Source organism: Sorangium sp. So ce381 (assembly GCF_051473845.1).
In the GTDB taxonomy this organism is placed as follows: domain Bacteria; phylum Myxococcota_A; class Polyangia; order Polyangiales; family Polyangiaceae; genus Sorangium; species Sorangium atrum.
The window spans coordinates 6,962,527-7,020,197 of sequence record NZ_CP150336.1; the positions used below are offsets into that span (position 1 = coordinate 6,962,527).

45 protein-coding genes (2 of these 45 only partly in view) are annotated in these 57,671 nt (G+C 71.1%); 25 read left to right on the forward strand and 20 right to left on the reverse strand.

Annotated features, from left to right (window positions below):
• The 4 genes from WMF29_RS25975 to WMF29_RS25990 all read left to right on the forward strand — a co-directional run.
• Positions 1-741, forward strand: partial view of an AAA family ATPase gene (locus WMF29_RS25975; protein ID WP_437322832.1) — the 3' portion only. Its footprint begins 486 nt before the window's first position; only the last 741 of its 1,227 coding nucleotides appear in the window; its start codon lies off the left edge, out of view; the stop codon is at positions 739-741.
• A gap of 2 nt (positions 742-743) precedes the next feature.
• Positions 744-1,562, forward strand: coding sequence for a hypothetical protein (locus tag WMF29_RS25980; protein ID WP_437322833.1), 819 nt, complete (start codon positions 744-746; stop codon positions 1,560-1,562).
• Between the two features lie 582 nt (positions 1,563-2,144).
• Positions 2,145-3,002: a hypothetical protein gene (locus WMF29_RS25985; protein ID WP_437322834.1), complete on the forward strand. Its 858-nt coding sequence runs from the start codon at positions 2,145-2,147 to the stop codon at positions 3,000-3,002.
• Between the two features lie 122 nt (positions 3,003-3,124).
• Positions 3,125-3,406 (forward strand): pyrimidine/purine nucleoside phosphorylase, encoded by a 282-nt coding sequence (locus WMF29_RS25990; RefSeq protein WP_272093724.1) that lies wholly within the window; start codon positions 3,125-3,127, stop codon positions 3,404-3,406.
• Between the two features lie 186 nt (positions 3,407-3,592).
• On the opposite strand, the gene WMF29_RS25995 is transcribed toward WMF29_RS25990, so the two are convergent.
• On the reverse strand, positions 3,593-7,450 hold the full coding sequence (locus tag WMF29_RS25995; protein WP_437322835.1) for a serine/threonine-protein kinase: 3,858 nt from the start codon (positions 7,448-7,450) through the stop codon (positions 3,593-3,595).
• Positions 7,451-8,193: 743 nt separating this feature from the next.
• On the opposite strand from WMF29_RS25995, the gene WMF29_RS26000 reads away from it, so the two are divergent.
• From WMF29_RS26000 to WMF29_RS26020, 5 genes are all read left to right on the forward strand, one after another.
• Positions 8,194-9,084: a serine/threonine-protein kinase gene (locus WMF29_RS26000; RefSeq protein WP_437322836.1), complete on the forward strand. Its 891-nt coding sequence runs from the start codon at positions 8,194-8,196 to the stop codon at positions 9,082-9,084.
• Positions 9,085-9,940: 856 nt separating this feature from the next.
• Positions 9,941-11,092 carry a CgeB family protein gene (locus WMF29_RS26005; protein ID WP_272093726.1) on the forward strand — a complete coding sequence of 384 codons (1,152 nt, stop codon included), beginning with the start codon at positions 9,941-9,943 and terminating at the stop codon, positions 11,090-11,092.
• 86 nt (positions 11,093-11,178) lie between these two features.
• Complete coding sequence (gene rlmN / locus WMF29_RS26010; RefSeq protein ID WP_437322837.1) at positions 11,179-12,342, forward strand: 23S rRNA (adenine(2503)-C(2))-methyltransferase RlmN; 1,164 nt, start codon at positions 11,179-11,181, stop codon at positions 12,340-12,342.
• Positions 12,343-12,433: 91 nt separating this feature from the next.
• Positions 12,434-13,834, forward strand: coding sequence for an acetyl-CoA carboxylase biotin carboxylase subunit (locus WMF29_RS26015; protein WP_437322838.1), 1,401 nt, complete (start codon positions 12,434-12,436; stop codon positions 13,832-13,834).
• Between the two features lie 209 nt (positions 13,835-14,043).
• Complete coding sequence (locus WMF29_RS26020; RefSeq protein ID WP_437322839.1) at positions 14,044-15,819, forward strand: phospho-sugar mutase; 1,776 nt, start codon at positions 14,044-14,046, stop codon at positions 15,817-15,819.
• 15 nt (positions 15,820-15,834) lie between these two features.
• On the opposite strand, the gene WMF29_RS26025 is transcribed toward WMF29_RS26020, so the two are convergent.
• On the reverse strand, positions 15,835-16,611 hold the full coding sequence (locus WMF29_RS26025) for a chlorite dismutase family protein (protein WP_437322840.1): 777 nt from the start codon (positions 16,609-16,611) through the stop codon (positions 15,835-15,837).
• Between the two features lie 491 nt (positions 16,612-17,102).
• Between WMF29_RS26025 and WMF29_RS26030 the strand changes: the two genes are divergently transcribed.
• Together WMF29_RS26030 and WMF29_RS26035 are read left to right on the forward strand one after the other, a co-directional pair.
• Entirely contained in the window at positions 17,103-17,708 is a 606-nt protein-coding gene (locus tag WMF29_RS26030; protein ID WP_272093731.1) for a hypothetical protein, read from the forward strand.
• Positions 17,709-18,004: 296 nt separating this feature from the next.
• Positions 18,005-18,751, forward strand: a complete 747-nt coding sequence (locus WMF29_RS26035; protein WP_272093732.1) for a TenA family transcriptional regulator — start codon at positions 18,005-18,007, stop codon at positions 18,749-18,751.
• A gap of 255 nt (positions 18,752-19,006) precedes the next feature.
• Here WMF29_RS26035 and WMF29_RS26040 read toward each other — a convergent pair whose 3' ends face one another.
• From WMF29_RS26040 to WMF29_RS26060, 5 genes are all read right to left on the reverse strand, one after another.
• Positions 19,007-19,390 carry a response regulator transcription factor gene (locus tag WMF29_RS26040; RefSeq protein ID WP_272093733.1) on the reverse strand — a complete coding sequence of 128 codons (384 nt, stop codon included), beginning with the start codon at positions 19,388-19,390 and terminating at the stop codon, positions 19,007-19,009.
• 238 nt (positions 19,391-19,628) lie between these two features.
• Positions 19,629-21,239 carry a 3-dehydroquinate synthase gene (aroB, locus tag WMF29_RS26045; RefSeq protein WP_437322841.1) on the reverse strand — a complete coding sequence of 537 codons (1,611 nt, stop codon included), beginning with the start codon at positions 21,237-21,239 and terminating at the stop codon, positions 19,629-19,631.
• Between the two features lie 5 nt (positions 21,240-21,244).
• Positions 21,245-22,429, reverse strand: coding sequence for a chorismate synthase (aroC, locus tag WMF29_RS26050; protein ID WP_437322842.1), 1,185 nt, complete (start codon positions 22,427-22,429; stop codon positions 21,245-21,247).
• Between the two features lie 52 nt (positions 22,430-22,481).
• Positions 22,482-23,411 carry a glutamate racemase gene (murI, locus tag WMF29_RS26055; RefSeq protein ID WP_437322843.1) on the reverse strand — a complete coding sequence of 310 codons (930 nt, stop codon included), beginning with the start codon at positions 23,409-23,411 and terminating at the stop codon, positions 22,482-22,484.
• The gene (locus WMF29_RS26060) at positions 23,408-24,781 is read right to left on the reverse strand and encodes a homoserine dehydrogenase (RefSeq protein WP_437322844.1); all 1,374 of its coding nucleotides are present in this window, start codon (positions 24,779-24,781) and stop codon (positions 23,408-23,410) included. The genes murI and WMF29_RS26060 overlap by 4 nt, the downstream gene beginning before the upstream one ends.
• Positions 24,782-24,861: 80 nt before the next feature.
• Here WMF29_RS26060 and WMF29_RS26065 point away from each other — a divergent pair, with 80 nt between their 5' ends.
• The 3 genes from WMF29_RS26065 to ribA all read left to right on the forward strand — a co-directional run bounded on the left by WMF29_RS26065 (position 24,862) and on the right by ribA (position 29,833).
• A complete protein-coding gene (locus WMF29_RS26065) occupies positions 24,862-26,790 on the forward strand; it encodes a type VI secretion system contractile sheath domain-containing protein (protein WP_437322845.1) in 1,929 nt (642 codons plus the stop codon).
• Positions 26,791-27,378: 588 nt separating this feature from the next.
• Complete coding sequence (locus WMF29_RS26070; protein WP_437322846.1) at positions 27,379-28,830, forward strand: NAD(P)/FAD-dependent oxidoreductase; 1,452 nt, start codon at positions 27,379-27,381, stop codon at positions 28,828-28,830.
• Between the two features lie 235 nt (positions 28,831-29,065).
• Positions 29,066-29,833, forward strand: coding sequence for a GTP cyclohydrolase II (gene ribA, locus WMF29_RS26075; RefSeq protein ID WP_272093740.1), 768 nt, complete (start codon positions 29,066-29,068; stop codon positions 29,831-29,833).
• Between the two features lie 108 nt (positions 29,834-29,941).
• On the opposite strand, the gene WMF29_RS26080 is transcribed toward ribA, so the two are convergent.
• The 3 genes from WMF29_RS26080 to WMF29_RS26090 all read right to left on the reverse strand — a co-directional run bounded on the left by WMF29_RS26080 (position 29,942) and on the right by WMF29_RS26090 (position 32,232).
• The gene (locus WMF29_RS26080) at positions 29,942-30,451 is read right to left on the reverse strand and encodes a hypothetical protein (protein WP_437322847.1); all 510 of its coding nucleotides are present in this window, start codon (positions 30,449-30,451) and stop codon (positions 29,942-29,944) included.
• Between the two features lie 287 nt (positions 30,452-30,738).
• Positions 30,739-31,602: a phosphatase PAP2 family protein gene (locus WMF29_RS26085; protein ID WP_437322848.1), complete on the reverse strand. Its 864-nt coding sequence runs from the start codon at positions 31,600-31,602 to the stop codon at positions 30,739-30,741.
• A gap of 51 nt (positions 31,603-31,653) precedes the next feature.
• Positions 31,654-32,232: a TetR/AcrR family transcriptional regulator gene (locus WMF29_RS26090; RefSeq protein ID WP_272093743.1), complete on the reverse strand. Its 579-nt coding sequence runs from the start codon at positions 32,230-32,232 to the stop codon at positions 31,654-31,656.
• Positions 32,233-32,584: 352 nt separating this feature from the next.
• Between WMF29_RS26090 and WMF29_RS26095 the strand changes: the two genes are divergently transcribed.
• Complete coding sequence (locus WMF29_RS26095; protein WP_437322849.1) at positions 32,585-33,787, forward strand: acyl-CoA dehydrogenase family protein; 1,203 nt, start codon at positions 32,585-32,587, stop codon at positions 33,785-33,787.
• A 148-nt stretch (positions 33,788-33,935) separates the two neighbouring features.
• Here the strand turns inward: WMF29_RS26095 and WMF29_RS26100 are convergent, their stop codons facing one another.
• The 4 genes from WMF29_RS26100 to WMF29_RS26115 all read right to left on the reverse strand — a co-directional run bounded on the left by WMF29_RS26100 (position 33,936) and on the right by WMF29_RS26115 (position 36,628).
• A complete protein-coding gene (locus WMF29_RS26100; protein ID WP_437322850.1) occupies positions 33,936-34,463 on the reverse strand; it encodes a hypothetical protein in 528 nt (175 codons plus the stop codon).
• A gap of 147 nt (positions 34,464-34,610) precedes the next feature.
• Entirely contained in the window at positions 34,611-35,186 is a 576-nt protein-coding gene (locus tag WMF29_RS26105; protein WP_437322851.1) for a glutathione S-transferase family protein, read from the reverse strand.
• 87 nt (positions 35,187-35,273) lie between these two features.
• Positions 35,274-35,960: a class I SAM-dependent methyltransferase gene (locus tag WMF29_RS26110; RefSeq protein ID WP_437322852.1), complete on the reverse strand. Its 687-nt coding sequence runs from the start codon at positions 35,958-35,960 to the stop codon at positions 35,274-35,276.
• A gap of 203 nt (positions 35,961-36,163) precedes the next feature.
• Positions 36,164-36,628, reverse strand: a complete 465-nt coding sequence (locus WMF29_RS26115; protein WP_437322853.1) for a DUF1348 family protein — start codon at positions 36,626-36,628, stop codon at positions 36,164-36,166.
• Positions 36,629-36,915: 287 nt separating this feature from the next.
• Between WMF29_RS26115 and WMF29_RS26120 the strand changes: the two genes are divergently transcribed.
• Entirely contained in the window at positions 36,916-37,308 is a 393-nt protein-coding gene (locus tag WMF29_RS26120; RefSeq protein ID WP_437322854.1) for an MAPEG family protein, read from the forward strand.
• Positions 37,309-37,347: 39 nt separating this feature from the next.
• Here WMF29_RS26120 and WMF29_RS26125 read toward each other — a convergent pair whose 3' ends face one another.
• The 3 genes from WMF29_RS26125 to WMF29_RS26135 all read right to left on the reverse strand — a co-directional run bounded on the left by WMF29_RS26125 (position 37,348) and on the right by WMF29_RS26135 (position 40,635).
• Entirely contained in the window at positions 37,348-38,415 is a 1,068-nt protein-coding gene (locus WMF29_RS26125) for an MBL fold metallo-hydrolase (RefSeq protein WP_437322855.1), read from the reverse strand.
• A complete protein-coding gene (locus tag WMF29_RS26130; protein ID WP_437322856.1) occupies positions 38,412-38,987 on the reverse strand; it encodes a TetR/AcrR family transcriptional regulator in 576 nt (191 codons plus the stop codon). The genes WMF29_RS26125 and WMF29_RS26130 overlap by 4 nt, the downstream gene beginning before the upstream one ends.
• 106 nt (positions 38,988-39,093) lie before the next feature.
• Positions 39,094-40,635 (reverse strand): dockerin, encoded by a 1,542-nt coding sequence (locus WMF29_RS26135; RefSeq protein WP_437322857.1) that lies wholly within the window; start codon positions 40,633-40,635, stop codon positions 39,094-39,096.
• 689 nt (positions 40,636-41,324) lie between these two features.
• Between WMF29_RS26135 and WMF29_RS26140 the strand changes: the two genes are divergently transcribed.
• Positions 41,325-42,176, forward strand: a complete 852-nt coding sequence (locus tag WMF29_RS26140) for a hypothetical protein (protein ID WP_437322858.1) — start codon at positions 41,325-41,327, stop codon at positions 42,174-42,176.
• A 53-nt stretch (positions 42,177-42,229) separates the two neighbouring features.
• Here WMF29_RS26140 and WMF29_RS26145 read toward each other — a convergent pair whose 3' ends face one another.
• Together WMF29_RS26145 and WMF29_RS26150 are read right to left on the reverse strand one after the other, a co-directional pair.
• On the reverse strand, positions 42,230-43,720 hold the full coding sequence (locus tag WMF29_RS26145; RefSeq protein ID WP_437322859.1) for a bifunctional metallophosphatase/5'-nucleotidase: 1,491 nt from the start codon (positions 43,718-43,720) through the stop codon (positions 42,230-42,232).
• Positions 43,721-44,113: 393 nt separating this feature from the next.
• Positions 44,114-44,500, reverse strand: a complete 387-nt coding sequence (locus WMF29_RS26150) for a VOC family protein (protein WP_437322860.1) — start codon at positions 44,498-44,500, stop codon at positions 44,114-44,116.
• A 464-nt stretch (positions 44,501-44,964) separates the two neighbouring features.
• Between WMF29_RS26150 and WMF29_RS26155 the strand changes: the two genes are divergently transcribed.
• Complete coding sequence (locus WMF29_RS26155; RefSeq protein WP_437322861.1) at positions 44,965-45,276, forward strand: hypothetical protein; 312 nt, start codon at positions 44,965-44,967, stop codon at positions 45,274-45,276.
• Positions 45,277-45,289: 13 nt separating this feature from the next.
• The gene (locus WMF29_RS26160) at positions 45,290-45,715 is read left to right on the forward strand and encodes a DUF6968 family protein (protein ID WP_437322862.1); all 426 of its coding nucleotides are present in this window, start codon (positions 45,290-45,292) and stop codon (positions 45,713-45,715) included.
• A gap of 790 nt (positions 45,716-46,505) precedes the next feature.
• On the opposite strand, the gene WMF29_RS26165 is transcribed toward WMF29_RS26160, so the two are convergent.
• Positions 46,506-47,342, reverse strand: coding sequence for a hypothetical protein (locus WMF29_RS26165; RefSeq protein WP_437322863.1), 837 nt, complete (start codon positions 47,340-47,342; stop codon positions 46,506-46,508).
• A gap of 663 nt (positions 47,343-48,005) precedes the next feature.
• Here WMF29_RS26165 and WMF29_RS26170 point away from each other — a divergent pair.
• The 6 genes in view from WMF29_RS26170 to WMF29_RS26195 are tightly spaced (at most 3 nt apart) and all read left to right on the forward strand, a layout consistent with a single transcriptional unit that may run on beyond the window.
• A complete protein-coding gene (locus WMF29_RS26170; RefSeq protein WP_437322864.1) occupies positions 48,006-51,512 on the forward strand; it encodes a helicase-related protein in 3,507 nt (1,168 codons plus the stop codon).
• A complete protein-coding gene (locus WMF29_RS26175) occupies positions 51,509-52,894 on the forward strand; it encodes an AAA family ATPase (RefSeq protein ID WP_437322865.1) in 1,386 nt (461 codons plus the stop codon). Before WMF29_RS26170 ends, WMF29_RS26175 begins: the two co-directional genes overlap by 4 nt.
• Positions 52,895-52,896: 2 nt before the next feature.
• Positions 52,897-53,556: a retron system putative HNH endonuclease gene (locus WMF29_RS26180; RefSeq protein ID WP_437322866.1), complete on the forward strand. Its 660-nt coding sequence runs from the start codon at positions 52,897-52,899 to the stop codon at positions 53,554-53,556.
• The gene (locus WMF29_RS26185) at positions 53,553-56,462 is read left to right on the forward strand and encodes a DUF1156 domain-containing protein (RefSeq protein ID WP_437322867.1); all 2,910 of its coding nucleotides are present in this window, start codon (positions 53,553-53,555) and stop codon (positions 56,460-56,462) included. Before WMF29_RS26180 ends, WMF29_RS26185 begins: the two co-directional genes overlap by 4 nt.
• On the forward strand, positions 56,459-57,505 hold the full coding sequence (locus tag WMF29_RS26190) for an AAA family ATPase (protein ID WP_437322868.1): 1,047 nt from the start codon (positions 56,459-56,461) through the stop codon (positions 57,503-57,505). The genes WMF29_RS26185 and WMF29_RS26190 overlap by 4 nt, the downstream gene beginning before the upstream one ends.
• Positions 57,506-57,508: 3 nt before the next feature.
• On the forward strand, positions 57,509-57,671 hold the beginning of the coding sequence (locus WMF29_RS26195; protein ID WP_437322869.1) for a hypothetical protein. It continues 344 nt past the right edge of the window; the window shows 163 of its 507 coding nt (coding positions 1-163); the start codon lies at positions 57,509-57,511; the stop codon falls past the right edge of the window.

Here is a 57,671-nt window from a genome sequence, read left to right on the forward strand (position 1 = left end):
GAGCTTGGCTCCGCGCGCAAGCTCCGGCTGGACACCGAGACGCTCGCGGCGCCATCGTACAGCGAGGAAGAGACGCCGCGCCTCGGCACGGACGGTGGCGGCCTGGCTTCCGTGCTAGCAGACGCGGCAGCGCGCACCCCCGAGGTGTCCCAGTCGATCCAGGAGGCTACGCGCCGGGTCATTCCGACGCTCGAGCGGATTCGCACGCGTCGCGCCAAGGTACAGAGGCAGGTGCGCCGACAGTACGGCATCGAGAGCGACAAAGCGTTCCGTCACTCCGAGTATCGCATCGACTGGGGCCAGCAGCTCGTCCTCGACTTCAAGGGCGCTCCCGATGTCCCAGCGCCGCTCGCGAGCGAGGGCACCCTGCTCGTCATCGGCTTGCTGACCGCGCTCTGGATGGACCCGAGACCCAGGCTGCTGCTCCTCGACGACATCGACAAGGCGCTGCACCCGCGCGCGCAGGCAGAGCTGGTCTCGCAAATTCAGAAGATCCTGGAGATGACGCCCGATCTCCAGGTTATCGCCACCAGTCACTCGCCCTACCTGCTGGATCATTTCAATGCCCAGGACGTGCTCCTCACGGCGCTTTTGCCCGATGGTTCCACCGCGTGTGCCCCGCTCGCCGATCACCCCGATTTCGACCGGTGGAAGAACACGACACGCCCCGGCGAGTTCTGGAGCTTCGTCGGCGAGGACTGGGTCGCGCAGCGGGCGAGCGCGCCTCAGGCGCACGAGTGAGCGTGGCCGCGCGTCTCGTCGGGATGGTGGTCGAAGGGCCGGATGACGCGAGGACGGTGCCCGGACTCGTCGATCGGGTCCTCGTGAACGCGGTCCCCGCGCTCACGGGCCAGCTCGCGCGAGCTCGAACCTTCTGTGGGCTCGATGCCGGCGCGACCTACGTCACGTGGAGCGCGGTGCATCACCATCCGGTGCCGCGGAAGCATGGGCACTTCGGCGGAAAGCCGGCGCTCGAGGACGCTCGTACGGCCGTGCTCGTGCTCCGTGGTTTCATTGCGCGGGATCCGCAGCCCCAGGCTGTCGTTCTGGTGCGTGACAGCGACGGCAAGGAAGCCGAGCGCCGGCAAGGTCTGGAGCAGGCCCGGCAAGAGTTTCACTGGCCCTTCGAGGTGCTCCTTGGCGTCGCCCACCCGATGCGAGAGTGCTGGGTGCTCGCCGGCTTCGTTCCGAAGGGCAAGCCAGAGGGCGCATCGCTCGCCGCCCTCCGGCAGGAGCTCGGGTTCGACCCCACCGCCCGATCGCACGAGCTCGACGCATCGAGCAAGACGGCGAAGAAGAGCCCGAAACGCGTCCTCGATCGCCTCACCGGAGGCGAGCACGAGCGTGAGGCGCGGTGCTGGACCGAGCCGGACCTCGGTCATTTGCGGCAGCGAGGCAGAGACAACGGCCTCGCCGCATTCCTGAGCGAGGTCGAGACCCGCCTGGTGCCCGTCCTCGCGGACGCTGCTTTGAAGGGCGACGCCGGCGCCGAGCTGGGTGCTCCGCGGCCGTCCGCGCAAGAGGGGGACGACACGAGCGCCAGGATCCCTGGCCGCTCCTGATCCCGGTCGCACCCATCCAAGGCGATCTCGGGTCGACCCGACCCCCCTCCAGAGGCACTCCGTCTCGATCTCGGATCGACCCGACCCCCTCCAGAGGCCGCCCCGCCACGTCGCGACCTCTCCGCGCCGCCTTCCGACGCCGCCCGTCCCGGTCTCGGATCGATCCGGCCCCCCTCCAAAGGCCGCCCCGCCACGTCGCGACCTCTCCGCGCCGCCTTCCGGAGTCGCCGTTTCGATGTCGGATCGACCCACCCCCCCCTCCAGAGGCCGCCCCGCCACGTCGCGACCTCGCCGTGCCAGCGTCCGGACCGCCTCTCTCGATTTCAGATCGACCTGCCCCCCCTCCCGAGGCCGTTCCAGCACGTCGCGACCTCGCCGCGCCCACGCCGAGATCCTCGATGCCCGCGCCGCCGCTCGTGGACGCTCCAAGATGCCTGCAATAGTTCAACACATGCGCCAACACTGCACGAAACCCGCGCGGCGCCGCGCTTGACGGACGTCGCAACAGGACTTCCCTTAGCTGCTCATCCGAGATGCCTCTCCAGGCATCGCTTGCATCACCCCATCAGGAGGTGTTCCTCAATGCTGAAGCATCTGAATCTCGACGAGATGGTCGCGCTCCTCTCCCCGTGGGTCGAGGACGCGAAGCACCGCAAGGTCTTCCTGTCGATCCCCGAGATCGCGCCGCTCCACCCGCGGGTCGTGGAGGCCCACGAGGGCGTCGTCGCGGTCCAGCCGAGCAGCGGCGGCGCGTCGTCGAAGATGCGCGCGCTCCTCGACGAGATCACCGAGGTCGACCGGTGCCACGACCACCTCGCCAGGGCCGTATCCTACGGGATCGACGCGCGCCGCGAGCTCTGCCTCGCCGAGGACGCGGCCGACGCCGCCGGCGCCGCGCAGTGCGATGTCGTCCAGAAGAAGCTCTTCCCGGGCGGCCTTTCCATCCTCAACGCCTCGCCGCTCGCCGAGGCGGGCAACACCACGCGCATCGCCCGCCTCCTCGAGGACGAGCCCGCGATCGCCGACTTCCTCAAGTCCGTCCCCGCCCGCGGCAAGGCGTCGCTGCTCGACGTCACGAAGCGCTGGCTCGCCAAGGGCCGGGAGCTCCAGGGGCTCGAGCGCGCCCGCGCGGAGCTCGAGGCGACCGAGACCACCACGCCCGTCAGCAAGACCACGATCCAGGCCGCGCGCAGCCAGTGGTTCAAGATCGTGTCGCTCGTGCTTTCCAACCTCGAGATGTCCCGCGCGCCGGCGCGCGACGTCGAGATCGTCCGCGGGCCCGTGCTCCGGGCCTCGGACCGCGCAGGCAAGCGCTACGCGGGCGGGAAGCCCGGGCAGGCGCCGCCGGACGGCGCGGAGGCGCCCGCCACCGAGCCGAGCGGAGCCGCGCCGGGAGCGCCGGACGGAGGCGAGGGCGGCGACGCGAGCGCGCTGCACTGATCGGCGAGAGAGCAAGGGAGCAAGGCAGGAGACACGGAGACGCCGAGCTGCCCTGTCGCGCCCCACCGCGAGCGGGCTCGTCCGGGCTGGTCACTCACGGCGGGACGCGGTAGGAGGGCGCCATGCTCAAGCACAACAGCTACTTCAACGGCAACGTCCAGAGCGTCGGCTTCGAGCGCCACGGGCGCCGGCAGACGGTGGGTGTCATCGACACCGGCGAGTTCCACTTCTCGACCGAGGCGCCGGAGCGGATGACGGTCGTCGCCGGCGAGCTCGCGATCCGCATCGACGGCTCCACGGAGTGGCGCGCCTATCCGGCAGGGACGTCGTTCGAGGTGGCGGGCAAGAGCGGCTTCGACGTCAGGGCCACGCAGCCCACCGGCTACTTCTGCGAGTTCCTCTGAGCGCGCCGGCGACCTAGCTCTACTGCGGGAAGTTGCCCCGGATCAGCAGAAAAACCGCCAAGGCGCCGAGGCCGCCAAGAGAAGAAGGGGAGAGCCGTCCCGGCATCGCCCCTCTTATTTCCCTGGTTTCTTGGCGCCCTTGGCGGCTTGGCGGTTCGCGTCTCAGGGCGACCTCCCGCAGTGGTGCTAGAGCCCTAGCCACGTCCGCTCCAGCTCCAGCGTGGCCACGTTGTCCGGCACATTGCCGAGGAACTTCCCGCGCCACACCGGATCGCCGATCTTCCGCGCCCGCTCGAGCAGGCGCTCCCGCGCCGAGGCGATGGCCATCATCGCCTCCCGCCCGTGGCCGCAGGCCGAGAGCGCCTCGGCGTGCGAGAGGCGCACCAGCGACTCGCCCACCTCGGCCCCCATCGACTCCAGCAGGCAGAGCGCCTCCGTCGTCGCCGCGAGCGCGTCCACCGCCTGCCCCGCGTCGAGCAGCGTCCGCCCGAGCACCGCGTACGCGAAGGCCCGCAACGGCGGCGCGCCGTACAGGATCGCGACCGCTGCGCGCGCCTCGCGCTCGGCGCCCCCGAGATCGCCCGCCTGGAGCACGATCCTCGCGAGGCACGCCCGCCCGGCGCCCTCCCCGCGCGCGTCGCCGAGGCGCTGGGAGGTCGCGATCGCCTCCTCCGCCGTCCGCTGCGCCTCCTCGACGAGGCCGCGCTGCGCGAGCACCGGACCGAGGTTGAGGAGCGCGCCCAGCCGGGCGTCCGAGAGCCCCATCCGCTCCGCGTCCGCGAGCGACGCGCGCAGAGCCGCCTCGGCGCCCTCGAAATCGCCGAGCTCCGCGTAGCAGGAGCCCAGGTTGTTCCTCGCCCAGCAGGCGTTGCGCCGATCGCCCGCGTGCTCGAACGCCGCGAGCGCCGCCTCGAAGCCCGCGAGGCACGCGCCGGGATCGCCGATCGCCATCGCCCGGTACGCGCGCGCCTCGTGGAGCCGCGCCAGCACCTCGACCTCCTGCTCGGTCTCCTCGGCGTCCTGCTCGATCCCGTCGAGCAGCTCGTCCGCGAGCTGGTACCGCCCCCCGAACACGAGGCGCCCGGCGCCCGCGCAGAGGCACACGCTGCGCGCGGGGCGCGCGGACCGCCGCGCCTCGGTGCCCTGCGCCAGGCGCAGCAGGCCCTCGACCTGGTCGTGGTTGCCGCGCTTCGAGGCCGCGAGGATCACCTGCGTGAGCGCCGAGAACCACGGCGCCGACCCGGGCGCGAGCCGCTCCAGGGCCTCGGTCCCCCGCCGCTCCGCCAGCGCGAACTCGCCGCGCCAGAGGTGCGCCTCCGCCTGGCAGAGCCGCAGCGCCCCGGCCGTCGCCTTCGAGGCGCCGCGCGCGATGCCGCGCTCGACGCGCTCGATCGCCGCGCCCAGGTCGCTCCCGAGCAGCGCCTGCTCGGCCGCGCGCAAGGTCGCCGCCGCGGCCCGCGCCGGCTCGCCGCCGCGCTCGAAGTGCTCGGCCAGGGCCATCGGATCCGCCACGCCCGTCCGCTCGAGCCACTCGCCGGCGAGCCGGTGGCCGAGCCGGCGATCGTGATCGGTCAGCATGCCGTACGCCGCCTCGCGCACGAGCGCGTGCCGGAACCGGTACTCGGCCGCCTCCGGCGCGCCCTCCACGGAACGCCGGACGATGAGCTCCCGCACCTCGAGCTCGGCGAGCAGCGGCTCGACCTCCGCCCGGCCGACCAGCGCGGCGACCCCGCTCCGCGAGAAGGTCTCGCCGAAGACCGCCCCGGCCCGCAGCGCCCGCCGCGCGCCCACGTCGAGCGCGTCGAGCTCCGCCTGCACCATCGCCAGCACCGTCTCCGGCAGGTCCACGCCCTTGCCCGCCGCCGCCGCGCGGATCTGCTCCTCCAGGTAGAAGGCGTTGCCGTCCGCGCGCTCGACGAGCGTCGCCACGAGCGCCGGGCTCTCGCGCTCGCCGAGCACCTGGCGCACGAGGCGCTCGCTCGACCGGCGCGAGATCCCCGCGAGGCGGAGCTTGTGCCCGCGCCGCTCGTCCCACAGCTTCGGGAAGAGCTCGTGCACCTCGGGCCGGCCGAGCGCCATGACCATGAACGGCCGGTCCTTCAGGTTCCGGAGCGCGGCGTCGACCATCGTGATCGTGGGCAGGTCGCCCCAGTGCAGGTCCTCGAGCACGAGGAGGACCGGCTGCACCGCGCACTCGGCGCGCAGGAAGTCCTCCCAGGCCAGGCGCAGCTGATCGCCCATGAGCATCGGGTTGCGCCGCGCCGCCCGGAGCTGCACGTCGTCGTCCGGGAACGGCGCGCCGACGAGCTCGCCGAGGAAGGGCGCGACCCGCGCGGCGTCGAGCGCCGCGTGCCGCTCGACCCGCGCGCGCACCTTGCGCCGCCGCTCCTCGACGGGATCGGCGTCGGTGAGGCCGATCGCCCGGCGGAGCGCGTGCGCGAGCAGGCCGAAGGCCGACCCGGCGCTCATCGGATCCACCTGGCCGAGCCACACCTCGACCGGCTCGCCGTCCTCCCGGATCGCGCGGACGAGCTCGTGGCGGAGCCGCGACTTGCCGATGCCCGCCGGCCCCGTGACGAGCACGACGCTCGGGGTCGACTCCTCGATGCAGCGGGCGAGCTCGTCCCGGATCAGCGCGAGCTCCCGCTCGCGCCCGACGCACGACGTCGCCTTGCCGAGCACGTGGGGCGGCGCCTCGGGCTCCTCGCGCGCGCCGTGGAGCCACGGGCCGCCCGCGTCGGACGTGATCTCGAACCGCGTGCCGAGCAGGCCCGCCGTCACCTCGTCGATGCGGATCGCCGGCGCGCGGGACGCCGCGCGGCCCTCGGGGAGCAGCTGGACCACGCGGTCGATGAGGTCGCCGATCGGCATGCGCGACGCGATCTCCGCCCTGCCCGTGACGACCGCGACCGGCGCGCCGCCGAGGAGCGCCTGGACGGCGAGCGCGCAGCGGGCGGCCCGGGCCGCGAGGTCGGTCGTCGCGCCGGCGCCGGCCAGCACGACGAGCGGCAGCCGCGCGTCGACGAGCTCGAGCTGGCCCTTATAGCGCGCCGCCGTGGTCGAGAGCGCCTGCGCGCGCGCCTGCTCGTCGACCTCGGGGAGGGGCGGATCGGCGGTGGAGAGGCCGTCGCGCGCGAGGACGAGGCACATCACCTTGCGCTCGCCGGTCGTGAGCTCCGGCGGGCGGACGGACATCGCGGGCGGGCGGACGGAGATCGCCGCGGGATCCATGAGCCCGGCGAGCTCGATCGCGACCGCGTTGCCGTCGCTCGGCCGCCCCTCGGGCGACTTCGACAGCATCCGCTGGACCAGCTCGTCGAGCGCCTCGGGCACGTCGTCGCGGAGCCACCGGAGCGACGGCGGCTCCTCGATCAGCACCTTGACGAGCACGGCGAGCCCGCGCGCGCCGCGGAACGGGGCGCGCCCCGAGATGCACTTGTAGAGCAGGCAGCCGAGCGCGAAGACGTCGGCGCGGGCGTCGACGTGCGCCTCGCCGCGGGCCTGCTCCGGCGCCATGTAGCCGGGGGTGCCGAGGATGGCGCCGGGCATGGTGAGCTGCTGATCGATGCCGGACATCCGGACGACGCCGAAATCGATGAGCGTGATGCGGTCGATGGTGCCGCCGACGAGGAGCAGGTTGCTCGGCTTGAGGTCGCGGTGGACGACGCCGAGCCGGTGCACCGAGCCGAGGGTGGTCGCGACGCGCCGGGCGAGCTTGAGGCTCTCCTCGAGGGTGAACGCCTGCCGGGCGAGGCGCTGGGAGAGGGTCTCGCCGGTGAGCCACTCCATGGCGAGGTAAGGGTGGCCGTGCTCCGTGCGGCCGTGCGAGATGTACCGCACCACCCCCGGCACCCGCAGCGTGGCGAGCGCCTGCGCCTCGCGCGCGAGGCGGTTCGAGTCCTGCGAGGCGGCGTTCTGGAGGACCTTGAGGGCGATGGTCTCGCCGGTCTTGAGATCGCGCGAGCGGAAGACGTGGCCCATGCCGCCGGCGCCCGCGAGCTCCATGATCTCGAACCGGCCGTCGATGACGTCTCCCGCTCGCATTGCCTGCCGTCGCTCCGGATCGTCCGCCCTGTGTGGGAGCTACGCGAAGTTCACCTGGATGGCCAGCGGTTCGGGGTTACGGGCGTGTCACCGGAAGCGGGCGTCGCGAGGCGCCGCCGCCGTCATGCAATCACCACCGATTGCCGCGCTCAGCTGCGCATCGTCACCAGAGAGCGCGGCCAGGGGCAACTCTGCAGCGTCGAAGCGCCCGGCGGTCTCCGGTCCGGCGCCACGAGGGCAGTCCGGTGCTCCGCCGCCGTCCACTGGAGCGCGGTCGGACGAGGCACCCGCTCGGCCCTCCGGCGGCGCGCGACGATGGCAATGCGGCACACCGGCGCGGCCGTGGCGGCCCACCCGCTGAGACCGGTGCGGCGCTGGGTGGGCCAGTGGATCGGTCGCTGGCCGCTCCCGCCGCCGCGACGCGCCTCGGCCGGCGGCCGCGCTCCGGCTCCCCCGGGACCGCGTTCGCCCGTTGTCCCGGGGGCCGCGCGTGGCCCACGTACATTTTCCCGTGCCCCGCGGCTTTTTCGTCCAGGCGACCTCGGGTGCGGCGGGCGGCCGATGTGAAGCGGCGCTCCCGGAACCAAAAAACGAGGCGTGGGGGCCGTTCGTCGTGTGACGCTGCGCGCGGCGCTTCCTCTGTCGCGTCTGCGTGATAAATGAGCTTGTCTGGGGAGAGGGGGGAGGCGACCGGAACGCGCTGGACCCCCTTTGTCAAGCGAAGGAGGCCGCTCTTGTCAATCGTGCCCGGAACCGTTCTGCTCCAGCGCTACCGCGTGGTACGTCATCTCCGCCGCGAAGGCCTCGGTGAGGTGTTCAGCGCCGAGGACGCGAGCACCGGCCGGCGCGTCGCGGTCAAGGTGCTCGGTGAGCCCCCGGTGCGCCAGGAGCCGGGAGGCGTGCTCAACACGCCAGAGCGCATGCCCCAGCAGGAGGCCGAGGCGCGCTTCCGGCGCGAGGCGGCGGCGTGCGAGCGGCTGCGGGGCCCACACACACTGCCCTCGCTCGACGGCGGCAAGGACCTGGTGCACGGTCCTCTGCTCGTGTTCGAGCTGCGCGAGGGGGAGCCGCTCAGCGAGCGCATCGCCCGGCAGGGGCCACTCCCGTTCAGCGCCGTTCACCTGCTGGGCGAGCAGCTCTGGTCGGCGATCGCCGAGCTGCACGAGATTGGCATCATCCACCGCGACATCAGCTCCGCGAACGTGCTCCTCGACCAGGGTCCTGACGGCGAGCGGCTGACGCTCCTGGATCTCGGCTCGTGCAAGCTCCCTCCCGGGCTCTCCGACGCGGAGCCGACGTTACCGAGCCGGTGTCTCGGCGATTTCAGGTTCGCGCCGCCCGAGCAGCTCACCAAGGGGAAGACGGTGGATCACCGGGCCGATCTCTATGCGGCCATGACGGTGATCTTTCACGCGCTCACCGGCGAGCTCCCCTACGCCGCGCGCAATCTGATGATGCTCGCCGATCTCAAGACGAGGACGCCGCCGCGCCGCCTGGGCAGCCTGATGCCTCCGCCGGTCGACCGGGAGATCGAGGTGTTCGTGAACAGGGGCCTGGCGCACAGCCCGGACCGCCGCTTCGCGAACATCGCCGAGGTGATCCAGGGCTGGCAGGCGCTGAGCCCCGCCACCTGAACGTCTCGACGGCCCTCGCGCGGCCGCACCGCCGCTGAAGGCTGGACACCCGGCCTGCCGATTCCACCGCAGCACCCCCGCATCGACGGGAAGGCACCCGGACAGCGCCGCGCGCTTCCTGCCTTCCTGCTCCCCCGCCCGATTTCTCCGCGACGCCAGGCGCCCCTGCCCGGCCGAGGCCGCCGGTTCGTCGGCGAGCTCAGCTGGAAGGCGGAATCCCCAGCCGAAAGCCGCGCCCGCTCACCGCGGCGTACGGGTCCGACAGCGCGCGCCGGCCTGGGCGGCGCTTCGCCAACGCTGCCCCGGCGTTCCGGAGCAGGGCTCCCCCGTCGACGCTCCGTTCGACCAGCAGCCGTCACCGACCATTGCGACAACGTCCCTCTTTTTCTCATCATCATCGCTTCCCAACAGCGTTTACCGCACAGGCCGGTTCCTCTGCGATGCGAGGACGGTTGCCGTCGGGTGCTTTACCCGAACGAGCCGCGTTATCCCCGAGCAAGCGGCGATTCCGCGCGCTTCGTCGTCACGAGAAAAGGGCGGGCCTTACCGCCTGGCGTCTGACGAGGAATACGCACCTTCGATCGAGAAACTGCATCTCACAGCATTGCAGAGGGTGAGCACGCATGTTAATCCCGGGTGCGCTCGTCGCCGCGCCCTCTCGCGCGGCGCCAGGGCAACTGGATCGGCGTGCCGCTCGTTCTGCGCATGTTGCGCACGTTGCGCATGCTGCGCATGTTGCGCGTGCGTCCGCGAGGCGTCTTTCGCCTCTCCGGGGCCGCCGCGGTGTACCTCGGGGCCGGCTCATTCCGGGCCGGCACGCCGTCTGGGATCTCTCAACCCTTGCCGCGACCACGCTATGACGACAACTACCTACCGCTATGTCTTCCTGGGGCTCTCCATCACGTCTTCGTGGGGCAACGGCCACGCCACGACGTACAGAGCGCTCCTCCGGGCGCTCGCGTCGCGCGGCCACCGGGTGCTCTTTCTGGAGCGGAACCTCCCCATCTACGATCAGCACCGTGACCTGCCCAACCCGCCTTACGGCACGACCGAGCAGTACTCGAGCATTACCGAGCTCCGCGATAGATTCTCACGCGCCGTGCGCGAAGCCGATCTCGTGATCGTCGGCTCCTTCGTACCGGAAGGGGCGACGGTCGGGGCGTGGATCACCGAAGAGGCCCGCGGAAAGGCCGCTTTCTACGATCTGGACACGCCCGTCACGCTGGGCCGGCTGGCGCACGGGGATCACGCGTACCTGACGCCGGCGCTGATCCCGCGGTATGATCTCTATCTGTCGGCGACGGGGGGCCCGACGCTGGAGCGGCTGGAGCGCAGCCACGGCGCGGTGCGCGCGCGGGCGCTCTACTGCTCGGCGGACACGGACGTGTACCATCCCCAGCCGGCGCCGATGCGCTGGGATCTCGGCTACCTCGGGACCTACAGCGACGACCGGCAGGCGGCCGTCGAGCGGCTCCTCCTCGAGCCGGCGCGGCGCATGCGCCGCGGGCGCTTCGGGGTGGCGGGCGCGCAGTACCCGACGTCGCTCGCGTGGCCGGAGAACGTCTCCCGGACGGAGCACCTCCCGCCGGACGAGCACCGTATCTTCTACAACTCCCAGCGCTTCACGCTGAACCTGACCCGCCGTGCGATGGTGGAGTCCGGGTGGTCGCCGAGCGCGCGCCTGTTCGAGGCGGCCGCGTGCGGGACCCCTGTCCTGAGCGACACCTGGCCGGGTATCGAGACGTTCTTCCAGCCCGGCGAGGAGATCCTGCTCGTGCGCTCGCCGGAGGACGTGCTCCGGAAGCTGAGGGAGATGAAGGAGGACAAGCGCCTGACGGTGGGCCAGCGGGCGAGGCAGCGCGTCTTCGCCGAGCACACAGCGATGCACCGGGCCGAGGCGTTCGAGCGCTACACCCGCGAGGTGCTCGAGGCCGCCAGCCGGACGCGCGCGCGCCGCGAGCGCGACGGGCAGCTCACGGCCGCGCAGGTCGACAGCCAGAGCGGCTGACGCTTTGGCCAGAGCGGCTGACGCTTTGGCCTGGCCGCCCGCCTGCTCCCCTTGCCGCTGGGGGCGGCGCGCAGTAGGCCAGGCAGGTGCGCTCCACGCCGCTTCACCCCGTCGCCCGGCTGCCTGAAGAGTGGTCGGCCTCGCTGGCTGCCCGCGGAGAGCGGTCGTTCACGGCGAAGCAGGTATTCCACTGGATCCATCGCCGCGGCGTCCTCGATCCGGCCGCGATGACGAACCTCCCTGCGCGGCTGCGCGAGCACCTCGCCGCGGAGGGGCTGGGCGAGGTGCTGACGCCCGAGCGGGTTCATCGCTCCGAGGACGGCACGCGCAAGCTGCTCCTGCGCCTGCGCGACGGCGCGACCATCGAGACGGTCCTGCTCCCGTCGGTGTCGGGCCCCGGCTCGCAGGCGCAGCTCGACGCCGACGCGGCGGCTGCCGACGACGAGGACGACGATGCGGCCGCCGAGGCGGACGCCGCGCCGCGCGTCCGCGTCACCCAGTGCATCTCGACGCAGGTCGGCTGCGCCATGGGGTGCAGCTTCTGCGCGAGCGGCGTGGCGGGGCTCAAGCGCCACCTCGGGGCCGAGGAGATCGCGGGCCAGGTGCTCCTCGGGCGGGCGATGCTCGACGAGGGCGAAGAGCTCCGCAACGTCGTGTACATGGGCATGGGCGAGCCGCTCCACAACTACGAGGCGACCGCTCGCTCGCTGCGCCTGCTGACGCACCCGGAAGGGATCAACCTCTCGACGCGGCGGGTCACGGTGTCCACGTCGGGCCTCGTGCCCGAGATCGCGCGGCTCGGAGCGGATTTTGGCGGACAGATCGCGCTCGCGATATCGCTGCACGCCGCGGACGACGAGACCCGCTCGGCGCTGATGCCCATCAACCGCAAGCACCCGCTCGACGAGCTGCTCGCGGCGCTGCGCGCTTACCCGCTGCCGCGGCGCCGGCGCATCACCATCGAATACACGCTCGTCGCCGGGCAGAACGACGATCCCGCCGAGGCGCGGCGGCTCGCGAAGCTCCTGCGCGGGCTCCCGGTGAAGATCAACCTCATCCCGATGAACCCGATCGAGGCCTCCTCGCTGGGTCCGCCCGGTCAGGAGCGCGTGGCGGCGTTCCAGGAGGTGCTCACCCAGGCGGGATACTCCTGCTTCGTTCGCCGCCGGCGCGGCGATGACGTCTCGGCCGCCTGCGGGCAGCTCGTGCTGCTCGGGGCCAAGCCGAAGGTGCGGCGGGCGCTCGGCTGATCGCGCGCGCAGGCTCCCGGGAGCGCGCGAGCGAGCGCCGCCTGCAGCGGGCGTCTTGACGCGCCGCCGCGCGGGGGCGTAGCTGTCGGCCGTGTTGAAGAAGATCCTCGTCGCCAACCGTGGAGAGATCGCCTGCCGCGTCCTCCGGACCTGCAAACGGCTCGGGATCGCGACGGTCGCCGTCTATTCCGACGCGGACGCGAGCGCGCCGCACGTCGCGATGGCCGACGAGGCGGTGCGCGTCGGGCCGCCGCCGGTCCGGGACAGCTACCTGGTCATCCATGCGATCGTCGAGGCGGCCCGCGCGACGGGCGCCGACGGCATCCATCCCGGGTACGGGCTGCTCAGCGAGAACCAGGCCTTCGCCGAGGCCGTCGTCGAGGCAGGCGTCACGTTCATCGGGCCGCCGCCCGCGGTGCTCCACGCCTTCGGCGACAAGATCCTCGCGCGGGATCACGCGCGCGGGGCCGGCGTGTTCCCGCCGCCGGGCACGGGCGGACCGGTCGACCCCGCCGACGTCGAGGCCGCCCAGCGCGCCGCCGAAAGCATCGGCTTCCCGCTGCTCGTCAAGGCCGCGGGCGGCGGCGGCGGCATCGGCATGCAGATCGTCACCGATCCGGGCAAGCTGTCGCGCGCCCTCACCGCGTGCTCCGACCGCGGCCGCGCGGCGTTCGGGGACCCGCGCGTGTACATGGAGCGGTACATCGAGCGCCCGCGCCACATCGAGGTGCAGGTGCTCTGCGACGGCCGGGGCGGCGCCGTCGCGCTCGGCGAGCGCGAGTGCAGCGCGCAGCGCCGGCACCAGAAGATCGTCGAGGAGACCCCGTCGCCGGCCGCGTTCTTCCAGGGAGCAGCGGGCGAGGCCCGGCGGAAAGAGCTCCACGAGAGCGCCCTCCGGGTCGTGACCGCCGCCGGCTACGTCGGCGCCGGCACCGTCGAGTTCGTCGCGGCGGAGAGCGGCGAGCTCTTCTTCCTGGAGGTCAACGCGCGGCTCCAGGTCGAGCACTGCGTCACGGAGATGTGCACCGGGCTCGACCTTGTCGAGCACCAGATCCGCATCGCGTCGGGCGAGCCGCTCGCGCCGGAGGTCCTGGGCCACACCTACCGCGGCCACGCCATCGAGGCGCGCCTCTACGCGGAGGATCCGGCGAAGAAGTTCGCCCCCCAGCCCGGCCGCATCACCGCGCTCCGCTGGCCGGCCGCGGGCGACGACCTGCGGATCGAGACCGGCGTCGCCGAGGGGCTCGAGGTGACGCCGTTCTACGACCCGCTGCTCGCCAAGATCGTCGCTCACGGCCCGACCCGCGACGAGGCGATCGCCCGCCTCGACCGGGCGCTCGCCGAGACGACGATCGAGCTCACCGGTCCGGCCGGGCCCGCCGCGACCAACCTCGCGTTCCTCCGCCAGATCCTGCAGGACGGCGATTTCCGCGGCGGGCAGTACGACACGCGCTTCGCCGAGGCGCTCGCCGCGGGCAAGAAGCCCGGATGACGCCCGGCCGAGCGGGCTGAGCGGTCCGAGCTGGCCGGGAGCCGCCGGCTAGAGCGGGCTGAGCGGTTCGAGCTGGCCGGGAGCCGCCGGTTACGTCGGCGCCGGTCCGGGGCGGGCCACCGCGCGTCGTTCGCCGCCCGCGCTGCCGCCGCGCCGAATCGCGCGTGGTCGTCGTGCAAACCACGGCCGGCATGAACTAAATACCAGGCGTGAGCCACGACTTCGTCCTCGAGCCCGCCGAACGCTGGCTTGCCCACGACCCCGATCCGGAGACCCAGAGCGAGCTGCGCCGGCTCATCGACGCGGCCAGGGCGGGCGAGGACGGCGTCCGCGCCGAGCTCGCCGAGCGCTTCGCCGGTCCTCTGGAGTTCGGCACCGCGGGCATCCGCGGCGTGCTCGGGGCCGGCGAGAGCCGGATGAACCGCGCCGTCATCCTCCGCACGACCGCGGGCCTCGCCCGTCACCTCCTCGAAGCGATCGGCGACAAGGCGCGGAGCGCCGGCGTCGTCATCGGCTACGACGGCCGCCGGATGAGCCGCGAGTTCGCGGAGGACACCGCCTGCGCCCTCGCCGCCGCGGGCATCCCGAGCCACCTCTCGCCCGTCCCCTGCCCCACGCCGATCGCCGCGTTCGCTGTCGGCCACCTCGGCGCGGCCGCGGGCGTGATGGTGACGGCGAGCCACAACCCGCCCGAGTACAACGGCTTCAAGGTGTACTGGGACAACGGCGCGCAGATCATCCCACCGCACGACACAAGCATCGCGACGGCGATCGACGCCTCGCCGCCGGCGGATCAGGTCCCCCGCATGCCCCTCGACGAGGCGAGGAGGCTCGGGCTCGTGCGCGACTTCCCCGAGGACCTGGAGCGGCGCTACCTCGGCGCGATCCGCGGCCTCGCGGTGCGGAGCGACGGGGATCGCGCCCTCTGCATCGTCTACACGCCGCTTCACGGCGTCGGCGACCGCCTGGTCCACCGGGCGCTCGGCGAGGCCGGCTTCACGCGCGTGGCGAGCGTGCCCGAGCAGGCCGAGCCGGACGGCGCGTTCCCCACGGTCGCGTTCCCGAACCCCGAGGAGAAGGGCGCCATGGACCTGGCGTTCGCCCTCGCGAAGCAGGAGGGCGCCGATCTCGTCCTCGCCAACGATCCCGACGTCGACCGGCTCGCCGTGGCGGTGAGGCGCCCAGACGGCGAGTACGAGCAGCTCACGGGCAACCAGGTCGGGGTGCTCCTCGGCCATTACCTGCTCACCGAGGGGCGGGCGCAGGGCGCGGACGAGCGCCGGCTCGTGCTGGCCTCCTGCGTCTCGACCCCGATGCTCGGCGTGATCGCCGCGGCGCTCGGGGTTCATTACGAGGAGACGCTGACCGGGTTCAAGTGGATCGCCAACCGGGCGATGGACATCGAGCGCTCGACCGGCGCCCGCTTCGTGTTCGGCTTCGAGGAGGCGCTCGGCTACACCGTCGGCCCGGTCGTGCGCGACAAGGACGGCATCAGCGCCGCGGCGCTGGTCGCCGAGCTCGCGGCGGTGCGCAAGGCCGAGGGCAGGACGCTGCTCGACGAGCTCCAGGCGATCACCCGCAAGTACGGCCTCTACATGAGCGGGCAGCGCTCGTACACCCTGCGCGGCGTCGACGGCCTCGAGAAGATCGCCGCGATCATGGCCGCGCTGAGGAAGAGCCCGCCGGCCGCGATCGGCGGCGTCCCCGTGGTGGCGTGGCGCGATTTCGAGGCGCGCACGCGCACCACGAGCGACGGCCTCGTCGAGCCGCTCGTGCTGCCTCCGAGCAACGTGCTCGTGTACGAGCTCGACGGCGGGAGCCGGCTCATCGCCCGCCCGAGCGGCACGGAGCCGAAGATCAAGTTCTACTTCGACGTGCGCGAGGAGGTCGCCGCGGACGAGCCGCTGGGCGACGCCGAGGCCCGCGCGACGGGGCGGCTCGACGCCCTGGCCCGGGCGTTCTCGGGCCTCGCCGGCATCGGCTGAGGGGGAGCGGTCCCGTCAGCCGCCCGGGCTGCGGAAGGCGGCGCGGCCGACGAAGAACGGGCCCATCTGGCTGATGAACTCCGAGGTCTGGCGGGTCTTCCGCATCGTCTGCACGATGTGGGAGAGCGGGTGGAGCTCCTTGCCGACGAGCCCGATCACGAACTCGTTGTCGCGGGCGTCGAGGCCGTGGCACGCGAGGCGGATGTCGTGGGCGAGGTCCTGGGCGCCATAGGCCCTGCCGATGGTGCCGTGCTCGCGCAGGATGCTCCCTTGCTCGCGCCCCTCGAGCTTGGAGAACGCGCCGCTGCGGCGGAGCGGATACCACACGGCCCACGGCCAGGCGGGGTTCGAGACGGTCTCCGCCGGGCGCCGGAGCAGCCAGTAGTCGAGGTCCTGCTCGTAGCCGGTGGAGTACGTGCGCCCCAGCATCGTGAAATCGGGGCGAAGCTCCAGGGCCCGGAGCTCGTTGCGGTTGAGCGCCGGGCGGACGGTCTGGACGAAGAAGGCGGGGTCCTCCGCCCATGTGAGCACAGCGATCCCGCGCGGATCGTTGATGTCCTCGTAGACGACGGCGCCGACGCGCTGGGACGAGAGCGCCTGGCCGGCTGCGCGGGTCAGCTCCGCCGGATCGGCGTCGCCGCGGCAACGGAACACGAGCAGCTGCATGAACAGCCGGCGGTCGATGACCTGCGGCTGGCCGTCGCGCGGCGCCCCCCGCTCGGCGACGTCGATGTGCGGCAGCTCGGGCTCCGCGTGGCCGGCGGCGGGCCGGCCCGTGGTGGGTTCGCTCATGGGCGTAGGGGTACCGAGGTTCGCGGAGGACGGCAACTGCCAGGCGCAGCACCTCCGCAGGCGACGCGCAGCCCCCGCCGCGAGCGCCCGTCGCCGCTGCGAGCCCCCGTCAGCGCCACGAGCGCCCGTCGACGGCCACGACGCCACGACGACGACGAGCGCGGCACGAAATCACGTAATGCGCATTACACGATTGCGCACGTTGACGCCTGCGGCGGTCGCCTCGGGTCTGGCGTCTCGGGTCGAAAGGAGAGCTGGACAACCGGCGTGATCTTGCGCAGGGCCACGTCGGCTCGTGTCGTACGGCTGCTCCCACGTAATCATCTCTTGCCATCGAGCCCGACTCACGCTCCCCTGCGAGGTACAACCACGACTCCTGAAGTTGCCCCGACGATGTGCTCCTGGGCAGGGTTTCCCGCCCGAGGGCACGTGCGCCATGCCCGCGATCGGGCTCAGCTTCGCCAGGGCCTTCCCGCCGTAGGTTCGCCGCGATGAAGACGCACGAGACGAAGACCAAGACCTCGATCCCCGCCGGCAGATGCAAAGGAACGTTGCTGGTCAACCTCCGGTCGTTCGTCACGACGAACCGCGACGCCGGTGCGTGGGAGCGCCTGGTGACGTCGCTGCCCAAGTCAGACCGGGACGTACTCTATCAGCCGCTGCTGGTGAGCAGCTGGTATCCGATCGGCGTCTGGAACCGGGCCCTGCGAACGCACGTGCGGACTGCGAGCGACCAGGCCGCCGAGATCAAGCGGTTTGCCCGCTACGTCGCGGATCGCGACCTCAATACGGTGTTGAAGTTCGCGCTCTCGATCGCGATGCCCGACACGATCGTCGCCCGGACTGGAATGTTCTGGTCGCGCTACTTCGACTCCGGGAAGGTCTTCCCGCGCATGGTGAAGCCGCGGGAATGGGTGCTGACCATCACAGGCCCGACCGGCGACGACGAGGGGCCCTCCGCGATGAACTGCGGAGAAGGTGTCTGCGGCTGGGTGGAGCAGGCGCTCCTCCTGTGCGGCGCGTCCACCCCAAAGGTAACCCACCAGCGGTGCCGGTTCCGCGGCGCGACCGAGTGCCTCTCCGAGGTCGTATGGTGAGCGACCTGAGCGAGATCGGCCCTCTTGTCGTTGCGGCGGCGCCCGCGTTTGTCTATTGACTTGCTCCTTCCCCCTGATCCAGACTGGATGCAGGCGGGACACATGTACACGAAGCCTCTCATCGTGAGGTCGTCGTGCTGGCCCTCTCTTCTGTCGTGCTCGGGGGTCAGCATCGTGCCTGCGCCGCGGATTGTCTCCTGACGGCCGCTGGCCGGTCAGCTTGAGGTGATTCGGTGGGGTAGAGACCGGCGGGCAGCCACGAGGGAGATTGACTCAGAAACCCTCCAGGTAATTTCATGCTGTCACCTCGCTCGCAGCGGCACAAGGAAGTCAAGGACAGCCTCAAGGCGACGCCGCACCCCGTCTGGATCGACGACATGCTCGAGTCCCTGGCCGACCAGTGGAAGGCCGCGGTCTACACGCCGCCGATCGCGCGAACGCTGACGGAGCCGATCGATCACGAGACCTGGAGCGTGCTCCTCCGGGAGTTCTTCTGTGTGGTCGAGGCGTTCCCGAAGTACATGGGGCTCAGCCTTGCCAAGACGACGTACGGCCAGTCACCGCGCGACTTCCTGGTGCGCGACTGGCTCATCGGCAACATCCGGGTCGAGGCGTTGCACGTGCGCTGGTACCTCGACTGGGCGGCGGGGCACGGGATCAGCACCGCGGAGATCACGAGCCACCGCCCGAGCCCGGAGGTGGCGTCGCTCTTCGACTGGCTCTGGTCGATCTCCTACCGCGGCTCGCTCGCGGAGGCGGTCGGCGCCGTGAACTACGCGATCGAGGGGATCACCGGCGAGTGGTCTCGCGTGGTGCTGCCGGCCTTCACGAAGCTCTATGGCGAGGGGAGCAAGTCGCTGACGTGGCTCGCGGCGCACGCGAACTACGATGACGCGCACCCGCGCGAGGCGCTCGAGATCGTCAAGCTCGCGACCACCTCTGGCGAGGAGATGCGCCGGGTGCAGTCGAGCATCAGCCGCTCCCTCGAGCTGTTCGAGCGCGCCTTCAAGGCCGTCAGCGTCCCGAGCCGCGGCGGCAGCTGACGCGCCCCCCGCGCCAGCGCCCCCGCCGCTGCGCCGGGCCCCGACGGAGATACGAGATCTCCGAAGAAACCTCATAGACCCCAACGCCAGCGCCACACGGCGACGGCGCGTGACGGCGGCGAAAACCGCCGGGATTCCTATCCAGCAGCACCACGCAGCACGCGAGAAACGGACTGGCGCGAGCAAAGAAACCTCGGAGATGCCGAGATCGCCAGTCTGTCTCCTCCCCTTCTCTTGACCTCTTCAGTCCGCCGCTCAACGGCCGTAGACGGCTTTGCGGACCTTTTTCTTGAGATCGTCGAGCACGAAGGGCTTCGTGATGTAATGGCGAGCGCCCGCCTGGATGCCGGCGATGACGTCCATCGGATCCGACTTGGCGGTCAGGAAGATGATCGGCACCCGGCGCGTCGGCTCGTGCTCGCGGAGCCGCTTCGTCATGCTCACCCCGTCGAGCTTCGGCATCATGATGTCCACGATCACCAGATCGGGACGCGGCTCCTGCTGGGCCAGCGCGAGCCCATCGAGCCCGTTCGTCGCGACCACGGTGTCGAACTCGTCGCCGAGGAACCGGGCGATCATCGCCGCCGTGTCCTGCTCGTCCTCCACCACCAGGATTCTCTTCTTCGTCGCGGTCACCATCGGCGCCGGGAAAGATAGCGCGGAGCGGACGATGCGGGCGGTGTGCCGGGATTTTTTTCCGAAGAACGTTGGAAACACATCGATTTATTCACCGACAGCGCAAGCGCCGTCTGCGCCGGAGGCGCTCAGCGATGAGGGACTTCGACGCACGCAGCCCCGAAAGCATCTCGGGAGAGAACGCCCGGGACCAAACGAGGTCGCGCGTCCGGAGGCGGGAGGCGGACGTGGCGTGAAGGGATCAGGTCGCGCCGGCGGCGGCGCGCTCGAGGAGCGAGGCGAGGCGATCGAGCGGCATCGGCTCCACGAACGTGCTGCCGATGTCCCGCATCAGCACCGTCCGGACCGACGAGCCCCGGCGCTTCTTGTCGAGCGACAGGAAGCGCAGCGCGGCGGAGACCGGCTCGTCCTCGATCCGGGTGGGCAGGCCGAGCCGCGCGAGCAGGCGGGTCGCCCGGTCGGCCGCCCCGCGGTCGGTCACGCCGAGCGCGCAGCCGACGCGGAACATGGCCACCATGCCGAGCGCCACCGCCTCGCCGTGGGCCAGCCGGACGAACCCGCCCTCGGCCTCGAGGGCGTGCCCGAGCGTGTGGCCGAGGTTCAGGAGGGCGCGGTCGCCCGACTCGCGCTCATCGCGAGAAACGATGGCCGCCTTCACGGCGATCGAGCGGCGGATGACCTCGGCGAGCACGCCGAGGTCGCGCGCGAGGACGCGGTCGGCCTCGCGCTCGAGCAGCGTGAGCAGCTCCGGATCGCCGATGCAGGCCGACTTCACCACCTCCGCGAACCCGCTCCGGTAAGCGCGGTCGGTCTCGGTGGCGAGCGCCGCCGGGCTCGCGACGACCGCGGACGGCTGGTGGAACGTTCCGACGGCGTTCTTCGCGGGCCCGAGGTCGACCCCGGTCTTGCCGCCGACCGAGGCGTCGACCATCGAGAGGAGCGTGGTCGGCGCCGCGACCCAGCGGACGCCCCGGAGCAGCGTGGACGCAGCGAAGCCGCCGATGTCGGTCACCACGCCCCCGCCGTGCGCGAGCACCACCGCGCCGCGGTCGGCGCCGGCGTCGATCATCGCCGTCAGCGCCGCCTCGACGGCCGCGAGCCGCTTGTGCTCCTCGCCGGGCTTGAGCACCGTGACGGCCGCGGCCGGCGTCCCCTGCGCCGCGAGCGCGGCGAGCAGCGGCGCGCCCCAGAGGCGGCTCACGTTCTCGTCCGTGACGACGAAGACGGACGTCGGCGCAAGCGCGGCGACGGCGTCCGCCGTGGACGCCGCCCCGTCGGAGGCGATGCGCACCGCGTAGCTCTTGTCGCCGAGCGGCACGAAGAGCGGGCGATCCGCGTAGGCGCGGAGGACCCGCGCCGCGACGTCCGCGGGGGAGACGCCGTCGGTCACGACGCGCGCGTGGGCATCGGCGTAGACAGGGGCGCGCGCGGCCAGGAGCTCGCGGATGCGCGCCTCGCGATCCGGCGCGCCGTCGAGGAGCGGGCGGTTGCCGTTCTGCGTGCGCGCGGCGATCGTGCGCGGGGCCGCGGTGAGCGCGACGACGCAGCCGCGCTCGAGCGCCTCGGCGCGGAGCGCGGGATCGACGAGGGCGCCGCCGCCGAGGGCGATGATGCGCGGGCCGCGCGCCGCGAGGAGCCGGCGCAGGGTCGCCGCCTCCAGCGCGCGGAAGCCAGCCTCGCCGCGCGTGGCGAAGAGCGACGGGACGCTCTCGCCGGCCTCCTCGACGATGGCGTCGTCGAGATCGAGGAACGGGAGCCCCGTACGCGCGGCGGCGATGCGGCCCACGGTGGACTTGCCTGCCCCCATGAAGCCGGTGAGCAGGAGCGGAGGTGCGTCGGGAGGGAATTCCATGGCCTTCAGTAAGAGCGGACCTGCTGGAGGTAGCTGTCGACGTTGCGCGAGAGCTCGGTGAGGCTGTCGCCGCCGAATTTCTCGAGCAGGGCGGCGGCGAGCGTGATCGCGACCATCGCCTCGCCGACGACGGAGGCGGCCGCGACGGCGCAGACGTCGCTGCGCTCGAAGGCGGCGTCGAACTGCTCCTTGGTGCGCACGTCGACGGAGGGGAGCGCGCGCTTGAGCGTCGCGATCGGCTTCATGGCGGCGCGGCAGATGAGCGGCATGCCGTTCGTGATGCCGCCCTCGAGGCCGCCGGCGCGGTTCGACGGGCGGGTGAAGGCGTGCGCCCCCTGATCGTAGGCGATCGGGTCGTGCACCTCGGAGCCCGAGATGCGCGCGGCCTCGAAGCCGATGCCGATCTCGACGCCCTTGATCGCCTGGATGCTCATCAGCGCCTGCGCGAGCCGGCCGTCGAGCTTGCGGTCCCACTGCACGTGGCTCCCGAGCCCGGGCGGCAGGCCCGTGGCGATCACCTCGAAGACGCCGCCGAGCGTGTCGCCCCGGTGCGCCGCCTCGCGGATGGCGTCGCGCATCGCCTGCGCGGCAGCGGCGTCGACGCACGCGAGATCCGAGGCGCGGGCGCGCTCCCGGAGCTCGGTGAGCGGGAGCTCACCCCCGCCCGAGGCGGCGGAGGTCGGCGACGCCACCGGGCCGATCGACAGGACGTGGGCGAAGACCTCGACGCCGACGGACCGGAGGAGCTTGCGGCAGACGCCGCCCACCGCGACCCGCGCCGCGGTCTCGCGCGCGCTCGCCCGCTCGAGCACGTCGCGCAGGTCCCGCCGGGCGTACTTCAGGCCGCCGGCCAGATCCGCGTGGCCGGGGCGCGGGCGGGTCAGCGCCTCGGGCGGCTCGGGGAACGGCTCGGGGCCCATCCGCCCGGCCCAGCTCGCGTGATCGCGGTTCTCGATCACCATGGCGATGGGGCCGCCGAGCGTCTCGCCGCCGCGCACGCCGGCGACGAGGCGGACGCGATCGGTCTCGATCTTCATCCGCCCGCCGCGCCCGTAGCCGCGCTGCCGCCGCGCCAGATCCTCGTCGATGTCCTCGGCAAGGAGCGGCATGCCCGCCGGAATACCCTCGACGGTCGCCACGAGCTCCGGCCCGTGCGACTCGCCGGCCGAAAGCCACCTGAGCTGCGTCATCGTGTGGAAAACCTCCTCTGCGCCCGGAGCCCCGAGCGAAGCTTGCTGCGTATTACAGGTCGATCTGCTCCACGTCGACGCCTTGGGCGGAAAAATTGGAAGAATGGCCAGCGGCGTCCCCGCCGACCTGGATCGGGGAGCGGACAGCAGCGCCAACCCGGGTCGAGGAGCTGGCGGCGCCGTCCGCGACGACCGGCTCCCCGAGGAACCTGGCCGCCACGGTGGCGAAGCTCTTCGGTAGATCCGTGACGAGGAGCGAGAGAGCGCCCGGCGTGCTCCGGGAGGTCGCGAGCCCCCGCTCGGCGAGGAACGAGGCCACCTCCTCCGCGGTCGCCGACGCGCTGTCCACGATCGGGAGGGGGCCACCGGCGAGCGACGCCGTCTCGGCCTCGATCGCGCCGCGGAGCAGCGGGAAGTGCGTGCACCCGAGCACGATCGACCGGGCGCCCGCGCCGATGAGCGGCTCCAGGTACCGCCGCGCGACGAGGCGCGGGACCTCGCCTTCGATCCACCCCTCCTCCGCCAGCGAGACGAGCAGCGGGGCCGCCTGGCCGGCGACCTCGGTGCGGGTGCTGAGCGACGCCACGGCGCGGGGATAGGCGCCGGACGCGATCGTCCCGGCCGTCCCGAGCACGCCGATCGTCGCGCCGCGCGACGCGGCGACGCCGGCGCGGGCGCCGGGCAGGATGACCCCGAGGACGGGCAGATCCAGCTCGACCCGGAGCATGTCGATCGCGACGGCGCTCACCGTGTTGCACGCGACCACGATCGCCTTGACGCCGCGGCCGATGAGCACGCGCGCGCAGCCGAGCGCGTAGCGGACCACCGTCTCCGGCGACCGCGTGCCGTACGGGACGCGCGCCGTGTCGCCCAGGTAGACGATGTCCTCCGCCGGGCAGCGCCTGCGCAGCGCGCGCACGACCGTGAGGCCGCCGAGGCCCGAGTCGAACACGCCGAGCGGCGCGTCGCTGTGGGACGTCACGGCTCCTCGATGCGGAACAGGTGCACCGGCTCGCGGAGGAACTGCTCGCGTGCGATCGCGTCGAGCGCGTTCCGCACGAGCCCCTCCCGCGCGTCGTGCGTGATGAGCACGACGTCCACCGCGGGCTGACGAGCGGGCGCCGCGCCCGAGCTCGAGTTCGTCGGCCCCTGCTGCACGATCTGCTCGATGCTGACGCCCGCGTCGCCGAGCGCGCCGGCGAGGCGCCCCATGACGCCCGGCCGGTCCTCGACGGCGAAGCGCAGGTAGTACCGGGAGACGATCTCGCCGAGCGGGCGGACCGCGCGGGGCTTGATCGACATGCCGCGGCCCTGCATGCCCGCGACGCCCGACGCGATCGAGCGCGCGACGTCGAGGATGTCGGAGACGACGCTGACCGCGGTCGGCAGGTCGCCGGCGCCGCGGCCGTAGACGAGCGACGGGCCGACGGCGCGCCCCTCGAGCAGCACGGCGTTGAGCACGCCGGAGACGTTGGCGAGCACGCTCTCCTTCGGGATCAGCGTGGGGTGCACGCGCAGCTCGATGGAATCGCCGAGGTCGCGGCCGATCGCCAGGTGCTTGATGGTGTAGCCGAACCGATCGGCGTAGCGGTGGTCGGCCTCCTCGATGCTCCGGATCCCGGACGTGTGCACGTCGGCGCTGTCGACCTGCGCCCCGAAGGCGAGCATCGCCAGGACGATCAGCTTGTGCGCCGCGTCGTGGCCGTCGACGTCGAGCGACGGGTCGGCCTCGGCGTAGCCGAGCGTCTGCGCCTCGCGCAGCGCGGCGTCGAACGACGCGCCCGTGTCGCGCATGCGGGTGAGGATGTAGTTGCAGGTGCCGTTAAGGATCGCGGTGACGCGCTCGACCCAGTCGCTGGCGAACGCGTCCCGGAGCGTCCGGATGATCGGGATGCCGCCGCCGACCGCCCCCTCGAACGCGAGATCGACCTGGCGCGCCGAGGCGCGCGCGAGGAGCGCGGGGCCGTGGGCGGCGAGCAGCAGCTTGTTCGCGGTGACCACGCCCTTGCCGCGGTCGATGGCGCGCTCGATCAGCGCGCGCGCGGGCGTCTCGCCGCCCATCACCTCGACGACGACGTCGATCGTGGGGTCGTCGACCACCTCCTCGGGGTTCGTGGTGAGCAGGCCGCGATCCAGGGCGGCGACGCGCTCCTTCTCGAGGTCGCGCACGACCACGCGCTTCACGACGAGGGGGACGCCTGCGCGCTCCGCCAGGTAACCGGAGTTCTCGGCCAGGAGGCGCAGGACGCCGCCGCCGACCGTCCCGCAGCCGAGGAGCCCGATCTGGATCGGGGCGCCCCCGCGAAGGCGCCTGCGATCGCTGGCGGCGTGGGGTTCAGGGTTCAAGTTCAAGGGCGGACCGCCTTCCGTCTTCATGCGCGCGGAGCTTAGCGCTTCTCGCGCCGAGAGGTGACGCCTATGCTGCGCTGGCCATGACGGAAAAGGGCGTTCTGGGCGACGAGTTCAGGTTCCACGTCGGCGAGGACGGGGGCGCCACGGAACGGGGGCCGCTGCTCCCGCTGCGCGTGCTCGTCGTCGCCGATCTCACCCCGCGCGATCCGCACAACGCCGGCGCGAGCCCGCCCTCGGGCGCGATCCGCGTCGACGGGAGCCGCTTCGATAACCTCTTCACGATGCTCCGGCCACGGCTCGCGATCGAGGTGCCGAGCGTGCTCGCGGCGGGCCGGGCGGTGCGCGTCGACCTCGCGCCCGCCGGGCTGAAGAGCTTCCGGCCCGACGCGCTGTGCGCCGAGGTGCCGCTGCTGCGCTCGCTGCTCGACGGCCGCCGGGTCCTGGATCGGCTGCGCGACGGCTCGGCCACGCTCGACCAGGCGCGCGCCGAGCTCGATCGGCTCTGGGGCGGCTCCCCGCTGGTGCGCGACATCCTGGGCCTCCTCCCGGAGCGCCGGGACGCGTCGCCCGGCCGGTCCGCGGCGCCCGTCGCGGATCGGCCCGCAGCGCCGGCGCCCGCGCCCGGCTCCGACGTGGACGCGCTGCTCTCGATGGTCGACCTCGGCGGGGGCGAGGGCGCCGAGGCGGCGCCCCCACCGGCGACGCCGGGCGGCCTCGATGAGAAGCCGGCGGAGGGAGGGCGGTTCTCGGAGCTCATCGCGACCGTGGCGGCGAGCGCCCGCCCGCGCGCGGGCCAGCCCGCTCGGCCCGCGGAGGCGATCGCGCAGATCGAGCGCGCGATCGGCGCGCAGCTCGGCGCGATCCTGCAGCACCCCGAGGTGCGGCGCCTCGAGGAGGCGTGGCGCGGGCTGAGCCTGCTCGTGGAGCGCGCGAAGGGGGCGGAGGGCGTCCGGTTCGACGTCGTGAGCGCGCGGCCCGACGAGGCGGCCTCCGCGCTCGCGCGGGTGCTCGCGCAGACGGCGAGCTCCGAGCCGCCGGCGTCGGTCGCCATCGTGGACGTCGCGATCGACGGCAGCGCCGCGTCGCTCGCGCGGCTCGAGGAGATCGCGCGCGTCGCCGAGGCGCACGCGCTCCCCGCCGTGGTGAACGGCGACGCGCGCCTGCTCGGGGTCGACGATCTCGGCGGCGTCGAGCGGCTCGACAACAAGGCCGCGCTGTTCCGGGCGCCGCACCGCGCGCCGTGGCGCTCCGCTGCAGCGCGGCATGGCGCGCGGTGGGTCGCGATCGCGATGAACCGCGTGCTCGGCCGGGCGCCGTACGACCGATCGACCTCCCGGATCCGGGAAGCGGCGATCGCCGAGCAGCCCGGCGATGAGGGCGGCCGCGTCTGGATCTCGCCGGCGTACGTCGTCGGCGCGCTGATCGCGGGGAGCTTCCGCGAGACCGCATGGCCCTGCCGCGTGACGGGCGCGAAGGGCGGCGGGACGCTCGGGGACCTGCCGGTGCACGAGGTCAAGGGCGCGTACGAGGGCGACGAGGGCGTCGCGATCCCGACCGAGGCGTTCGTGTCGACGGACACCCAGCGCGAGCTCTCGAAGAGCGGCGTGCTCCTGCTCGCGTCGGCCCCGAACAGCGACGCGGTGTACGTCCTCGCCGCGCCGACGGCCTACGTCCCGCCGGAGAAGCTCACGTACGACAGCCCCACGGCCGAGCCGGAGGAGCGCCTCGAGCGCGTCTCGCTCGTCGATCAGCTCTTCGTCGCGCGCGTCGTCCAGTTCCTGCGCGCGCTCTGCTCGAAGCTGCCCCCGGAGAGCGACCCGGCGGAGGTCCAGCCGGTCGTCGAGGGCGCCCTCTGGGCGCTGTTCGAGAACGCGCCGCCCGCAAGCGTCGAGCTCACCGTGAAGGCCGCCCGCGGCGAGGGCGGCGCGCAGATCGCGGTCACGGTGCGCCCGCGCCGCTTCCTCGGCGTCGGGCTCGACGAGGTGTCGCTCGAGATGCCGCTCGGCTGAGCCCACAGCGCCGGATTGACGCCGCCCGGCGCGCGGGGGAGGATCACCGCCATGCGGCTCCGCGTTGCGATCCTCCTCGCAGTCCTGAGCACCCTCGTGACCACGTGCCAGCGGCCGGCGGCCCCGCAGGCGCCGACGTCCGACTGCGGCTGTCGCAAGAAGTAGCCCGCCGCCCATCGCGGCGACGGCGGGCCACGTCGCGCGGCTCCGGGCGCACGGCATTGCGATGCGCGTCGCGCGCCTCTCGCGAAGACGCGAGGACCGGTGCGTGAGCGGTGCCCTCTCTCACACGCGCCGCGGAACGGCCACCCGCCAGCGGGGGGCGGCGCGTCGATACGGCCTCTCCGCGCCGGCCGCATCGGAGGTCCTTCTTTGATGGCGACGAAGAGCGCAGGAGTGATCGTCGCTTTCACCTCGACGGAGCGCGGCGAGTTGCGTAGTTGCGCAGCTGCTCAGTGGGGCAGTAGCGCGTCGCGCGCGATGTGCGCAGCGCGCGCAACGCGCGTTGACCGCCTCATCACGAAGCGAGCATTGCGCCGGCCTTGCAATCCTCAGGGACGGCCCGAGGATTGCAATCCTGGCGGCTTCATGAAGCCTTGCACCCAGGAGGACATCCGCTCGAGTCGCCCGTTCGCCGGCCGCAGGGCGGTGGTGATCGGTGGGAGCATCGGGGGCCTGGTCGCAGCCCGCGTGCTCGCCGACCATTTCGGCGAGGTGGCCGTCGTCGAGCGCGACGCCATCCCGGATGACCTCCGCGAGGCCCGCAAGGGCGTGCCCCAGGCTCGCCAGCTCCACGGGCTGCTCGCCCAGGGAGAGCGCATCCTGAACGACCTGTTCCCCGGCTTCACCGGGGAGTTGCTCCAGGACGGAGCCGTCGCGTACGACTTCGGGCTCGGCCTGGCCTGGCACCACCACGGCGCCTGGAAGCCGCGCTTCGAGACGGGGGTGCGGACCGTGTGCATGACCCGTCCGCTGCTGGAGGCGCACGTGCGCCGCCGCGCGTTCGCGCTGCCCAGGGTGCGGCGCCTCGACCAGCGCGAGGTGGTGGAGCTCTCGGCGTCTCCCGATCGCTCCCGGATCACGGGCGTCGTGGTCCGGCAACGCGACGAGGGCGGCCGGATCGAGCGGCTGCCGGCGGAGCTCGTGGTGGACGCCAGCGGGCGCGGCTCGCGCGCGCCGGCGTGGCTCGAGGCGCTCGGCTACCGGCGGCCCGACGAGTCGACGATCCAGGTCCGGGTGGGGTATGCCAGCCGGCAGTACCGGCCGCGGGATCCGGCGCAGCTCCCGTGGAAGTCGCTGTACGTCCTCGGCTCTCCGTCCGACAGCCGGCGGTTCGGTTGCATTGCGCCGATCGAGGGTGGGCGCTGGATCGTGGTGCTGGCGGGCCTGTTCGGCGATCACCCGCCCGCCGATCCCGAGGGCTTCCTGGAGTTCGCCCGGGGCCTGCCCAACGACGCGCTCTACCGGGCGCTGCTCGGGGCCGAGCCGGTGACGGACGTCGCCGTCTCCAAGTTCCCGGCGCACCTCCGGCGGCACTACGAGCGCATGGCGCGGATGCCCGAGGGGCTCGCCGTGCTGGGCGACGCGCTCGCCAGCTTCAACCCCGTTTACGGCCAGGGGATGACGTCGGCCTGCCTCCAGGCGCTGGCGCTCGACGCCGCGCTCAAGGAGCAGCGCCGCCGCGCGGGGCGCGGCGCGATGGCGGGCCTCGGCCGCCGTTACCACGCGGCCGCGGCGAAGGCGGTCGACCTGCCGTGGCGGATGTCCACCGGGGAAGACCTCGCCTACCCCGAGACCAGGGGCCGGCGGCCGTTCCTCCAGCCGATCATGCGCTGGTACACCGGGATGCTGCACCGGGCCGCGCAGGTCGATCGCGAGGTCTACGTGCGCTTCGTGCGCGCGTTGCACATGCTCGACGGGCCGGAGGCGCTCCTGGATCCTCGCCTGATCCTGCGCGTGCTGCGCGCGGGGCGGTCCGCGTCGCTGCCCGAGGTGGCCCCGGCCGGCGCGGCCCACCGAGGGCGGCCCGAAGACGCCTGAACGGCTGAGCCCGCCGCTTCGCTCCGGCGCGCGACGACGGCGACGGCTTCGCGCCGCGCGAGGGCCGGTGTCGGCAGGACGAACGCGCCGTGATGCCGTGTCGACAGGCCTCCTCCGGCGGAAGGCCGCCCGGCGCGGCGGCGGGGCGTTGCCTGGTCGTCGTGTTCTGGTAAGAAGTGCGCGCCTTTACCCACGACGGATCGGCTCGCGAGGCGGCTCCTCGCGGAGGCAGGACATGACCGACTCGATGAACCCGCTGCTGGAGCTCGTCGCCCGCGATCGAGAGCACGACTGCGACGGGGTTGGCCACGTGAACGTCTGCGTGCGGGTGGTCGGCGTCGCCGAGCTGCCGACGCGCGCCGGCCACTTCCGCATCGTCGCGTTCTGGAACAACCGAGACGCCAAGGAGCACATCGCGATGGTGCACGGCGACGTCATCGGCGCCTCGAACGTACCGACGCGGCTGCACTCCGAGTGCGTGACAGGCGACGTCATGGGCTCGCTGCGCTGCGACTGCCGCGATCAGCTCCTCGAAGGGTTGAAGAAGATCAAGAGCATGGATCGGGGCATCCTGCTCTATCTGCGCCAGGAGGGACGAGGGATCGGGCTCATCAACAAGATCCGGGCGTACGCGCTGCAGGACCAGGGGCTCGACACGGTCGAGGCGAACCTGGCGCTCGGCTTCAGGGACGATGAGCGCGACTACGCCGTCGCGGCGCACATGCTGCGCAGCCTGAACGTGAGATCGATCGAGCTCATCACGAACAACCCCAACAAGGTCCAGCAGCTGACGCAATACGGAGTCTCCGTGGTCGGGCGCGTCCCGCACGTGATACCGCCGAACGATCACAACCGCTTCTACCTGGAGACGAAGGCGAAGCGCTCGGGGCATTTCATCGACACGTGGGGCAAGCCGCACCTGGTCGAGCAGAGCGATCCCGTCGTGGTCGACGGGATGTCGCCGCCGGAATCCGAGCCGGCCGAGCCGGCGCCCGCGGGCTGAGGCCCCGCGGGCGCGGGGGCCCAGGCTCGGCAGCCTTTGCGGCCGCGAGCCTCCGATCGGTGCCCGTCCGGCGCTACGGGGGCGCCGCGCGGCGCTGTCGAGATCGTCTCATGGCGCGGCGCCGGTCAGGCGGCGCACCCGGTCCGCGTGGGGGCTCGCCGGGAAATGCGAGAGGAACGCCCCGGCGCGGGTGCGCGCCTGGTCGGCGCGCCCGCTGCGCAGCAGCGCGTCGATCGCGACGATCTCCCGCTCGGCCGCGAGGCTCCCCTCAGGGAACTCGGCCTGGTGCTCGTCGAGCAGGGCGAGCGGCGCCTCCGGCGATCGCGCGAACACCGCCCTGATCTCCGCGAGCCGCCCGGCCTCCCGGAGCAGCTCGTCGCGCCCCAGCAGCGCGGCCGCCGTCGCGGCGGGCCGAAGCGTGGGCTCGCCCTGACCGGCGCTCCCCTGGGGCAGCTCCCGGCCCACGCCGGGCGCGGACCGAGGCGGCAGCTCGACGCTGGGCGCCGGCACGGGCGCCCCGAGCGCTTGATCGCTGCAACCTGCGAGGAGGGCGAGGAGCGGGGCGGCCAGGCCTCCCGCGATCCACCGGGTGTGTGACGAATGGTGAACGACATGCATGTCGTCGACTCCTTCATGGGGCCGAGCTGGCGGACCCCCGTCGAGACGGGCGCGCGAAAGCGCGCCTGCCCATTGCGGGACCGCAGCTCGCCGTCGCCATGGCCGCCAGAGCGGCACGGCGTATTCGACGTAGTGGGCTCGCGCTCCAGCAACGACGGCTCGAGCGCAAGCATTCCTAGCTGACAGGGATAGTGTAAAAATGAACTATCGGTTTGTCAACACTGCTTACTTACGCCGTCCGAAAGCAGCGCTGCCACTTGCCGATGGCCGAATTCGCCCTACTCGGCTCAGAAGGCGCCGGCGACGCCCACGCCTGCGCCGCCGCCCGCCGGCGCGAGCGAGACGCGAAAACGCGGCGTGCCAGGACCGGCAACGCCCGGGCGCGGGGCATGAAACAGAGCCGGGATCAGCACGCCGGAGGCGGCGCCGAATACGGCGCCCGTGAGCACGTCGGTGAAATAATGGCGATCGCCGGCGATGCGCAGGTAACCGGAGAGCGCGGCGAGCGCCATTCCGTTCGCCCATACCCACGGCGCCGCGCGATAGCCGCGCATCGACGCCACGGTGCCGCTCGCGGCGGCGAGAGAGAAGACGGCCGTCGAGTGGCCGGAGAAGAACGAGAGATCGTCGTCGTTCGGGACGGGGCCCGATGCCCCCTCGCCCGCGCGGAGCACATCCAGGTTGTCGTAATGGGAATAGGGCCGCTGGCGGCCGACGATGTACTTGGTGATCTGGTTCAGGTCCATCGCGACCACCATCGCTTCGGTGACGATCACGAGATCGGCGGCGATGTTGTCGGAGCGGCCGTCGTACCACGCGGCGAGCGCGGTGAGGCCCAGCGCTGCGGCGGGCGCGACGCCGAGGACCATCACGTTGCTGACATCATGAGCGGTGTTCGGGTCGCCTCTCCAGACCAGCGCGTCGCGGATCGACGTGTCGAGCGTGTTGGCCTGGCACCAGCGGCACGACGCGGGGGCGAGGCCCTTCTTCGCGAGCTCGGACGCGATCCATGAGGCGCCGCCGACGACGGTGATCGGCAGATCGATCTCGGGCAGGTACGTGAGCTCGGGAGACGGGTCGGCGGCGGCGGACGGCGAGGACGAGACGGCGACGAGGAAGGCAGGCAGAGCGAGCGCGGCGGGGGCACGCATGAGGGCGCGAGCGTAGCCGGGGCCGAGGGGCACGGGAATCCGTCGCGGACGTCAGACGCGCGACGGCCCCGGCGCGGCGAGGAGCAGCCCGTCGAGCAGGCGCGCGTGGGCGTCGTCGACCAGGTCCCGGAGCGCCGCCGGCCCGGCCTTGGCCAGGGCCCCTGACGCGGCGAGGGTCGCGAGGCCGTGGTGCATCGCCCAGATCGGGACCGCGAGCGCCCGCGGATCGCCGGGCGGGAACGCGCCGGCGCGCTGCGCCTCCTCGATGAACCCGAGGAGCACACCCAGGTTCTGCGCGGTGGCCGCCGTGACCCGCGGGTCGTCCACGTCCACCTCGCCGGAGTACATCACGTGGAAGGGCGCGGGGTGCTCCAGCGCGAAGGCGACGTAGGCGAAGCCGGCCGCCAGGAAGCGCGCCCGGAGGTCGCCCCCGGCGCCCTCGAGGGCGGCCGAGATCCGCGCGCCGAGCGCCGCGCTCGCCTGGACGGCGAGCTCGGTCATCAGGGCGCGCTTGTCCGCGAAGTGGCGGTAAGGCGCGGCGTGCGAGACGCCGATGCGCCGCGCGACCTCGCGCAGCGTGAAGCTCGCGTTCCCTTGCTCCTCGATGAGCGAGAGCGCCTCCTCCAGCACGGCGCGCCGCAGGTCGCCGTGGTGGTAGGGCCGCTCGACGGGGGGCGACGCTGGCGCGGGTGAAGGGCGCGACGCGGGTGCGGGTGAGGTGCGCGCGCGCGGACGGCGGCGCCTTGCGGGGGAAGCCACAGCCAGCCGCACGATACCACGAAGGCCGCCGTGCACCGAGCCGCTGTGCACCGAGCCGTGGGGCGCAGGGCGGCGGGGCAGGGCCGCGAGCTCACGAGCCGCAGGCGGTCGCGAAGAAAATGTAGTCAGCGGAAACTTTCTCATGTTGTCAGTGTCATCATCGGGCGCGCGGGCGGCCCTGTGGGGCCGGCGCGCTGCACCCGATCCAGGAAAGGAGCCCCGTATGTCCGAGCCCCGTCGATCCCCCGAGCGCGAACGCCTCCTCGCCGCCGTGGAGCGCGTCCGCGGCGTCGCCGCCGCCCACGCCGAGGCCTCCGAGCGGCTGCGCACGCTCGCGCCCGCGGTCGTCGACGCCCTGCAGTCGAGCGGCCTGCTCGCGATGGCCGCGCCGCGCGCGCTCGGCGGCGTCGAGAGCGACCCGCTGACGCAGGTCGAGGTCTTCGAGGCGATGGCGCGCGCGGACGCATCGGCGGGGTGGTCGCTGATGATCAGCGCGCTGCTCGCCGCGCTCGCCGGGGGTACCCTGCCGGACGAGGGGGCCCGCCAGGTGTTCTCAGGGCCGTTCCCGACGTTCGCAGGGCTCCAGGTGCCGACCGGCCTCGCGCGGCGCGTCTCCGGGGGGTACGTGCTCGAGGGCCGCTGGGCCTTCGGCAGCGGCGTGCGGCACGCGTCGTGGGTGTTCACCTGCGCCATCGTGGCGCCGGAGGGCGGGGCCCCTCCGGCGGGGCCGCCCGAGATGATCAGCCTCGCCGTCCCGCGCGAGCAGGTGGTGATCGAGGACACGTGGGACGTGGCCGGCCTGCGCGGCACCGGGAGCGACCACTACCGGATCGAGGGCGCGCTCGTGCCCGAGGCGCGGACGTGCCCCTTCCCGGCGGCTCCTCAGCGGCGCGGCGGCGCGCTGCATTCGCTGCCGCTGATTGCCCTGCTCGCGGCCGGTCACGTCGGCTTCGCGCTCGGCGTCGGGCGGCGCGCGCTCGACGAGATCGCCGCGGTCGCCCCGCGCCGCGTGAAGGCCTGGCCGCAGCTCGCGCTGGGCAGCCACGCGGCCTTCCACATGGACCTCGGGCGCGCGGAGGCGAAGCTCGCGGCGGCGCGGGCCTATGCGTTCGACGCGCTCGGGCGGATGTGGGACCAGGCGCGCGCTGGAGAGGCGCTCTCGGTCGAGGACTGGGCGGCGATCCGGCTCGTCCAGACGTATGCGACCGACGTCGCCGCGGAGGTCGCGAGCTTCGCCTACCGGGCCGGCGGCGGGGGCGCGCTCTACGCGGCGAGCCCGCTGCAGCGGTGCTTCCGGGACATCCACGCGGCGACGCAGCACATCGCCGCGACCGACGACGCCTACGAGTTCGCGGGGCGCGCGCGGCTCGGGATCGCCGAGCTGCACCCGATGCTCGCGCCGCGGCCGCCCGCGGGACGTCCTTGAACACGTTCCCGAAGTGAGCAGACCCGGCTCTCGAAGCCGCCAATGGGCCGGCAGGTGGCCGGATCGAGCCCATCGAGCGCAAGAGCGCGATCGAGGAGGGCCGGTTCTACGGGAGTCGTATCGTCCGCTCCGGAGGGCAGCCCCGCCGTCAGGGCTGGCTGCCTTCCGGCGGGCACGCGACCCTCTGGGGCGGCGGCGGGTTGCACATGATGATCACGGGAGGGCCTCCGTCGCGAGAGGGCTGAGGCCGCGGGCAGGTGTTCGGGAGAAACTGCCTGCATGTGCCGTCCGGGCCCCGGACCACCGTCGCCCCCTGCGCGGGGTGCGGAAGCGGCCCCTCCTCGCCCTGCGCCGCCGTCGCCCCCCCGCCGTGGGACGCACCCGACGCGGCCGGCGCCGACGTCGTCCCGGCGTCCTGCGACGCCTCCGGTGCCGCCGCGTCCTGCATCTCCGTCGTCCCGGCGTCGCTGGGCGTGGCCGCATCCCCCGCGCCAGACGAATACGTTTGCGGGCGATCCGGGCGCGGCGGGTTGGAGAACAGCTCCGGCGGGTTGGCGATCAGCTCCGGCGGATCGGGTGGCGGTTGAGCCGTACCACAAGCCGCTGCGCTGCCGGCCACCGTGACGACGAACGAGGACGCGAGCACACGGCGGCGACGGCGCGGCGAGAGCTTCATGGCGACCATCCTAGGCCCACGGACCAACCCACGTCACCCGAACGGTGATCGCTGCGGCGCGCTCCGCGCGCGACGGGTCGCAGCGCCGCCGTGCGCGGCGAGGTCGTCAACCTGGTCAACCTCGAGCGCCGCGGCCAGGCGCCGCGCTCATTTCCCCATCTTCATCGCGTGCGGACGCGCCTGCAAGCGATCGATGTAGGCCTCCAGCCTGGGCCGCCCCGTCGCGTTTCCCCACAGGCGCGCCCACATGAACATCGAGCCGATCATCACATCGGCCGCGGTGAACCAGTCGCCTAACAGATAAGGCCCGTCCCCGACCTCGCCTTCGATCACGTCCATGGCCGTGGCGAAATCCGTCCAGCCCCGCTGGGGTCCCGTCTCGAGCTTCATCAGGTGATCGCCCATCGACGGCTCGAGCTGCGACGTCGAGTAGACCATCAACGACAGATAACGCCCCCGCTGCGGCTCGCCGATCCGCGGCGCCATCCTGGCTTCGGGAAACTTGTCCGCCAGATAGAGACAGATCGCCGCGTTCTCGAAGAGCCTGGTGTCGCCGTCCACAAGCGCGGGCAGCTTGCCAGCCGGGTTGATCTTCAGGAACTCCGGCGCCTTGTGCTCCCGCTTCTCGAGGCTGATGGGGACGAGGTCGTACGTGGCGCCGCACTCATCCAGCATCCACTTGGTGATCGCTGCACGGCTCTTGGGGTTGTAGTAGAGCTTCATCGCAATCTCCCTCGCAGGTTTGATGGGACGGCCCGGAGCATGGCAGAACGCAACGATGGGTTCTACAGCGGAGTGCAGATTTGTGTGCTACGGACTCAGCCGCTGGCCAGCCGATCGAGGCGTACGCCTGAGCTGCAAGGAAAGGAGCCGCGGCGCGTCGCTCCTGACCGCCTCCGCGTCGCGCCACTCGCCCAGGTGAACGAGCTCGAACCCGGCCCCCAGGCCCCCGTTCACGTACTGTGACACGTCATGCAGGAACGCTGTCACACGCTCGGGCTGGCCCGTCTCCGGGTTGACGAAATTGGCCTGCCCCCCGCGCATCTGTCGCACGGGGTGCAGCTCGCACAGGAAGAGCTCGCCTCCCGCGCGCAAGACGCGGGCGGCCTCGGCGAAGACCGCGTCGATGTGCTCGATGTGCTCCAGCACGAGCATGGCAATCACGACGTCGGACGAGCCCTCCGCGAGGGGCCAGGAATCGCGGATGTCGTGCTGCACGAAGCGGACGCGGGGAGAATGCACGCGGGCCCTCGCGCGACGCAACATCCCCTCGGAGAAATCGAGCGCGAGTACGCTCCTCGCGTGCTCGTCGAGCCACTGCGTGTTGCGCCCGGTGCCGCAGCCGATCTCGAGCACGTCCCGGCCAGCCAGCGCCAGGCCGCGCTGCCGGAGGACCTCGGCCGCCAGCTCGCGGGTCCGGTTGAAATCGTCATCGTACGTCGCGGCCCAGCGATCGTAGGCCGTGGCGATCTCGGGCTTGTCTGGAGAGCTGGACATGAGCTCGCTCGGACTCCTGTGTCGTTCACCCGCCCAAGGACACGCCGTCAACCAGGATCGCGAATGCCTCCCGGTCTGCCGAACGCCCTAGACGCCGGGGAGTCTATCGGGGGGGCGGCGGCCATGTCAACAGCACATCACCCGAGCATTCCAGTGGCGAGACCCACCGCAGAGGCGCTCTCGGACCGGCGCAGCGACAGCCGCTACAAGCCGAGCTCGCTGAGCCCAGGATGCTCGTCGGGCCGCCGCCCGAGCGGCCAGTGGAACTTCCGCTCCTCTGCCGCGATCCGCACGTCATTGATGCTCGCCTCGCGCCGCCGCATCAACCCCTGCCCATCGAACTCCCACTGCTCGTTGCCGTGGGATCGGTACCAGCTCCCGCTGTCGTCGCGCCATTCATAAGCGAAGCGCGCCGCGATCCGGTCACCGGTGAACGCCCAGACCTCCTTGATCAGGCGGTAGTCCAGCTCCCGTTGCCATTTGCGGTGCAGAAACGCCTCGATCGCCGCCCGCCCCTGGAAGAACTCCGCCCGGTTCCGCCAGCGGCTATCGACGGTGTATGCCTGAGCCACGCGCGCGGGATCCCGACTGTTCCAGGCATCCTCCGCCAGCCGCGCTTTCCGGGCGGCGGTCTCTGCGGTGAAGGGCGGCAGCGGCGGGCGCGACACGACAGGATCTTCGCTCAAGGTGCACCTGAACGAACCTTCCTCGAATCCCCCGTCCCCGGCAACCCCTTTCCACGCGGAGCTCCCCAGGGCCGTACCGCGGACCGGCCGCCCCCGTCCTGCCACCGGCGCGCGTCCGTCGCTCGGGCGCGCCGCCCCCGCGGGGCCGCCTGGCCGCTCCGGCGCACGCGCCGTGGGAGCCGCCACGACGCTTGGCGCTCGCCCCGGCGGCGAGAGCTCGTTAGAGTCGCGCCACGCTCCGAGGAGCCTGTGCGCTCGAGAGGGATCCGATGACCATTCCGATGACTTGCGTCTTCATCTCACTTCTCTTGATCTACGTGGCCCGCCTGTTCGTCGCCAAGGCGCAGTCACAGCAGCCCGAGGGCCTGGACAACCACAACCCGCGCGACCAGCAGGCCAAGCTCACCGGCGTCGGGCGCCGCGCCCTCGCCGCCCACCAGAACGCCTTCGAGGGGTTTGCGCCCTTCGCCGCCGGCGTCTTCACGGCCCACCTCGCGGGCGCCGACGCTCGCTGGAGCGCCATCCTCGCCGTCACCCACGTCGCCGCGCGCGTGCTCTATCTCGTCATGTACCTCGCCGACAAGGCGTCTGCCCGGACCGCGGTCTGGATCATCAGCTTCGCCGCCACGGTGGGCCTCTTCCTCCTGAAATGGCTGGTCTGAACGGCGCAGCGGCGGCGCGGCGGGTACGCCGCGGCAGGCTCAGCGCGGCAGGGGCATCCACGCGCCGTCCGTCGGGACGTGGATCTGCGCGGGCAGGTTCTTCGCCGCGGCGCGCTGGGTGAACGCCGTCACCGGCTCGCGGTAATGCGCGAACGTGGTGTGATGGATAGGGATCACATGGCGGGCGCGGAGCAGCGCGGCGGCGGCGACCGCCTCCTCCGCGTCCATCGTGCGGAGGCCGCGCGCGCCGTCGACGCCGACCGCGCCGAGGTGCGGCAGCCAGAGATCGATGGGCGCAAAGCGAGCCGCCACCGCGCGCATCGGCTCGCCGAAGACCGAATCGCCGGTCCAGTAGATCGAATAGGGCGTCGCGCCCTCCCAGCGGAGCACATACCCGTTGCCCTTGCCGAGCGTCGCGTCGAGCGCAGCGTCGTGGGTGTGGTTCGCCGGGACGGCGAGGATCCGCAGGCGCCCGGCGCGGGTCGGGAGGACGGTCTCCTGGTCCCAATCGAGCGGCGTGAGCTTCGTGAATCCGGCGGCGCGCGCCGCCTCGACCGCGTCGGGCGGGAGGACGAAGGTGACGTCCTTCGGGAGCGTCTCCTTCGCGACGGCGTCGAAATGGTCAGCATGGTTATGGCTGAGGAGGATGACGTCGAGGTGCCCGAGCGGCTCCGCCGGAGGATCGGTGTAGCGGGCGATCGGCGCGTTCTCGACGCCGGTCGACGGGTGCTTGGGGAGCACGAACACCGCTGGGCCGCGCGGGCCAAGGACGGGATCGGTGAGCAGCCGGAGGCCGTCGCGCTCGAGGATCGCCGTCGGGCCGCCGCGCCACTGGAAGCGCCCGCTCGAGGCCTCGGCCGCGGGGGCCGGCGGCGTGATCGCGGCCGCCGAGCCGGCCGGCGGCGCGCTGGCTCCGCCGCGGTCCGGCGAAGCACAGGCCGTCAGGGAGAGCGCGACCAGCGCGGCGACGATCGACCCCACGGGCGCCAGCGGCTTGCGCGGGCGACCCGTCGAGGGCGCGCCTGCGCCGGGCTCCGCCCCGGCGGGCTGCGGGAGCTGCTCGGCACGTCCATTCCACCTGCTCGGGACACCCGTCATCCGGTTCATCGTCGTCGCCTTCCTGGCCGCGCGGTTGCAATGAGGTTCTCGGCGAGGGACCGCGCGCACGCGGCCGCGCCCGGTCCCCCCTCGCGGACGGCGGTCACGATCGCGCCGTCGATCAGCAAGAGGAGCTGCGGCGAAAGCGCGTCGGCGGCCGGCACGCCGGCCTCGCGCAAGAGCCGCTCGAAATAGTCGATGAGCCGCAGCTTGTGGCGCTGCGCGGCCTCGTGCGCGGGGTGGCTCCGGCTCGCGACCTCGACCATCGTGTTGAGGAACGCGCAGCCGCGAAAGTCGTCCGCGGCGAACAGCTCGGCGAGCGCGTCGAAGACCGCGAGCGGCCGGTCCCGCGGATCGCCCGCGAGCGCCTCGACTCGCCCGGCCAGCCACGCGCGAAAGCGCGCGTCGCGCGCTTCGAGCACCGCCACGAGCAGGTCGTCCTTCGTCCGGAAGTGCCGGTAGAACGTGGCCTTGGCGACGTCCGCCTCGGCGATCAGGCGATCGACGCCGACGGCGCGGTACCCCTCGGCGTAGAAGAGGCGCTCCGCGACCTCGAGGATGTGGCTACGCGCGTCCCGCACGACCCTGCTTTAGACAGACAGGTCTGTCTTGTCAAGAGCTGCCGGCGCGCGGTCCGCCGAGCCGAGCGCCGGTGCGCGGCGGCCCCCTCACACCGGCGCCGCGCCGTCAGGGGACGCTCATCTCGAACGCCACGCTGTAGTTCGGCTGAGCCTTGCCCGTCGTCGAGCCGACGAACGGATCGGAGTCGCGCAGCTGACCCCAGCGGATCGTGCCGCCCGTCATCGACGTCCCGTCGGTCGTCATCGCATAGCCGACCATCACGCCGGACGCGGGGAGGTTCCGCGCGGTGATCTGCACCGAATCGCCGGAGATCTCCACGCCGCTGATCTGGATCCGGGTGTTGCCGCTCCAGAGCTCGAAGCCGCGGCCCTGCGCCCACTCCGTGAACGCGGTCTGGTGGGGAGACGGCAGCGCGCTGTCCCAGGCGAGCGGCGGCACCGGGACATGGAAGTGCACGGTGACGACGTTGCCGCTGCGCTCGACGCGCGTCGGCTGGAGCGGCTGCCAGTCCTTCCCGAGGACGACCTTCTCGAAGTAGATCTGGCCGAATTTCTCGCCGAGCTGCTGGTACCCGTTCGCGTTCAGGTGGATGTGATCGTTCGCATACGGGTACTGGTACTTCGGACCCGAGCAGACGATATCGCCCGGGTGATCCACGCCCACGCCCACGCGCCACTGCGCCTGCGTCGACGTCGACCGCGTGCCAGCGTCGGTGTGCACCGAGTTCTGCTGGGACACGAGCAGGGGGATGCTCCGCGACTGGCCGGTGATCCGGAGGACATCCTGGTTGTAGTCGGACCACAGCTTTACCAGCTCATCCCCGTAGGTCGCGCTGCCGGCGTCGGCCTCGCCGTGCGTGATCACGATGGCGCCGACGCCGTACGTCTTGCCGGCCTCCCTGGCGAGACGCGCGATCGCCTCCGCCTCGAACAGCGTCGCCGCGTAGGCGCGGCCCATCGACGTGTCGCCCGAGGCCGTCTGGGTGGCGCCCTTCCGGAGGACGCTCATCGGCTGCCCGCTCTCCCCGACGACGGTGTGCACCGTGATGTGATCGCCGCCCGCGGCGGCCTCCGCGAGGGACGAGATCTGGTCGGCCATCGCCGTGTGGGGCGTCTCGCCATAGATGTTCTTCGGGTAAGCGCTGGGATAGGTCGTCGCGAACGCGCGGATCGGCTCGACGAGCGGCACCAGGGTGAGGGACGTCTTCGCCGCGTCGAAGGGGGGCACGCTCGCGTCCCCGAGGGACAGCTTCAGGTTGTGAAAGCGCTGCGTCGTGGTGCGAGGGGGCGTGCCCTCCGCGCCGACCGAGAGGCTCTGTCCCGTGCCGACGATGCCGGTCCAGTCCCAGAGCGGCGCCGGCGGCGCGCCCCCGCCCCCTTCGCCTGCGCCGCCGGTGCCCGGCGCGCCGCCGCCCCCTTCGCCTGCGCCGCCGGTGCCCGGCGCGCCGCCGGAGCCGCTCGCGCTGCTCGTCGCGCCCTGACCGCCGGCGCCGCCGGAGCCGCTCGCGCTGCTCGTCGCGCCCTGACCGCCGGCGCCCTGACCGCCGGCGCCGGAGGACGACCCGTCCGACGAGTCGCATCCGAACGCCGCGAGGAGGAGAGCGAGAGTGCCTGACGAACCAAGGCTCAAGAACGAAGATTGTCGCATGTTGGCTCCTTGCCGCTGCACGAGCGGGCCGGGTGATTGCGCGGCCCGGAGCGTCGCTCGTCAGGCCGCGAGGAGGAAACCAGGACCGGCCATACCACGGAGGCGCCGAAAAACTGAACCGATTCAGTTGATGGGACCTCAACCTCGGTCGGAAGCTCCGCCGGGGCGTCGAGCTCGGGGGGCAACCGCCCTCGAGGGTCCACGGCGCGGCGACGATGACCAAGACCAAGCAGGCGCTCACCTTCTCCCGCCTCGGCGGCCCGGAGCTGGTGCGACGGAAGGAGCCCGCCATGTCTGCGCTCCGTGATCGAGGGCCGGCGCCGTGCGACAGTACACATCGCCGAGCACGTGCTACGGTCGCTCCCGATACATGCCAATGCAGCGTTGCACGACGCCCTCGCGGAGTTCTTCGCGCTCTTTTCATCGAATTTCCTCCAGGGGACGCGCGAAGTCCCCCCGTTCACCGCGAGGCTCGTCGGGACGTCGATCGAAGTGACCCTCCAGGCGGGCGAGGGCGGGTCGACCGTCATCCGCCAGCGGGGCTCCGCGCTCTATCTCCTCGCCGGGCGGCTCTGGGCCGAGGCCCGCGCGAGCGAGGGGCACGGTCTCCGCTGCCTGCTGCCGACGCTCACCCCTTATCCCCTCACGAGCGCGCCGCCGCGGAGGACTGGCGCGCGCAGCCCTGGCGGGTGGTCCCCGGCGCTCGCGAGCGCGGCGCGTCGATTCCGATCGCCTTCGCCCTGGTCAAGGCCATCGTCGATCACTCGGCGGCCCTGTGGAAGCTCGGCGAGGCGGACGGCGTGAAGCTGCCCGATCGGCTCGAGCTCGCGCAGCGGGCCCGACCGCTCCTCGATCGCTTCGCCGACCGGCGCGACGCCGACCGTCTGGAGAGCGTCCTCGACGACGCGCACGAGATCGCGTTCGATGTCCTGCCCCGCCATGAAAAGGCCGAGCGCGCCGGCTTCTTCGCCTTCCTGCGAGCGCTCGGCGACGCCGAGGCGATCGATGAGGAGCGGGTCCTCTCCGCGCTCGGCGACGACGCGTGGAGCCGCCTGAGGCGGCAACTCGAGGCCAGGCTCGACAGGCTCGATCCGCTGCGCGACGTCTTCGACGCGACGGTCCACGCCGGCGCGCCGATGGAGGCGGTCGTCGCGGCGCTCGCCGCCTACCAGCAGCTCTTCCGGAACGATTGGGCATCCTTCGCCACGCCGCGGCCGGCCTGGGTGAAGCTCGCCAGATCACTCGATCGGGCGGACGCCGCGAAGCTCGCCCCGGCGCTGATAGAGCTCATCCGCCGCGAGCAATCCGTGCCAGGTCACTACGGCCTGGCGCGCCTGCCGGCGAAGTCGCTCTGGCCGCTCTTCCACGCATGGCACCCCTCGACCGAGGCATTCCTGATCGAGGTGCTCGCGGGGAAGCTCGACAATGGAAAGAGCCTTTCCGCGACGCAACGCAAGACGCGGCGCGAATGCCTCTCCTGGTTTGCCGAAGAGAAGAAGCTCGCCAAGCTCGGCGCGGCGCTGGCGAAGAGGGCCCGGTAGCAGCTCGTCAGGGTCGCCTCGAGCCCGAAGGCGTGATCCCTGGGCCCGATCGATCATCTCTGTGTGCGCGCCGGCGCCGGCTTCTCGCCGAGCTTCGTCTCGAGCGGCGCCCCCTCCGCGCTCTTTTTCTTTTCGATCCAGGCGATCACCGCGTCTCGCCACGAGAGCCCCGTCCCCACGGGCTTCGGATCCTGCGCCGCGAAGACGGCGCCGTCACCGCCCCCGTACATGAAATCGGTGATGATGACCGTGTAGCGCCTCTTCGGATCCATCGGCTTGCCGCCCACGGACCAGCTTCCGTTGGGCGCTTTCTTCGCGCCGGAGACGATGAACGACTTCGCCTCGAGGTCCTGCGCGAGCGACGCGCCGTCGATGGATACCTTCACCAGGCGGTTGTCGAACGGGAGCACGCTCCAGATCGTCGCGAGCGTGATCGGCCCCCGCGGGATGGTTTGTCGCACGCCGCCTCGGTTCATGATCGCCACGTCGCCGCCCAGCTCGTGGAGCCAGGCGTCGCTCACGATCTTGCCGACGGCCTCCTCCGGCCCGATCCCGCCCTCCGAATAGCCGATGACCTTCCCGAGCGCGCTGTCGACCTTGGTTTTCCACGCCGTGACGAGCCGCGCGAGCGGAGGATCCGCTGGGACTTGCGGATCGGTCGCCACGTCGACGATGGAATGGCTGACGGTGACCAGGCGGGCCTGCGGGGGGTTGTTCGGGTTGATGGTGATGGCGACGCGGGCGTACTGGTGCAGGCGCCAGCCGGGGCTGATGACGGGCGTGTCGCCCGCGCGTGTGTCGATCTTCCTGTGGCAATGGCCTCCTCCGACGAACGCGAGCCGCCACTCCGGGTGTTTCTCCACGATGGGCACGAGGTTGTCGGGGCATTCGTGCGCGGTCACGACGACGACGTCGGCCGCTCCCTTCTCCCGCGCTTCGTGGATCGCTTTGTCGAGCGAGGCCTCGGTGGGCTCGAACGTGATCCCTTTGAAGCGCTCGGCCATCGCGGCCTTCAGCGTATCTGCCGCGGCGAGGCCCACGACGCCGATCTTCACGCCCTTGCGCTCGAAGACCTCGTACTGCCGGATGGCGAGCTCGCCCGCGAGCTTCGCGTCGTCGATCTTCACGTTCGCCGCGAGGTAATGCAGTCGCGCGAGTTCACGGAGCTTCGTGAATTGAGGCACACCGAAATCGAACTCGTGATTGCCGAACGCCGAGGCAGCATAACCCATGCGACCCATCGCGCTCGCCATGGACTCGCCGTTGAAATACGTCGAGATGGCGGGGCCGGTGAAATTGTCGCCGCCCGAGAGGAGGAGCGTGCGCGGCGAGGTGCAATCCTCGGGCGCGGCGGGCGTGAGCGCTCCTGCCGCCTCGATGCCCGCGGGAACGGGCCCTGGGCAATGCCCTTCGTACTTCACGAGCCTCCCGAGCAGCTCGGCCGCGCCTCCGCGGCTCACGCCGTCGTTGGACAGACTCTCGATCCAGCCATGCTCGTCCGACGTGTAGAGCAGCGTGACGGTGACGTTGCCCCGCGGCTTCACGGCGAGCGGAGGCGTCGCACTCGGGGGTGTCGCTGCGCCCGCCTCCGTCGAGGAGCCCGGCGGCTTCGGGGGTGCTGCCGGGCCCCCCTGAGGTTGGGCAGGGCCGCAAGCCAGGGGAAGCAGGACGGTGCACGAGCCAACGAGCAGGGCAAGCGGGCGCATGGTCGAGCACGATAGTCCAGGCGGGGCGTGGTCGGAACCTCAACCTCGGTGGGTCGGAACCTCCGGAACCTCAACCTCGGTGGGCTGGAACCTCAACCTCGGTGGGCGGCGGTGATACCTCCACCTGGGCGGAGCCGGAACCTCAACCTCGGAACGTCAACCTCGGTGGGCGGTGGCTGGCGGTGCCGCAACCTGGGCCGGGCCTCAGCGCGTCCCGGCGGCGCGTCGCCGTCAACCGTCGGCGCGCGCCGCGGGGAGCGGGCGGCGCCGGCAGCTCACCTCGACGAGGATGTCGCCGGGCGCCTTGAAATAGAACATCACGCCGCGGCCGTTCTCGCTCACGGGGCCGCTGTCGATGCCCGCCGCGACGATCGCCGCGTGCTTGTCGTACACGGTGGCCACGTCGCCGACGATGAAGCCGATGTGGAAGCCCTCGGGATAAGGGCCGTCCGCCTCGCGCCGGCGCTGGAGGACGAGCGTGAAGTCGCCGGGCCCCGTGAGGATGGCGATCGCCGGCGAGTGCCGGTTGCCGTGGACCTCGAACTGGAAGTGCCGCTCGAAGAACGCGGCCGTTTCGACGACGTCGGGGACCTGGAGATCGATGTGATTGAGCTGCATGGGAGCCTCCACGGAGGACGCACCTGCGTCCAGGTGCCGTGGGACCTCACTCCGTGGTGGAGGGGACATGGGCTCCCGTCATGGGAGTGGCCGGGGCTCGCCTGAACCGGCCTACCTCTTTCGGCGACGGAGAAGATAGCGAAGCGATCGCGACCTGGCAACGTCCGGCGAGACGTCGACGCGCCGGCGTGACGGTCGAGGGGAGCGCCGCGCGCGTTCGGCGAGGCGAGGGTGGGCGAGCCAGCTCGGCGCGCGAGCGTTGCCGAGCGGGCGGTGCCGCTCGGCAAGCCGGGCGCGGCGCCGTGCTCTTGCCATAGGATCGCTCGTCGACCGCTCGGTTGACGAACACCCCCGGAGGGGCGTTCCGCTACCAACGTACGCGCCGGCACTCGGCATCCGTGGTGTTTCCAAGGAGCATCAGCGGCACACCTCGGCTGGCGCAAATGTCGCAAGCGGGAGCAGCCATGTGCGGCAAGCATTTGATCGCCAGTTTTGCCCTGCTCTCACTCTCATCCTGCGTGGGTGACTTGAGTGAGAACGCGGCCGACGAGACGAGCGAGGAGCCGAGCGTTGCTACTGCAAGCGAGGGAGCGGACGAGGCCAAACCGCGAGACACCTTCGAGCTTACCCTGTGCGTTGCCATCGCCGCGGACAGGGTGGCGGTCAAGGAGGCATTCTGTCGCTCGCTCACGGAAAGTGACCAACGGGGACGTTGCTGGTCGCATCGCTTCGACAGGCCCATCAAGTGGATCAACTGGTGCATCTACGAATTTTAGCTATCCTGCGCGCGTGCCTCGACAAAAATACAAGATCATAGCCGTTCGTCGGTATGGCGTCGAAGGTGAACCAGGTCGCGAGATCGTCCTGAAGATCGGCGAACCAATACAACCGGCCTCGCCCAGCGGCTCGTGGACGTGCCCTGTTCTTCTTGATGGGCTGGAGCCGGACATCCAGTATGTCGAAGGGGTCGACGCCGTCCAGGCAATCCAAAGTGCCATGCGGTACGCGCGACACGCGCTCGAGAAATGCGGGCTGCCGATCACATGGCTGGGCCAGGAGCCCGGAGACATCGGGCTGCCGCTTCCTATAGATGGTCCGTTTGGGCTCTGGTTTCAGCGCAGACTAGAAAAGCTCGTAGATGATGAAACGGAGCGCGTGGGCGAGATCGTGGCTGCGGCTCTCAAGGAGCGCGCGCGGAGGAAGCGCGGGCCTTGAGGCTCGCTCGGTCTGGTGCTCCCTCGCTTCCGCGGACACCCCCGACGGCACCAAGAGGTAGGGATGGGACGGAGAAAGCGGAGGCCAGTCACGCCCGAGTTCAAGGCGGAGGCGGTACGGCCGGCGAAGGCGGGCGACCGGAGCATCGGACATGTGGCGAAGGACCTCGACCCGACCTAGACGGCGGAACCTCAACCTCGGTGTGCGGCGGCGGTGGCGATGCGATGCCTCAACCTGGGTCGGGCCTCAACGCCCGAGGCGATGGGCGGTCGGCCAGCGGCGTTTCTGCGTTGCGATCCGGAGGGGTCCGGCGCCCCCGCGGGCGGTCGGCGTTGCGATCCGAAGGGGTCCGGCACCCCGACAGGCGCTCTTCATTGCGGTCCGGAGGGGTCCGGACCCCTCCATCTGGCACAGCAAGCTGCAGATCCGAGGGTCGATGGCACAGAAAAACGAGATGGACAGCGATATTTGACACAACTTGACCCTGGTGAGACGCTCTGTGGAGCGCCTCGGAGGGGTCCGGACCCCCGTGTGTCGCAATTCATTGCGGTTGAGCCAGTGTCGGACCCCCCTGATCTGGCACAGATCGAGGCCGAGGCGGCACAGGGTGCGGCGCTGGTCGCTCCGGGATGGGCGGAGGACGTGAGGGGCACCGGCGGGCGGCGGCGACGGCCACGCCGTCCGGAGCGTACAGAGGGATCTGCGGGGTCTTGGCCCCGGGACGGATCACGAGGAGGGGACGAGGCGGGAGGAAATCGCGGCGCCGCTGGTGCGCGTCAGGCAGCCGGGATCAGCTATCGGCGGGCGCGGACGCGGCCGTCGGCGCGCCGGGCTGGAGGGGAACGCCGGGCGGGGCGGGCGCCACGGTGTCGCCCTCGGGCTTGTCGTTCTTCCGGGGCGCGCCGCGGCCGCTCGACCCGACGCTCCAGCTTGCGAGCGGCGCGAGCAGCCTGTCGGCGAGCTCCTGCGTCTCCGGCTCGTCGGGCTCGACGGAGCCCATCACCTTGATCACGTAGGCGCGCAGCGCCTCAGTGAATGCGGCGAGCGCGTCGCGCACGCTGGGCGGCGCCGCCGCGGCCGTCGCCGCGGGCGCGGTGACGCCGAGCGCCTTGCCGTACGCGGCGTGCGCGGCCTCCAGGGCGGAGAGGAAGCGCTTGCCGCCGAGCGCCTCGATGCGCGCGTCGAGGCCGCTCTTGCGGATGCGCTGCATCCGGAGCTCGCTCTCGGACCACTCCAGGACATACGTGAGCTGGAGGAACTTGAGCCCTCCGGTGAAGAGCGCCGCCTTCAGCGCGCTCGCTTCGGAGGGCTCGGGCGCGCCAGGCGGCAGCTTGGTGTACGCGGTCAGGAAGTCGTGGAGACCACTCCAGCAATTGTCGAGGACGCGATCGCACTGGACCGCGTCCTCGCTCGCCTCCCCTCCCTCCGAAAGCGACACCTGATCGCGCAGCGCCGACGCGAGATTGTCGTGGCGCAAGGCCAGCGTGGAGAGCACCCGCGCGACGCCCTTCACGAGCTGTTTCTTCGCCGGCTTCGCCGCCGTGAGCAGCTGCTCGCCGAGCGCCATCGCCCCCACGGCCGTGAAGCGGGGGAGCTGGATCACTTCCGATGCAGTGTATTTGCTCATGAGATCACCCTCGTCCGTGGCAGGAGCGCGGGATTGCGCTGGAATGCCAGACGGGCCATCGTGAGCTATCGATGAAATGAAGAGGGCTGTCCAGAGATATTTTGACGGGAGGGCGATTTAGAGAAGAAGGTGCGGTGTCGAATTCCTGCTGTCCGGGGGCGATGGCGGGCGGAGAGAGGGTGAAAAGGTCGAGGGATGTTGCGGGGATAGCGGGGTTGGCACTGCTCCGGTCAGGAGGGGACACGAAGAGCCCTGTCCGGGATGGGGTGGGTATCACGGCGAGGGATCGCTCTCGGTGGGGGCACCCGCCGTTCGAAGGCTCGCTTCGGTCGAGCGCGGCCGTCCGGTGGCGTCGCTCCCGCGGCGTCGACGAGACGGCGGTCCTCGAAGAACGGCCGTCCACCCGCACCTCCTCGAACGCCTCGTCGATGCGCGCCGCTTTGCCCAGCAACGGCCGCTCAGCGGCCGTGGAGACGTCGACCAAGGGGACGATCAGCGTGGCGGGGGGCGGTTCGCGCTGTCCCAAGGGCGAGGATCCGCTGGCGGGGGGCGGTTCGCACTGTCCAGCACCGCGCCTCGGTCGTCGGCCCTTGTTGGGCGAGCCTGGTCCGGCTACGGTGCGTCGCCTCGCGGCATGCTCGCGTCGATCGGAAGGGGAACACGTTGAAGCTCGAGGACGTCACGAACGGCGCGAGCCTGGAAGGCGTGGAGCCGTCGAGCGTCGTCACCGTGGTCGCGGCGATCCCCATCCCGCCGGGCTCGCTCCAGCTCATCTACCGGCTGCCGGACGGCGCGCTGCGCGAACGGCTCCTGTCGCGCGCCGACGAGGCCGGGCTCGCGCTCGCGACCGCGGCGCGTCCGTGGTCGTTCGACGGCGATGGTGCCGCCTTCCAGCTCACCGCGGAGGCGAAGCGCATCGACCTCGCCTTCCTCTTCGACCCGATGATGGCGGTCCACACCTCCAACGTCGAGCCGCTGCCCCACCAGATCACCGCGGTCTACGAGGCGATGCTCCCTCGCCAGCCCCTGCGCTTCGTGCTCGCGGACGATCCCGGCGCTGGCAAGACGATCATGGCGGGGCTGTACATCCGCGAGCTCGTGATGCGCGCGGACGCGCGGCGCGTCCTGATCGTCGCGCCCGGCGGCCTCGTCGAGCAGTGGCGCGACGAGCTCTTCGAGAAGTTCGGCCTCGAGTTCCGCGTGTTCTCGAAGGAGCTCGAGCTCGCCTCGCCGAGCGGAAACCCCTTCGAAGACGTCGACCACCTCATCGTCAGGCTCGACCAGCTGGCGCGCGCCGACGAGCTGCACGACAAGCTCTGCGCCACGCCCTGGGACCTCGTCGTGTTCGACGAGGCACACAAGCTGTCGGCCCACTTCTTCGGCCAGAAGCTGGAGCGGACGAAGCGCTACGCGCTCGCCGAGAAGCTCGGCGCGCACACGCGACACCTCTTGCTCATGACGGCGACGCCGCACAACGGAAAGGAGGAGGATTTTCAGCTCTTCCTCTCCCTCCTCGACGCGGATCGCTTCTACGGAAGGTTCCGCGACGGCGTGCACGAGGTCGACACGTCGGACCTCATGCGCCGCATGGTCAAGGAGGAGCTCGTCAAGTTCGACGGGACGCCGCTCTTCCCCGAGCGCTGCGCCTACACGGTCAACTACAAGCTCTCGGACCTCGAGGCCGCGCTCTACGAGCGGGTCACGACGTACGTGAAGGAGCAGATGGGCAAGGCGGACGAGCTCGACGGCCAGCGCCGCGGCTCCGTCGGCTTCGCGCTGACCGCCCTGCAGCGACGGCTCGCTTCGAGCCCGGAGGCAATCTACCAGTCGCTCAAGCGGCGCCACGCCCGCCTCGAGCAACGCCTTCGCGATGAGCGGCTCGCCCCGCGGGGTCGCGGCGCCGTCGGGGAGCCCCTCGCGGCCGTCCCGGAGGATGACGACGAGCTCGGCGCCGACGAGCAGGAGCGGCTCGAGGAGACGCTCGTCGACCAGGCCACGGCGGCGCGCACGGTCGGCGAGCTCGAGGGTGAGGTCCTCGTCCTCCAGGCGCTCGTGCAGCGGGCGCTCGACGTCGTCGATGCCGACCGGGACCGCAAGTGGGAGGAGCTGTCGCGCATCCTCCAGGACGACCCGCGGGTGCGCGACGCGCAGGGCCGCGTGCGCAAGCTCATCGTCTTCACGGAGCACAGGGACACCCTCAATTACCTGCACCGGAAGATCGGCGGACTGATCGGGGACCGCGAGCACGAGGCGGTCGTGACCCTCCACGGCGGCACGCCCCGCGACGAGCGCAAGAGGATCCAGGCCGCGTTCTGGAGCGACCCCGACGTGCGTGTCCTCATCGCGACGGACGCGGCGGGAGAAGGGGTGAACCTCCAGTGCGCCAACCTGATGGTGAACTACGACCTGCCGTGGAACCCGAACCGCCTCGAGCAGCGCTTCGGTCGCATCCACCGCATCGGCCAGCAGGAGGTCTGTCACCTGTGGAACCTGGTCGCCAAGGAGACGCGGGAGGGCGCCGTGTATCACCGCCTCCTCCAGAAGCTGGCGGTCGAGAGCGAGGCGCTGAAAGGGCGCGTGTTCGACATTCTCGGAGAGGTGTTCGAGGACACGAGCCTGAAGGAGCTCCTTCTCGAAGCCATTCGTTATGGTGACCAGCCCGAGGTCCGGGCCAAGCTCTACCGGAAGGTCGAGAAGGCGCTCGACACCGGCCATCTGAAGAAGATCCTCGATCGCAACGCGCTGGCCGAGGAGTCGATGAACCCCGAGCGGCTCTTCGCGGTGAAAGAGGAGATGGAGAAGGCCGAGGCCCGCCGCCTCCAGCCGTTCTTCGTGCGGTCGTTCTTCCTGAAGGCGTTCGAGAGCCTCGGCGGGTCCATCCATCCCCGCGAGCTCGGGCGCTTCGAGATCACCTACGTCCCGACGTCGATCCGCGAGCGAGATCGCCGGATCACGGGGCGCAATCGCAGGGATACGACGCCGGTCGTGAGGCGTTACGAGCGCGTTTGCTTCACCAAGGACGCGGTGCAGCCGAGCAAGCCGGGCGTCGTCCGTGCAGCCATGCTCCATCCGGGGCACCCGCTCATGCTCTCGCTGACGGACCTCGTGCTCGAGCAGCACGAGAACCTCCTGCGCGAGGGGGCCGTGCTCGTCGACCCCGCGGACGACGGCCTGGAGCCGCACCTGCTCTTTCTGCTCACACACGAGATCAAGAGCGGTCATGGACAGGTCATCTCGAAGCGGCTCCAGTTCGTCCGCGTCGCGCCGGATGGGACCGCGGCGTTCGCAGGGTGGGCGCCTCACCTGGATCTCGAGCCGCTCGACGAGCGCGATCGCCCGCGGCTGAAGGCTGCTCTCGAAGCGCCGTGGATCCGCGCCGACCTGGAGACGAAGGCGCTGACCCTGGCCATGACGGCGCTCGTGCCCGCGCATCACGAGGAGGTCGCCGCGCGCCGGATCGCGCATGTCGACAAGACCCTCGCGGCCGTGCACGAGCGACTGAGCAAGGAGATCGCGTTCTGGTCCGACCGCTGGATGAAGCTGCGCGACGATCAGCAGGCGGGCAAGGACGTGCGCCTGAACCTGGAGAACGCGCGGCGGACCATCACGGATCTCGAAGGCCGCTTGGAGGGCCGGCGTCGCGAGCTGCAGGCGATGCGGCACGTCGCGTCGGCGACGCCCGTGGTGCTCGGTGGCGCCCTGGTGGTCCCCGTGGGGCTCCTGCGCGCGCTGCGGGGCGAGGAGGCCCCGGACGTGGGGTTCTCCGCCGATCCGGCCGCGCGGAGCCGCATCGAGCAGCTGGCGATGGCCGCGGTGCGCCGCGCCGAGGAGGCGTGGGGGTGCCGCGTGGTCGACGTGTCCTCGCAGAAGTGCGGGTGGGATCTGACGTCGTATCCCCCCGCGGTGGACGGCAAGCTGCCCGAGGCGCGGCACATCGAGGTGAAGGGCCGGGCGAGAGGGGCGTCCACGGTGACGGTGACGCGCAACGAGATGCTGTATGCCCTGAACCAGGCCGAGAAGTTCTTGCTCGCGATCGTGATCGTCGGTGAGGACGACGGCATTGAGGGGCCGTACTACCTGCGCAATCCGTTCGAGCACGAGCCGGGCTGGGGGGTGTCGTCCGTCAATTTCGAGCTCGACGCGCTGCTCGGACGCGCGGAGCGCGCGTGAGCTCGTCCGGCATGCTCCACCTGGACAGGCTGAGCTTGCGCAACTTCCGTTGCTTCACGGCGTGCGAGGTCGAGCTGCACGGGAAGCTCACCGTGCTCGTCGCCGACAACGGGCACGGCAAGACGGCGATCCTCGACGCCATCGGGATCGCACTCGGGTTGTTCGTGGACACGGTGTCGGGGATACAGAAATATCGGGGCTTCGATCGCGAGGACGTGCGTCACGTGCCTGCGGAGGACGGCGCGATGAGGGCGGCGCTGCCGACCGAGATCGAGGCATCCGGCTCCGTGGATGGGAAGCGGATCCGCTGGAGCCGTGCGCTCGCGGGCGACGGCGCTCGGGCGCGGACCACCACGAAGGACGCCGGGGAGCTCCGGCGGGCGGCGCAGGGGCTTCGCGACCGCATCGACGCGTTCGCGGCGGGACCAGGGAAGGCCCGGCCGCTCTTGCCGCTCGTGGCCTTCTACGGAACCGGCCGCCTGTGGAGCGAACATCGGCTGACGGAGGGCAAGCGAGGGCCGGATCCCGCGACGCTGGGCCGGCTGTCGGGATACATCGACTGCCTCTCGTCGTCGTCGTCGTTCAAGACGTTCGTAGCCTGGTACGAGGACATGGCCAACGCGGCGCGCAACCCGGCCTCGGTGGCCTACGGGCCACAGGAGCGACCGGAGAAGCTGCTCGCGGCGGTCCGGAAGGCGACGCGCGCGGTGCTCGCTCCCACGGGGTGGCATTCGCTGGACTGGGATTTCGAGCAGCGGAAGCTCGTCGTCGAGCACGCGGATCACGGCCGGCTGCCCCTGTCGGCGCTGAGCGACGGCGTGCGCAACATGGTGGCCCTCGTGGCCGATCTGGCGCACCGGTGCGTCCGGCTGAACCCGCATTTCGGCGAGGAGGCGGCCCGTTCCACGCCCGGGATCCTGCTGATCGACGAGGTGGACATGCACCTTCACCCGCGCTGGCAGCAGCTCGTCGTCGATCTGCTCCGGAAGGTCTTCCCGGAGATGCAGATGGTGGTGACCACGCACAGCCCGCATGTCCTGTCCACGGTCGACGTGGACTCGATCCGCATCATCCGGCATCGCGACGGCGAGACCGTGCTCGACACGCCGACGTTCCAGACGCGCGGGGTGGAGAGCGCCGACGTGCTGGCGGCGATCATGGGCGTCGACCCGGTCCCGCAGGTGGAGGAGGCGCGCTTGCTCACCGACTACCGCGCGCTCGTGCAAACGGGGCGCGACGATAGGGTCGACGGCCGGAGGACGTGGCAGCGACTCATCGAGCACTTCGGTGCGGATCACCCCGTGATCCACGACCTGGCCACGCTGCGCAGGCTGCAAGAGTTCAAGCGCATGCACAATTTGCCAAGGAGCGAGGGCGGCTGAACATGCATCGGCTGGATCGCAATGCCGTCCCTGTGCCCTCCTGCTTGAGCGAGGCCTCGCCGGATCGACGTTATGGCAGCCTGGCGGGCTCGGAAAAGGCGGAGATTCGGGCCGCCTTGCAGCGTATCCAGGGGCACAGGTGTGCCTACTGCGAACGCCGCACAGGCGACACACAGAACGATGGACATATCGAGCACTTTCGCAATCAAGCCGGGCATCGGACGCTCGACCTCGATTGGAACAATCTCTTCTGGTCATGCAACGACGAGAAGACGTGCGGAAAGCACAAGGACAAGTGCGATCGGCCCTCGGGGACACAACGCTGCTTCAGCCCGGACGAGCTCATCAACCCGTGCGTGGACGACCCGGAGAAGTTCATCCTGTTCATCATCGACGGCACGGCGCGGCCATGCGAGGGGCTGAGCAGTGCCGAGCAGCAACGTGCCGAAGAGACGCTGCGGGTGTTTCAGCTCGCGGCCTCGCCTTATCTGCGCAAGCTGCGCGAGGACGCAGTGAGGCCCTACATCGGTATCCTGGACGCGCTGCGCTCGGCCGGCCCCGAGCTCTTCACGACATACGTCAGGAGTGAGCTGAGCCGGCTGGACTCGGTCCCATTTGCAACCGCGATCAAGAATTTCTTGGAAGGTATGATCTCCTCATGAGCCATCCCGTTAAATCGCCGAAGAAGCTCATCGAGGTCGCGCTGCCGCTCGATGCGATCAACGCCGCGGCCGCGCGCGAGAAGTCGATCCGCCACGGGCACCCGAGCACGCTGCACCTCTGGTGGGCGCGCCGTCCGCTCGCCGCGGCGCGGGCGGTCATCTTCGCCCAGCTCGTGAACGATCCGGGGTTCCAGCAGGGGAAGGGCTTCCGGTACGGGAAGAACAAGAAGGAGGCGGAGGTCGAGCGGAAGCGGCTCTTCGGGATCCTCGAAGAACTCGTGAAGTGGGAGAACACCACGAACGAGAAGGTGCTCGAGGCCGCGCGCGCCGAGATCCGTCGCTCGTGGCGGGAGGTCTGCGAGCTCAACAAGGATCATCCGCAGGCCGCGGAGCTGTTCAACCCGGACAGGCTGCCGGGGTTGCACGATCCGTTCGCCGGCGGCGGGACGATCCCGCTCGAGGCGCAGCGGCTGGGACTCGTGGCGTTCGCGTCGGACCTGAATCCGGTCGCGGTGCTGATCAACAAGGCAATGATCGAGATCCCGCCCAAGTTCGCGGGGCGCCCGCCGGTGGGGCCTGTACCAGACGGCGAGCAGATGGCCGTGAAGGACTGGCCCGGCGCCACGGGGCTCGCCGAGGACGTGCGGCGCTACGGGGCGTGGATGCGCGCGGAGGCGGAGAAGCGGATCGGGCACCTGTATCCGAAGGTGGAGATCACCGCCGAGATGGCGCGGGAGCGGCCGGACCTGAAGGGGATCGTGGGGAAGAAGCTCACGGTGATTGCGTGGATATGGGCGCGGACGGTAAGAAGTCCGAATCCTGCATTCTCGCATGTGGACGTACCGCTTGCAACGACATTCTCCTTGGCCAACAAGGAGGGCAAGGAAGCATACGTCGAACCGCTTGTCGAAGGCGATAGGTATCGTTTCACTGTGAGGTTGGGCAAGGCGCCCAATGGCGCGGTGGATGGCACAAAATCCAAGGGGCGAGGCGCGAACTTTCGGTGCGTGGTATCGAATGCGGCAATTGACGGCGACTTCATCAAAGCGGAGGCGCAGGCCTCGCGCATGGGTACGCGACTCATGGCCGTTGTCGCCGAAGGCCAGCGGACTCGACTGTACCTGCCACCAACGGACGAAATAGAGCACATCGCAAGAACAGCGCATCCGGAGTGGAAACCAGAAATCGAATTCGCCCACAATTCTAGACACCTCACCCCATGGGCCTATGGACTATCTAGATTCGACTCCTTGTTCACCCCTCGCCAACTCGTCGCACTGACAACCTTCAGCGATCTCATCGACAGCGTTCGCGAGCGCGTAAACCAGGACATGCTTGCGGCGAGCTTCGTCGACGACGGCAAGACCCTGGACGCGGGAGGCACCAGCACAACGGCATACGCAGAAGCGGTCAGCACCTATTTAACGCTTGCGATTGGCAAATTCGCCGAGTCTCTCTCTTCCCTATGCACATGGAGCAACGCACCAAAGAATGAATTGGTAGTAAGCACCTTTCGCCGACAAGCGCTTCCGATGACATGGGACTTCGGAGAGGCGAATCCATTCGCAGAGTCTAGCGGTAGCCTATCTAAGGTTGTCGAAGCAGTGGCGAGAGTTTTATCCATGGCCATTCCTGCAGGGACGCCAGGCGTGAGCGTTCAGATGGCTGCGCAGAAACAAACGTTGAGCTCCAGCAAGTTCGTCTCAACGGATCCGCCATACTACGACAACGTCCCCTATGCCGATCTGTCCGACTATTTCTACGTTTGGCTAAGGCGTAGCATGCGCAGTGTCTTTCCGATGCTCTTCTCGACAGTGACCACGCCCAAGGCGGAGGAGCTTGTCGCCGACCCGTTTCGGCATGGCAGTCGAGAAGCTGCCGAGTTATTTTTCCTCGACGGCATGACTGCGGCAATGCGTTGCCTCGCCACGCAGGGGCATCCAGCCATACCGACAACAATTTACTACGCATTTAAGCAATCTGAAAGCGACAACCAAAGTGGCACCAGCAGCACAGGCTGGGAGACCTTCCTTGACGCGATTATTCGGGCAGGATTGGCGATCTACGGTACATGGCCCATGCGCACCGAGCGTGAAGCTCGCAGCCGAGGCATTGACTCCAACGCCCTCGCCTCCAGCATCATCCTCGTCTGCCGCCCCCGCCCGGCCGACGCTCTCACCGTCTCCCGCCGCGAGTTCCTCCGCGAGCTCAACGCCGTCCTCCCCGACGCCCTCGACGAGATGACCAAGGGCTCCGGCGACGACCGCTCCCCCGTCGCGCCCGTCGACCTCTCCCAGGCCATCATCGGCCCCGGGATGGCCGTCTTCTCGAAGTACGCTGCCGTCCTCGAGGCCGACGGCCGCCCGATGTCGGTCCGCACGGCGCTCCAGCTCATCAACCGCTTCCTCGCCGAGGACGACTTCGATCACGACACGCAGTTCTGCCTCCACTGGCTCGAGCAGCACGGCTGGTCCAGCGGCGCCTACGGCGAGGCCGACGTCCTCGCCCGCGCCAAGGCGACCAGCGTGGGCGGCCTCGCCGATGCGGGCGTGCTCCAGACCAGCAGCGGCAAGGTCCGGTTGCTCCGGCCCAGCGAGTACCCCGCCGCCTGGGACCCCCGCAGCGACACCCGCGTCCCGGTCTGGGAAGCCCTCCACCAGCTCATCCGCGCCCTGCGAAGCGAAGGCGAAAGCGGCGCCGGCCGCCTGCTCGCCGCCGTCAAGCCCAAGAGCGAGGCGATCCGCCAGCTCGCCTACCGGCTCTACACCCTGTGCGAGCGCCGCGGCGAGGCCGAGAGGGCGCGCGCCTACAACGAGCTCATCACCTCTTGGTCCGCCATCGAGGCCGCAGCCAGCGAGGTCCCGGAAACGAAGGACCAGCTCGATCTGTTCGAAGGCAAGACATGATCAGGTCGCTTCATGTCAAGAATTTCACCGTCTTCAGCGAGGCAGATCTCGACTTCGGGCAGCACCTCAACGTGTTCATGGGAGAGAACGGCACCGGGAAGACGCACGCGCTGAAGCTCGCCTACTCCGTCCTCGCGACCAGCTGGGAGGAGGGGCGCAAGCCGAACGCGGCGCCGCCGACCAAGGCCGCACTGCAGACCCGCCTCGCGGACAAGCTCGTCAGCGTGTTCCGCCCGGAGGCCCTGGGACGCCTCGCCCGGCGGAAGCAAGGTCGCGAACGCTGCGACGTGCAGATGATCTGCACCAACGAGGCATGGGACATCTCGTTCGGTTTCGCGACGCAGAGCAAGTCGGACGTATCGATCGGCACGCTCCCCACCGAATGGATCGACGCCGCGCCGGCCTACCTACCGACCCGGGAGCTCCTCACCATCTATCCGGGCTTCGTGTCCGTGTACGAGAACCACTATCTCGAGTTCGACGAGACCTGGCGCGACACCTGCCTCCTCCTTGGCGCGCCGCTCAAGAGGGGCCTCAAGGAGAAGCGCGTCCGGGAGCTCCTTGCCCCTCTGGAGGAGGCGATGGGGGGGGCGATCGAGCTCGACAAGAACGGTCGATTCTACTTTCGCACCGGGAGCGGCCGCATGGAGATGCCGCTCGTCGCGGAGGGCCTCCGCAAGCTCGGGATGCTCGCCCGCCTCATCGCGACAGGGGCCTTGCTCGACAAAGGGTGCCTGTTCTGGGACGAGCCGGAGGCAAACCTCAACCCGCGCATCATCAAGAAGGTTGCCGGCAGCATCGTCGATCTGAGCCTCGGCGGCATCCAGGTGTTCATCGCGACGCACAGCCTGTTCCTGCTGCGCGAGATCGAGATGCTGCTCGCGCGCAAGGAGGGGGAGGTCGACGCGCGCTTCTTCGGGCTGCACCTGTCGGACGCCGGTGTCTCGGTGCAGCAAGGGCCTTCCGTGGACGACATGGGGGCCATCGCCGCGCTCGACGAGGAGCTCGAGCAGTCCGACCGCTTCCTGAGCCCGGAAGGCTGAGCCATGCCGACAGTCGCCGTCGATGGCCTGAGTTTCGAGTTCCCGAGCACCTGGGTGGTGAGCAAGTACGACGAGTGGACGTTCTACCGCACGCAGCTCTCCGCGGTGCGGGACGGGCTCAAGGCGCTCGACCTCCTCGCCGTCGATCCTGACCGGACCGCGTGGC

What these genes read in the sequence shown, in the direction of transcription:
- WMF29_RS25985 (WP_437322834.1), top strand. Translation starts at nt 2,145, where the DNA reads ATGCTGAAGCATCTGAATCTCGACGAGATGGTCGCGCTCCTCTCCCCG.
- WMF29_RS25990 (WP_272093724.1), top strand. Translation starts at nt 3,125, where the DNA reads ATGCTCAAGCACAACAGCTACTTCAACGGCAACGTCCAGAGCGTCGGC.
- WMF29_RS25995 (WP_437322835.1), bottom strand. Translation starts at nt 7,450, where the DNA reads ATGCGAGCGGGAGACGTCATCGACGGCCGGTTCGAGATCATGGAGCTC.
- WMF29_RS26005 (WP_272093726.1), top strand. Translation starts at nt 9,941, where the DNA reads ATGACGACAACTACCTACCGCTATGTCTTCCTGGGGCTCTCCATCACG.
- WMF29_RS26025 (WP_437322840.1), bottom strand. Translation starts at nt 16,611, where the DNA reads ATGAGCGAACCCACCACGGGCCGGCCCGCCGCCGGCCACGCGGAGCCC.
- WMF29_RS26030 (WP_272093731.1), top strand. Translation starts at nt 17,103, where the DNA reads ATGAAGACGCACGAGACGAAGACCAAGACCTCGATCCCCGCCGGCAGA.
- WMF29_RS26035 (WP_272093732.1), top strand. Translation starts at nt 18,005, where the DNA reads ATGCTGTCACCTCGCTCGCAGCGGCACAAGGAAGTCAAGGACAGCCTC.
- WMF29_RS26040 (WP_272093733.1), bottom strand. Translation starts at nt 19,390, where the DNA reads ATGGTGACCGCGACGAAGAAGAGAATCCTGGTGGTGGAGGACGAGCAG.
- aroB (WP_437322841.1), bottom strand. Translation starts at nt 21,239, where the DNA reads ATGGAATTCCCTCCCGACGCACCTCCGCTCCTGCTCACCGGCTTCATG.
- aroC (WP_437322842.1), bottom strand. Translation starts at nt 22,429, where the DNA reads ATGACGCAGCTCAGGTGGCTTTCGGCCGGCGAGTCGCACGGGCCGGAG.
- WMF29_RS26065 (WP_437322845.1), top strand. Translation starts at nt 24,862, where the DNA reads ATGACGGAAAAGGGCGTTCTGGGCGACGAGTTCAGGTTCCACGTCGGC.
- WMF29_RS26070 (WP_437322846.1), top strand. Translation starts at nt 27,379, where the DNA reads ATGAAGCCTTGCACCCAGGAGGACATCCGCTCGAGTCGCCCGTTCGCC.
- ribA (WP_272093740.1), top strand. Translation starts at nt 29,066, where the DNA reads ATGACCGACTCGATGAACCCGCTGCTGGAGCTCGTCGCCCGCGATCGA.
- WMF29_RS26080 (WP_437322847.1), bottom strand. Translation starts at nt 30,451, where the DNA reads ATGCATGTCGTTCACCATTCGTCACACACCCGGTGGATCGCGGGAGGC.
- WMF29_RS26085 (WP_437322848.1), bottom strand. Translation starts at nt 31,602, where the DNA reads ATGCGTGCCCCCGCCGCGCTCGCTCTGCCTGCCTTCCTCGTCGCCGTC.
- WMF29_RS26095 (WP_437322849.1), top strand. Translation starts at nt 32,585, where the DNA reads ATGTCCGAGCCCCGTCGATCCCCCGAGCGCGAACGCCTCCTCGCCGCC.
- WMF29_RS26100 (WP_437322850.1), bottom strand. Translation starts at nt 34,463, where the DNA reads ATGAAGCTCTCGCCGCGCCGTCGCCGCCGTGTGCTCGCGTCCTCGTTC.
- WMF29_RS26105 (WP_437322851.1), bottom strand. Translation starts at nt 35,186, where the DNA reads ATGAAGCTCTACTACAACCCCAAGAGCCGTGCAGCGATCACCAAGTGG.
- WMF29_RS26110 (WP_437322852.1), bottom strand. Translation starts at nt 35,960, where the DNA reads ATGTCCAGCTCTCCAGACAAGCCCGAGATCGCCACGGCCTACGATCGC.
- WMF29_RS26120 (WP_437322854.1), top strand. Translation starts at nt 36,916, where the DNA reads ATGACCATTCCGATGACTTGCGTCTTCATCTCACTTCTCTTGATCTAC.
- WMF29_RS26125 (WP_437322855.1), bottom strand. Translation starts at nt 38,415, where the DNA reads ATGAACCGGATGACGGGTGTCCCGAGCAGGTGGAATGGACGTGCCGAG.
- WMF29_RS26135 (WP_437322857.1), bottom strand. Translation starts at nt 40,635, where the DNA reads ATGCGACAATCTTCGTTCTTGAGCCTTGGTTCGTCAGGCACTCTCGCT.
- WMF29_RS26150 (WP_437322860.1), bottom strand. Translation starts at nt 44,500, where the DNA reads ATGCAGCTCAATCACATCGATCTCCAGGTCCCCGACGTCGTCGAAACG.
- WMF29_RS26155 (WP_437322861.1), top strand. Translation starts at nt 44,965, where the DNA reads ATGTGCGGCAAGCATTTGATCGCCAGTTTTGCCCTGCTCTCACTCTCA.
- WMF29_RS26165 (WP_437322863.1), bottom strand. Translation starts at nt 47,342, where the DNA reads ATGAGCAAATACACTGCATCGGAAGTGATCCAGCTCCCCCGCTTCACG.
- WMF29_RS26180 (WP_437322866.1), top strand. Translation starts at nt 52,897, where the DNA reads ATGCATCGGCTGGATCGCAATGCCGTCCCTGTGCCCTCCTGCTTGAGC.
- WMF29_RS26185 (WP_437322867.1), top strand. Translation starts at nt 53,553, where the DNA reads ATGAGCCATCCCGTTAAATCGCCGAAGAAGCTCATCGAGGTCGCGCTG.
- WMF29_RS26190 (WP_437322868.1), top strand. Translation starts at nt 56,459, where the DNA reads ATGATCAGGTCGCTTCATGTCAAGAATTTCACCGTCTTCAGCGAGGCA.